This is a genomic window from Oleiagrimonas sp. C23AA, from assembly GCF_011759385.1.
Lineage (GTDB): Bacteria > Pseudomonadota > Gammaproteobacteria > Xanthomonadales > Rhodanobacteraceae > Oleiagrimonas.
This window is the reverse complement of sequence record NZ_JAARLY010000007.1, coordinates 1-56,812: the sequence shown is the minus strand read 5'-3', so window position 1 is coordinate 56,812 and position 56,812 is coordinate 1. Positions and strand designations below refer to the sequence as shown.

The 56,812-nt window shown below is 63.4% G+C and carries 53 protein-coding genes (1 of these 53 cut by a window edge); 31 read left to right on the top strand and 22 right to left on the bottom strand.

What is annotated here, in order from left to right; genetic code table 11:
* The 11 genes from ybeY to HBF24_RS12290 all read left to right on the top strand — a co-directional run.
* Window positions 1–62, top strand: partial view of an rRNA maturation RNase YbeY gene (gene ybeY, locus HBF24_RS12340; RefSeq protein ID WP_167173342.1) — the final stretch only. Its footprint begins 412 nt before the window's first position; 62 of the gene's 474 nt are visible here — the last part of the coding sequence; its start codon lies beyond the left edge, outside the window; the stop codon is at window positions 60–62.
* 120 nt (window positions 63–182) lie between these two features.
* Entirely contained in the window at window positions 183–1,424 is a 1,242-nt protein-coding gene (locus HBF24_RS12335) for a hypothetical protein (protein ID WP_206064322.1), read from the top strand.
* Between the two features lie 117 nt (window positions 1,425–1,541).
* On the top strand, window positions 1,542–2,396 hold the full coding sequence (locus HBF24_RS12330; protein WP_167173340.1) for a transporter associated domain-containing protein: 855 nt from the start codon (window positions 1,542–1,544) through the stop codon (window positions 2,394–2,396).
* A 358-nt stretch (window positions 2,397–2,754) separates the two neighbouring features.
* Window positions 2,755–4,002 (top strand): DUF4105 domain-containing protein, encoded by a 1,248-nt coding sequence (locus HBF24_RS12325; RefSeq protein ID WP_167173338.1) that lies wholly within the window; start codon window positions 2,755–2,757, stop codon window positions 4,000–4,002.
* Between the two features lie 57 nt (window positions 4,003–4,059).
* The gene (gene corA, locus HBF24_RS12320; RefSeq protein ID WP_167173698.1) at window positions 4,060–5,088 is read left to right on the top strand and encodes a magnesium/cobalt transporter CorA; all 1,029 of its coding nucleotides are present in this window, start codon (window positions 4,060–4,062) and stop codon (window positions 5,086–5,088) included.
* A gap of 303 nt (window positions 5,089–5,391) precedes the next feature.
* Window positions 5,392–5,574 carry a DUF3311 domain-containing protein gene (locus HBF24_RS12315; protein ID WP_167173337.1) on the top strand — a complete coding sequence of 61 codons (183 nt, stop codon included), beginning with the start codon at window positions 5,392–5,394 and terminating at the stop codon, window positions 5,572–5,574.
* Window positions 5,571–7,070 carry a sodium:solute symporter family protein gene (locus tag HBF24_RS12310; RefSeq protein WP_206064321.1) on the top strand — a complete coding sequence of 500 codons (1,500 nt, stop codon included), beginning with the start codon at window positions 5,571–5,573 and terminating at the stop codon, window positions 7,068–7,070. The genes HBF24_RS12315 and HBF24_RS12310 overlap by 4 nt, the downstream gene beginning before the upstream one ends.
* 126 nt (window positions 7,071–7,196) lie before the next feature.
* On the top strand, window positions 7,197–7,364 hold the full coding sequence (locus HBF24_RS12305; protein ID WP_167173335.1) for a hypothetical protein: 168 nt from the start codon (window positions 7,197–7,199) through the stop codon (window positions 7,362–7,364).
* Between the two features lie 126 nt (window positions 7,365–7,490).
* Window positions 7,491–7,658, top strand: coding sequence for a hypothetical protein (locus HBF24_RS12300; RefSeq protein ID WP_206064320.1), 168 nt, complete (start codon window positions 7,491–7,493; stop codon window positions 7,656–7,658).
* 126 nt (window positions 7,659–7,784) lie between these two features.
* Window positions 7,785–7,952: a hypothetical protein gene (locus HBF24_RS12295; protein WP_167173333.1), complete on the top strand. Its 168-nt coding sequence runs from the start codon at window positions 7,785–7,787 to the stop codon at window positions 7,950–7,952.
* Window positions 7,953–8,372: 420 nt separating this feature from the next.
* On the top strand, window positions 8,373–8,720 hold the full coding sequence (locus HBF24_RS12290; RefSeq protein ID WP_167173331.1) for a DUF559 domain-containing protein: 348 nt from the start codon (window positions 8,373–8,375) through the stop codon (window positions 8,718–8,720).
* 378 nt (window positions 8,721–9,098) lie between these two features.
* Here HBF24_RS12290 and HBF24_RS12285 read toward each other — a convergent pair whose 3' ends face one another.
* On the bottom strand, window positions 9,099–11,174 hold the full coding sequence (locus HBF24_RS12285; protein ID WP_167173329.1) for a S9 family peptidase: 2,076 nt from the start codon (window positions 11,172–11,174) through the stop codon (window positions 9,099–9,101).
* A gap of 803 nt (window positions 11,175–11,977) precedes the next feature.
* On the opposite strand from HBF24_RS12285, the gene HBF24_RS12280 reads away from it, so the two are divergent.
* The 7 genes from HBF24_RS12280 to HBF24_RS12250 all read left to right on the top strand — a co-directional run bounded on the left by HBF24_RS12280 (window position 11,978) and on the right by HBF24_RS12250 (window position 22,006).
* Complete coding sequence (locus HBF24_RS12280; protein WP_167173327.1) at window positions 11,978–13,714, top strand: oligopeptide:H+ symporter; 1,737 nt, start codon at window positions 11,978–11,980, stop codon at window positions 13,712–13,714.
* A 137-nt stretch (window positions 13,715–13,851) separates the two neighbouring features.
* Window positions 13,852–14,286 (top strand): pilin, encoded by a 435-nt coding sequence (locus HBF24_RS12275; protein WP_167173694.1) that lies wholly within the window; start codon window positions 13,852–13,854, stop codon window positions 14,284–14,286.
* Window positions 14,287–14,394: 108 nt separating this feature from the next.
* Window positions 14,395–15,696, top strand: coding sequence for a glycosyltransferase family 39 protein (locus HBF24_RS12270; RefSeq protein WP_167173325.1), 1,302 nt, complete (start codon window positions 14,395–14,397; stop codon window positions 15,694–15,696).
* A 307-nt stretch (window positions 15,697–16,003) separates the two neighbouring features.
* The gene (locus tag HBF24_RS12265; protein ID WP_167173323.1) at window positions 16,004–16,471 is read left to right on the top strand and encodes a pilin; all 468 of its coding nucleotides are present in this window, start codon (window positions 16,004–16,006) and stop codon (window positions 16,469–16,471) included.
* 102 nt (window positions 16,472–16,573) lie between these two features.
* Complete coding sequence (locus HBF24_RS12260) at window positions 16,574–18,625, top strand: tetratricopeptide repeat protein (RefSeq protein ID WP_167173692.1); 2,052 nt, start codon at window positions 16,574–16,576, stop codon at window positions 18,623–18,625.
* Window positions 18,622–20,652 carry a hypothetical protein gene (locus HBF24_RS12255; protein WP_240922540.1) on the top strand — a complete coding sequence of 677 codons (2,031 nt, stop codon included), beginning with the start codon at window positions 18,622–18,624 and terminating at the stop codon, window positions 20,650–20,652. The genes HBF24_RS12260 and HBF24_RS12255 overlap by 4 nt, the downstream gene beginning before the upstream one ends.
* 100 nt (window positions 20,653–20,752) lie before the next feature.
* On the top strand, window positions 20,753–22,006 hold the full coding sequence (locus HBF24_RS12250) for a lipopolysaccharide biosynthesis protein (protein ID WP_167173321.1): 1,254 nt from the start codon (window positions 20,753–20,755) through the stop codon (window positions 22,004–22,006).
* A gap of 26 nt (window positions 22,007–22,032) precedes the next feature.
* Here the strand turns inward: HBF24_RS12250 and HBF24_RS12245 are convergent, their stop codons facing one another.
* From HBF24_RS12245 to HBF24_RS12225, 5 genes are read right to left on the bottom strand one after another with little or no spacing between them, the layout of a single operon-like run.
* The gene (locus tag HBF24_RS12245; RefSeq protein WP_167173319.1) at window positions 22,033–22,758 is read right to left on the bottom strand and encodes a class I SAM-dependent methyltransferase; all 726 of its coding nucleotides are present in this window, start codon (window positions 22,756–22,758) and stop codon (window positions 22,033–22,035) included.
* The gene (locus tag HBF24_RS12240; protein ID WP_167173317.1) at window positions 22,755–23,537 is read right to left on the bottom strand and encodes a hypothetical protein; all 783 of its coding nucleotides are present in this window, start codon (window positions 23,535–23,537) and stop codon (window positions 22,755–22,757) included. Before HBF24_RS12240 ends, HBF24_RS12245 begins: the two co-directional genes overlap by 4 nt.
* Window positions 23,534–24,574: a glycosyltransferase family 4 protein gene (locus HBF24_RS12235; protein WP_206064319.1), complete on the bottom strand. Its 1,041-nt coding sequence runs from the start codon at window positions 24,572–24,574 to the stop codon at window positions 23,534–23,536. The genes HBF24_RS12240 and HBF24_RS12235 overlap by 4 nt, the downstream gene beginning before the upstream one ends.
* A 4-nt stretch (window positions 24,575–24,578) precedes the next feature.
* A complete protein-coding gene (locus HBF24_RS12230) occupies window positions 24,579–25,673 on the bottom strand; it encodes a glycosyltransferase family 4 protein (RefSeq protein WP_240922538.1) in 1,095 nt (364 codons plus the stop codon).
* Window positions 25,674–25,731: 58 nt separating this feature from the next.
* Window positions 25,732–26,589: a glycosyltransferase family 2 protein gene (locus HBF24_RS12225; RefSeq protein WP_167173315.1), complete on the bottom strand. Its 858-nt coding sequence runs from the start codon at window positions 26,587–26,589 to the stop codon at window positions 25,732–25,734.
* 684 nt (window positions 26,590–27,273) lie between these two features.
* On the opposite strand from HBF24_RS12225, the gene HBF24_RS12220 reads away from it, so the two are divergent.
* The 5 genes from HBF24_RS12220 to coaE all read left to right on the top strand — a co-directional run bounded on the left by HBF24_RS12220 (window position 27,274) and on the right by coaE (window position 33,313).
* Window positions 27,274–28,440 carry a DegT/DnrJ/EryC1/StrS family aminotransferase gene (locus tag HBF24_RS12220; RefSeq protein ID WP_167173313.1) on the top strand — a complete coding sequence of 389 codons (1,167 nt, stop codon included), beginning with the start codon at window positions 27,274–27,276 and terminating at the stop codon, window positions 28,438–28,440.
* 168 nt (window positions 28,441–28,608) lie between these two features.
* Window positions 28,609–30,318: a type IV-A pilus assembly ATPase PilB gene (gene pilB / locus HBF24_RS12215; RefSeq protein ID WP_206064318.1), complete on the top strand. Its 1,710-nt coding sequence runs from the start codon at window positions 28,609–28,611 to the stop codon at window positions 30,316–30,318.
* Between the two features lie 162 nt (window positions 30,319–30,480).
* Window positions 30,481–31,734 (top strand): type II secretion system F family protein, encoded by a 1,254-nt coding sequence (locus HBF24_RS12210; RefSeq protein WP_167173309.1) that lies wholly within the window; start codon window positions 30,481–30,483, stop codon window positions 31,732–31,734.
* 21 nt (window positions 31,735–31,755) lie between these two features.
* A complete protein-coding gene (locus HBF24_RS12205; RefSeq protein ID WP_167173307.1) occupies window positions 31,756–32,631 on the top strand; it encodes an A24 family peptidase in 876 nt (291 codons plus the stop codon).
* A 40-nt stretch (window positions 32,632–32,671) separates the two neighbouring features.
* Complete coding sequence (gene coaE, locus HBF24_RS12200) at window positions 32,672–33,313, top strand: dephospho-CoA kinase (protein WP_167173305.1); 642 nt, start codon at window positions 32,672–32,674, stop codon at window positions 33,311–33,313.
* A gap of 3 nt (window positions 33,314–33,316) precedes the next feature.
* Here the strand turns inward: coaE and HBF24_RS12195 are convergent, their stop codons facing one another.
* From HBF24_RS12195 to HBF24_RS12185, 3 genes are all read right to left on the bottom strand, one after another.
* A complete protein-coding gene (locus HBF24_RS12195; RefSeq protein ID WP_167173304.1) occupies window positions 33,317–34,030 on the bottom strand; it encodes an NUDIX domain-containing protein in 714 nt (237 codons plus the stop codon).
* Between the two features lie 8 nt (window positions 34,031–34,038).
* Window positions 34,039–34,524 carry a dihydrofolate reductase gene (locus HBF24_RS12190; RefSeq protein WP_167173302.1) on the bottom strand — a complete coding sequence of 162 codons (486 nt, stop codon included), beginning with the start codon at window positions 34,522–34,524 and terminating at the stop codon, window positions 34,039–34,041.
* Between the two features lie 146 nt (window positions 34,525–34,670).
* Complete coding sequence (locus HBF24_RS12185) at window positions 34,671–35,465, bottom strand: thymidylate synthase (RefSeq protein WP_167173684.1); 795 nt, start codon at window positions 35,463–35,465, stop codon at window positions 34,671–34,673.
* A gap of 120 nt (window positions 35,466–35,585) precedes the next feature.
* On the opposite strand from HBF24_RS12185, the gene HBF24_RS12180 reads away from it, so the two are divergent.
* On the top strand, window positions 35,586–36,602 hold the full coding sequence (locus tag HBF24_RS12180; RefSeq protein ID WP_167173300.1) for a TIGR00266 family protein: 1,017 nt from the start codon (window positions 35,586–35,588) through the stop codon (window positions 36,600–36,602).
* A gap of 477 nt (window positions 36,603–37,079) precedes the next feature.
* Here HBF24_RS12180 and lgt read toward each other — a convergent pair whose 3' ends face one another.
* The 5 genes from lgt to HBF24_RS12155 form a co-directional block, all read right to left on the bottom strand.
* On the bottom strand, window positions 37,080–37,973 hold the full coding sequence (gene lgt / locus HBF24_RS12175) for a prolipoprotein diacylglyceryl transferase (protein ID WP_167173298.1): 894 nt from the start codon (window positions 37,971–37,973) through the stop codon (window positions 37,080–37,082).
* Between the two features lie 462 nt (window positions 37,974–38,435).
* The gene (locus HBF24_RS12170) at window positions 38,436–38,933 is read right to left on the bottom strand and encodes a TPM domain-containing protein (protein WP_167173296.1); all 498 of its coding nucleotides are present in this window, start codon (window positions 38,931–38,933) and stop codon (window positions 38,436–38,438) included.
* A 1-nt stretch (window position 38,934) separates the two neighbouring features.
* Entirely contained in the window at window positions 38,935–39,822 is an 888-nt protein-coding gene (locus HBF24_RS12165; RefSeq protein ID WP_167173294.1) for a YgcG family protein, read from the bottom strand.
* Window positions 39,822–40,439: a LemA family protein gene (locus tag HBF24_RS12160; protein WP_167173682.1), complete on the bottom strand. Its 618-nt coding sequence runs from the start codon at window positions 40,437–40,439 to the stop codon at window positions 39,822–39,824. Before HBF24_RS12160 ends, HBF24_RS12165 begins: the two co-directional genes overlap by 1 nt.
* 80 nt (window positions 40,440–40,519) lie before the next feature.
* On the bottom strand, window positions 40,520–40,909 hold the full coding sequence (locus HBF24_RS12155; RefSeq protein WP_167173292.1) for a diacylglycerol kinase: 390 nt from the start codon (window positions 40,907–40,909) through the stop codon (window positions 40,520–40,522).
* Window positions 40,910–41,187: 278 nt separating this feature from the next.
* Between HBF24_RS12155 and HBF24_RS12150 the strand changes: the two genes are divergently transcribed.
* From HBF24_RS12150 to HBF24_RS12135, 3 genes are all read left to right on the top strand, one after another.
* A complete protein-coding gene (locus HBF24_RS12150; RefSeq protein ID WP_240922536.1) occupies window positions 41,188–42,930 on the top strand; it encodes an oligopeptide:H+ symporter in 1,743 nt (580 codons plus the stop codon).
* A gap of 88 nt (window positions 42,931–43,018) precedes the next feature.
* Entirely contained in the window at window positions 43,019–44,302 is a 1,284-nt protein-coding gene (locus HBF24_RS12140) for an ATP-binding protein (RefSeq protein WP_167173290.1), read from the top strand.
* Entirely contained in the window at window positions 44,299–44,883 is a 585-nt protein-coding gene (locus HBF24_RS12135; RefSeq protein ID WP_167173288.1) for a response regulator transcription factor, read from the top strand. The genes HBF24_RS12140 and HBF24_RS12135 overlap by 4 nt, the downstream gene beginning before the upstream one ends.
* An 82-nt stretch (window positions 44,884–44,965) precedes the next feature.
* Here the strand turns inward: HBF24_RS12135 and HBF24_RS12130 are convergent, their stop codons facing one another.
* Both HBF24_RS12130 and HBF24_RS12125 read right to left on the bottom strand, forming a co-directional pair.
* A complete protein-coding gene (locus HBF24_RS12130; protein ID WP_167173286.1) occupies window positions 44,966–45,706 on the bottom strand; it encodes a response regulator transcription factor in 741 nt (246 codons plus the stop codon).
* Between the two features lie 83 nt (window positions 45,707–45,789).
* Complete coding sequence (locus HBF24_RS12125; protein WP_167173284.1) at window positions 45,790–46,407, bottom strand: arylesterase; 618 nt, start codon at window positions 46,405–46,407, stop codon at window positions 45,790–45,792.
* On the opposite strand from HBF24_RS12125, the gene HBF24_RS12120 reads away from it, so the two are divergent.
* The gene (locus HBF24_RS12120; RefSeq protein WP_167173282.1) at window positions 46,406–47,092 is read left to right on the top strand and encodes an ATP-binding cassette domain-containing protein; all 687 of its coding nucleotides are present in this window, start codon (window positions 46,406–46,408) and stop codon (window positions 47,090–47,092) included. The genes HBF24_RS12125 and HBF24_RS12120 overlap by 2 nt on opposite strands.
* A complete protein-coding gene (locus HBF24_RS12115; protein ID WP_167173280.1) occupies window positions 47,089–49,569 on the top strand; it encodes an FtsX-like permease family protein in 2,481 nt (826 codons plus the stop codon). The genes HBF24_RS12120 and HBF24_RS12115 overlap by 4 nt, the downstream gene beginning before the upstream one ends.
* 74 nt (window positions 49,570–49,643) lie before the next feature.
* On the opposite strand, the gene HBF24_RS12110 is transcribed toward HBF24_RS12115, so the two are convergent.
* Complete coding sequence (locus HBF24_RS12110) at window positions 49,644–50,483, bottom strand: DUF4097 family beta strand repeat-containing protein (RefSeq protein ID WP_167173278.1); 840 nt, start codon at window positions 50,481–50,483, stop codon at window positions 49,644–49,646.
* Between the two features lie 157 nt (window positions 50,484–50,640).
* Between HBF24_RS12110 and HBF24_RS12105 the strand changes: the two genes are divergently transcribed.
* A complete protein-coding gene (locus HBF24_RS12105) occupies window positions 50,641–51,144 on the top strand; it encodes a hypothetical protein (protein ID WP_167173276.1) in 504 nt (167 codons plus the stop codon).
* 60 nt (window positions 51,145–51,204) lie between these two features.
* Here HBF24_RS12105 and mazG read toward each other — a convergent pair whose 3' ends face one another.
* From mazG to gspN, 5 genes are read right to left on the bottom strand one after another with little or no spacing between them, the layout of a single operon-like run.
* On the bottom strand, window positions 51,205–52,011 hold the full coding sequence (gene mazG / locus HBF24_RS12100) for a nucleoside triphosphate pyrophosphohydrolase (RefSeq protein WP_167173274.1): 807 nt from the start codon (window positions 52,009–52,011) through the stop codon (window positions 51,205–51,207).
* Window positions 52,008–52,814 (bottom strand): 3'(2'),5'-bisphosphate nucleotidase CysQ, encoded by an 807-nt coding sequence (gene cysQ, locus HBF24_RS12095; protein ID WP_343162763.1) that lies wholly within the window; start codon window positions 52,812–52,814, stop codon window positions 52,008–52,010. Before cysQ ends, mazG begins: the two co-directional genes overlap by 4 nt.
* 39 nt (window positions 52,815–52,853) lie before the next feature.
* Complete coding sequence (gene nudE, locus HBF24_RS12090) at window positions 52,854–53,420, bottom strand: ADP compounds hydrolase NudE (RefSeq protein ID WP_167173272.1); 567 nt, start codon at window positions 53,418–53,420, stop codon at window positions 52,854–52,856.
* Between the two features lie 20 nt (window positions 53,421–53,440).
* Window positions 53,441–54,217: an inositol monophosphatase gene (locus tag HBF24_RS12085; RefSeq protein ID WP_167173679.1), complete on the bottom strand. Its 777-nt coding sequence runs from the start codon at window positions 54,215–54,217 to the stop codon at window positions 53,441–53,443.
* A gap of 9 nt (window positions 54,218–54,226) precedes the next feature.
* On the bottom strand, window positions 54,227–55,000 hold the full coding sequence (gene gspN / locus HBF24_RS12080) for a type II secretion system protein N (RefSeq protein ID WP_167173270.1): 774 nt from the start codon (window positions 54,998–55,000) through the stop codon (window positions 54,227–54,229).
* A gap of 60 nt (window positions 55,001–55,060) precedes the next feature.
* Between gspN and HBF24_RS12075 the strand changes: the two genes are divergently transcribed.
* Complete coding sequence (locus tag HBF24_RS12075; protein ID WP_167173268.1) at window positions 55,061–56,428, top strand: adenosylmethionine--8-amino-7-oxononanoate transaminase; 1,368 nt, start codon at window positions 55,061–55,063, stop codon at window positions 56,426–56,428.
* Window positions 56,429–56,812 lie beyond the last annotated feature (384 nt).

Here is a 56,812-nt window from a genome sequence, read left to right as displayed (position 1 = left end):
AGGCGCTGGAAACGCGCATTCTGGCCGGGCTGGGCATCGACGACCCTTACCGCCCTCGCTGAACCGTTTGCCCGCGTTCGCATAGACCCAAGCCCGCACCGCGCGGCACACTGCTTTGACGCCCGCTGCCGCCGCTTGCCATGTCTACATTGATGCGCTCTGCCTGCCGTGCTGTCTGCGCGATGATGCTTTTCGGCATCAGTGTCGCGACATTCGCGGCCTCGCCACGTCAGCAACTGGCCAAAGTGACGTGCGCCGCACTGGACGACGCCGCGCACGCCATGCCGGGTCAGGGGCCGATGCTGCTGGCCAGCTACCCCAGCGTCACCCTGAGCGCCCCGGCCGATCGTCGCGCGCTGCACGGCGCGGCCTTTGTCTACGACAACGCCGCGGCCGGGCTGGCGCTGATCGCCTGCGGCCAGCCGAAGCAGGCACAACGCATTGCCGACGCGCTGATCTACGTCAGCGCCCACGATCTGAACTATCACGACCACCGCCTGCGCAACGCCTACGCCGCCGGCGCCATGGGCAAAGGCACCGCCAAGCTGCCCGGCTTCTGGAATGCCAAAGGCGGCTTCTGGCAGGAAGACGCCTACCAGGCCAGCACCGCCACCGGCAACATGGCCTGGGCGGCGCTGCTGGCGCTGGGTGTGTATCAGCACACCCACGAGACGCGCTATCTCGACGCGGCACGCCAGTGGCTTTCCTGGATCGCTGCGCACACCTACGATGCCACGGCACCGGCCGGCTACAACGGCGGCGTGTATGGCTTTGACGGCAAGCAGGCACCGCAGCGCTGGAAATCCACCGAACACAACCTGGATGTCTATGCCGCCGCGCGCTGGGCGCAACGCGATCGCCCCGATGCGGCGCTGGCCCGCCAGGCGCGCATCAGCCGCGCCTTTGTCAGCGCCATGTGGGATGCCCGCCAGCACCACTTCCCCATCGGCACCACGGACAACGGCCACAGTATTGCCCAGCACCCTTACGCGCTGGATGCGCAGGTGTGGCCGTTGCTGGCGATGGCGCCGGTGCCGCCGCAGTGGCAGTCGGTATGGCCGTGGATAAAGACCACGCACAGCCATGGCGCCGGTTTTGGCTATCGCGGTTCGCCAAAGGGCATCTGGACCGAGGGCACCGCCCAGGCCGCCGCGGCCATGCAAGCCAGCGGGCGCAAGGTTCCATCCGCGCTCTGGACGCTGCTACTCAAGCAGCGAAGCGCCGATGGTCTGCTTTACGCCACGCCGCAGGCACGCATCGAAACCGACCTGGCCATTGGCCCCGATTCCACCTTTGCCGATTTTTTCTATTACCACCTGCCGCACTTGGGTGCGACCGCCTGGGCCGCGTTGGCCGCCCATGGCTGGAATCCGTTCACCGGTGCCCCCATCAAACCCAATGCCGGCCCGCACAAAGCCCGGTAAGCGTTGTGCCGAGCCGTGCATGAACAGGCCGCGCCGTACGCCTTGGGGCAGCCCCCGGGGTTTGCGCTAGAATCGGCAGCCTTACACCCATTTCAAAAGATCGTATCTACAGCCCTGATGAACGAGGACTCTGGAAGTACCAACGGCCCGCACCACCGTTCCTGGTGGGATCGCCTGGGCCAAATGTTTTCCGGCGAACCGCGCAGCCGCGACGAATTGCTCGACGAACTGCGCAGCGCCCAGGCCAACGGCCTGCTTTCCAATGACACGCTGGGCATGGTCGAGGGCGCGCTGCGCGTCACCGAGCTGAGCGTGGATGACGTGATGGTGCCGCGCGCGCAGATGGTCATGCTGCCAGCCGAAGCCCCACTGGCCGATATCCTGGAAACGGTGGTCGAATCGGGCCACTCGCGCTTTCCTGTGCACGGCGAGGACAAGGACGAGATCCTCGGCATTCTGCTAGCCAAGGATCTGCTCAAGTACTTCGGCGACCGCGAGCACTGCGACATCCGCACGCTGCTGCGTCCAGCTGTGCTGATCCCCGAGTCGATGCGCCTGAACGTGCTGCTGGCCGAATTTCGCCTGAGCCACAACCACATGGCGCTGGTGGTCGACGAATACGGCGGCGTTGCCGGCCTGGTCACCATCGAGGACGTGCTGGAAGAAATCGTCGGCGAGATCGACGACGAGCACGACGATGAGGAAGCGCCGCAGCTGATGCAGGCCCTGCCCGAAGGCGGCTACCTGATCAGCGCACTGACGCCCATCGCCGAGGTCAACGCCGAACTGGGCACGCAGTACCCGGATGAAGAGTTCGACACCATCGGCGGCATGGTCACCTCCGAGTTTGGCCATCTGCCCGAAAGCGGCGAGGACATCGCCATTGGCGACTACCTGTTCCACGTGACCCAGGCCGACGATCGCCGCGTGCACCAGTTCCGCGTGCAAACGAACGCTGTCGGGGATGACTGAGGCGGTTTCTACCCCTCCCCAACCCTCCCCTGCACACAGGGGAGGGAGTAAAAGCGCTGCTCTGCTCCAGGTCTGAGGCAAGCTTGGAAGAATCGGCATGCCGCCTTGGCGCTTCAACGTTTCGACGTTTCGACGTTTCGACGTTTCGGCTTCTTCGCCCTTCGCCCTTCGCCCTTCGCCCTTCGCCCTTCGCTCGGCGCTCGACGCTCGGCGCTCGGCGCTCGGCGAGCCTGATAGCTCCTCCCCCTGCTTGCAGGGGGAGGCTGGGAGGGGGTAAACCCAGGCCGCACCCCTACACCAGCACCCGCGACCCCATACCGCTTGCCGCCGCCGGTGAACTCGGGCACCTTCTCCGCCCATGCATGCCCTCCCCGCGTCCCGCCTTTTCACCGCCTTTCTTTTCATCACCCTGCTCTGGCTGAGCGATGCGGGTACCCGCGCGCACGCCGGTGTGGCCGACGCGCCAGGCCAGAACCTGGAAGTGTCGCTGATCACCTACGGCCCCGGCACCATCTACTGGGAGCGCTTCGGGCACGATGCCATCGAGCTGCGCGACAGCGTCAGCGGGCAGGCCATCACCTTCAATTACGGCGTGTTCGACTTCGAGCAGAAAAACTTCCTGCTCAACTTCGCGCGCGGGCGCATGAACTACATGATGGACGCCGAGTACGCCGACCAGGACATGGCCACCTACCGCCAGGCCGGGCGCTGGATCGAGCAGCAACGCCTGGCTCTGACACCGGCCCAGGCCTCGCAACTGCGCGATTTTCTGCTGTGGAACCTGCGCCCGGAAAATCGCCGTTACTGGTACAACTACTACACCGACAACTGCACCACGCGCGTGCGCGATGCCCTCAATCGCGTGCTCGGCGGGCAGCTGGAAAAAGCGCTCACCGCACGCGCCGGGCGCGAAACCTACCGCCAGCAGACCGACCGCCTGATGGCCGGCCAGCCACTGCTGATGCTGGGCATGGACCTGGGCCTTGGACCCTACGCCGACCAGCCACTCAACGCCTGGCAGGCCAGCTTCATACCGATGGCGCTGATGCGCAATCTTGATCATGTGACGATCCATGGCGCCGACGGCAACGCGCATGCGCTGGTGCAGCGTGACCGGCGCATCGCCAGGGCACACCACCCGGACCCGTCGCGCCAACCGCCGGCGCTGGCCATTCCCATGCTGGTGGCCGGCAGCGTGCTGGGGCTGGCCTTGGCCGTCAGCGGCCAGTGGCGCACGCGACGGGCACTGGCACGCTGGACCTTCGGCGTGCTGGGCGGTGCCTTTCTGTTGCTGGCTGGCATCGCCGGGCTGTTCATGCTCATCCTTTGGCTGGCAACGGCGCACGTGGCGGCCTGGCGCAATGTGAACCTGCTGCTGTTCACGCCGTTCTCCCTGCTGGCGCTGGGCAGTGTGTGGCGGCGCGTGCCACGCCGCTTCGGGCAATGGCTGGTGCTGGGCCTGGCGATACTGGCGCTGCTGGCAGTGGGCGTGCGCCTGCTGCCGGGGCTGGAGCAGCAGAATCTGCCGTGGATTCTGTTTGCCGTTCCGGTGTGGCTGGGGCTGGCCTACGCACTCTGGCGCCCGGTGGCGCGTTCCGGGGGCTGAATCGAAAGCGCAGCCCTGAGCCTTCGCGCGTTGCCGAATCGACGCGCCGGCGGCATGATGAAACGCATGCAGCTAAGCCAGAGCCCCGCCCGATCCGCCGCCTCCAGCGATGCCCCGATGGTCGTCAATTGCGTGGCCTATTCACGCGAAGGCCGTCGCATCGGTGACATCGGCCTGGATCAGATCAGCGATGTGATGCGGGACAGCGATGCTTTCATCTGGGTCGGCCTGCACGAGCCGGACGAGGCGCTGCTGGAAAAGCTGCAGGAAGAATTCGACCTGCATGACCTGGCCATCGAGGATGCGCAGTACGCGCACCAGCGCACCAAGATCGAGGCCTATGGCGACTCGCTGTTCATCGTCGCGCAGACCGCGCAACTGGTCGGCGGCAGCATCGCCTTTGGCGAAACCCACATCTTCCTGGGATCGCGCTATCTGATCACCGTGCGCCACGGCGCCTCGCTCAGCTACGCGCCGGCCAGGCGCACCTGCGAGGCGGCACCGGAGCTGCTCACGCTCGGGCCCAGCTTTGGTCTGTACGCGATTCTCGATTTCATCGTCGACAACTTCCTGCCGATCGTCAGCGATTTCCGCGAGGAATTGCAGGAGCTGGAACAGGACATCTTCCGCGAAACCTACAAGCGCGACACCATCAAGCGCCTGTACGACATGCAGCGCGAGCTGATGACGCTGCGCCTGGCGGTGGCGCCCCTGCAGGACATCACCAACCAGCTGGTACGCCTGCATCCCCACCTGATACGTGACGAAACGCGTGTCTATTTCCGCGACGTGTACGATCACGTGATCCGCGTCAACGAGGCCACCAGCACCATGCGCGAAATGCTCGGTGCGGCCATCAACGTCAACCTCTCGCTGGTCACCTTTGGCCAGAACGAGGTGATGAAGAAACTGGCCGGCTGGGCCGCCATGCTGGCTGCCCCGACCCTGATCACCAGCTGGTACGGCATGAACTTTCACCACATGCCGGAACTGGACAAAGGCTGGGCCTACCCCAGCATGATCGTGATCACCGTGTCCCTGGTCGGCGGCATCTACATTGCCCTGAAACGCGCCCGCTGGCTGTAGCGCGATCAGAAAATCGCAGCACGCAAGGCCCATCTGGCCTTTCCGTTCAATCACTTGGGCGAACCATGCCGGTCTGGCATGTCATGCATCTACGACCAAACGCTGATTGACCCCCACCCCGGGGCAACCGATGCTCAAGCCTGATTTGCGCCGTCGCACCCTCGGGAGGGGTCGACCATCCAGGGGATGCACGGATGTGCGCGGACGCGGTAGCCCCAGGCTGCCAGTGCCCGCGCAGCGGCGCTGTCAGCTTGCACCGGCGCACTGGCGCGCCGGTCCTTCACGTCCCCAGGAGCGTCTGGCATGAAATACCTGTTGCTGCTGCCGTTCATCGGGCTGTTGTGGGTGCCGTTCTACAACTTCGAGAACCCCTACTTCCTCGGCCTGCCGTTCTTCTACTGGTACCAGTTTTTGTGGATTCCGATCACCGCCTTCATCACCTGGCTGATCTACCGCAAGCACTACGCCCAGGAGGAAGAGCAATGATCCCGCGGCATATCGACTGGACGGCGCTGGGCGTCTTCATCTTCTTCTTCCTGCTGGTCACCGTAATGGGCTTCTGGGCCTCGCGCTGGCAGGCGGGCTCAGACCACAAGCATCTGGACGAATGGGGTCTGGGCGGACGCAAGTTCGGCACCTGGATCACCTGGTTCCTGGTCGGCGGCGACTTCTATACCGCCTACACCGTGATCGCCGTGCCGGCGCTGGTTTATGCGGTGGGTGCGTACGGCTTCTTCGCGTTGCCCTACACCATTCTGGTGTATCCCATCGTGTTCCTGATCATGCCCAAGCTGTGGAAGGAAGCACACAAGAATGGGCACGTGACAGCCGGCGATATTGTCTGGGGCCGCTACCGCTCGCGCCCGCTGGAGTTGGCCGTGGCGGTCACTGGCGTGGTCGCGGTGATGCCCTACATCGCCCTGCAGCTGGTCGGCATGGAAGTGGTGATCAAGGCGCTGGGACTGACCGGTGAAATTCCACTCACCGCCGCCTTCATCATCCTGGCGCTTTACACCTATTCGGCCGGCCTGCGTGCGCCGGCGCTGATCGCCTTTGTCAAGGATCTGATGATCTACATCGTGGTGCTGGTGGCCATCGTGCTGGTGCCGGCCAAGCTGGGCGGCTATCACCACGTGCTGGAAACCGCGCGGCAAGCCTACGAGAGCAAGGGCGGCGCCACCGGGCTGCTGCTGCATCCACAGCAGTTCGTGCCGTTCGCCACGCTGGCCCTGGGTTCGGCGCTGGCCGCGTTCATGTATCCGCATACGCTGACCGGCGTGTTCGCGGCCAAGAGCGCCAACACGGTGCGCAAGAACGCCATCTACCTGCCGGCTTACACCGTCCTGCTGGGCCTGATCGCCATGCTCGGCTACATGGGCTGGGCCGCGCACGTGAAGGTGGAATCCAACAGCGATGTGGTGCCGGCGCTGTTCAATGACCTGTTCCCAAGCTGGTTCACCGGCTTCGCCTTCTCGGCCATCGCCATCGGCGCGCTGGTACCGGCGGCGGTGATGTCAATCGGCGCAGCCAACCTGTTCACGCGCAACTTCTGGAAGGCCTACATCAACCCGCAAGTCACCGCGGCTGGCGAGGCGGCCGTCGCCAAGGTCACCTCACTGGTGGTGAAAGTCGGCGCACTGGTATGCATCCTGTTCCTGCCCACACAGTTCGCGCTGGATCTGCAACTGCTCGGCGGCGTGTGGATCGTGCAGACCTTCCCCGCGATCTGCTTCGGCTTGTTTGGCTTGGGCCGCTGGTTCCGCGCCCCGGCGCTGCTGGCCGGCTGGGCAGTCGGCATCATCCTGGGCAGCTGGATGGCCTTTGCCGATCACGTTAAACCGGTACACGCCTTTGTCATCGGCGGCGAGTCGATCTCGGTCTACACCGGCCTGTTCGCGCTGGCGGTGAACATCATCGTCGCCATCATCGTGCAGCTGTTTGCCGGCAACCGCGGCGTGGCACCCAACGCCGAGCAAGCCTGAGGCACCGCTTCACCCCTCCCCAACCCTCCCCTGCAAGCAGGGGAGGGAGTTCCTAGCGAGGATCGCCACTTTCGCGCCCCGGCGCTGCTGGCCGGCTGGGCGGTCGGCATCATCCTGGGCAGTTGGATGGCCTTTGCCGATCACGTCAAACCAGTGCACGCGGTTGTCATCGGCGGCGAGTCGATCTCCGTCTACACCGGCCTGTTCGCGCTGGCGGTAAACATCATCGTCGCCATCATCGTGCAGCTGTTTGCTGGCAACCGCGGCGTGGCACCCAACCCCGAGCAGGCCTGAGGCACCGCTTCACCCCTCCCCAACCCTCCCCTGCGAGCAGGGGAGGGAGTTGCTAGCGAGAGTCACCAGTTCCATGCTCCGGCGCTGCTGGCCGGCTGGGCAGTCGGCATCATCCTGGGCAGTTGGATGGCCTTTGCCGATCACGTCAAACCAGTGCACGCCTTCGTCATCGGCGGCGAGTCGATCTCGGTCTACACCGGCCTGTTCGCGCTGGCGGTGAACATCATCGTCGCCATCATCGTGCAGCTGTTTGCCGGCAACCGCGGCGTGGCACCCAACGCCGAGCAAGCCTGAGGCACCGCTTCACCCCTCCCCAACCCTCCCCTGCAAGCAGGGGAGGGAGTTCCTAGCGAGGATCGCCACTTTCGCGCCCCGGCGCTGCTGGCCGGCTGGGCGGTCGGCATCATCCTGGGCAGTTGGATGGCCTTTGCCGATCACGTCAAACCAGTGCACGCGGTTGTCATCGGCGGCGAGTCGATCTCCGTCTACACCGGCCTGTTCGCGCTGGCGGTAAACATCATCGTCGCCATCATCGTGCAGCTGTTTGCTGGCAACCGCGGCGTGGCACCCAACGCCGAGCAGGCCTGAGGCACCGCTTCACCCCTCCCCAACCCTCCCCTGCAAGCAGGGGAGGGAGTCAAGCGTCGGCGCTCCGCCACAACTGACATGTACCTTGGAGCGGCCAGGTTTCGCGCTCGCCGTCGGTGAGAGCCAAAGCGGTCGATCCCGCCATGGCGGAAAACCTCACTACGTCAGCTGGGCAGCTCCTACCAAGCACTTGGGCACTTGGGCACTTGGGCACTTGGGCACTTGGGCACTTGGGCACTTGGGCACTTGGGCACTTGGGCACTTGGGCACTTGGGCACTTGGGCACTTGGGCACTTGGCGTTTTGTAGTTGGCGCCAGGCTTCAAAAAACCGTGGTTTCGCTCGCCCCTCCCCCTGCTTGCAGGGGGAGGCTGGGAGGGGGTAAACAGACCTCTCAACCACTTATGGCAAGGAAGCCTGCATGCGACGCATCTATCAGCACGCGCGCCAACTTCGCACGCACAGCACCGACGCAGAACAACGCCTCTGGCGCCACTTACGCCGTCGCCAACTGGCAGGCTTCAGATTCAGGCGCCAGCATCCCATCGCCGGATACATCGCTGACTTCACCTGCATCGAGGCACGAGTCATCATCGAACTCGATGGTGGTCAGCACGTGGAACAAGCGCACTACGACGCGCGTCGCACCAACCAATTGCAGCAGCAAGGCTACACCGTGATTCGCTATTGGAACGACGATGTATTGCTACGTACCAAGCGTGTACTGGAGGACATTCTTCGTCACCTGGAGCAATCGGGTACGCGTTGATGAATCACATGAGGCGGAGGGAATCTGCTCTACCCCTCCCCAGCCCTCCCCTGCAAGCAAGGGAGGGAGCAGAAGCTCGGCCGAGCTGCAGCTTTGAGGGCAACTCATACGCGCCCGACATTCCGACATTCCGACATTCCGACATTCCGACATTCCGACATTCCGACACTCTGCCTCTGCCTCTGCCTCTGCCTCTGCTCTTCGGCTCTTCGGCTCTTCGGCTCTTCGGCTCTTCGGTTCTTCGGCTGGTGGCTGGCGGTTGATGGTCGGGGTGGTCGGCGGGCCTGACAGCCCCTCCCCCTGCTTGCAGGGGGAGGTTGGGAGGGGGTAGAGGCAGCCCTCAAGCCATCACGCCTCTACCCCCCAGCCCCACCCAGCTCACTTGCCGGCGGAGTCGCCCGCGCCCTTCTTGGTCCAGCGCTCAAGCCAGGCATTCACGGTGTGATGCCACATCACGCTGTTGTGGGGTTTGAGCACCCAGTGGTTCTCGTCCGGGAAGGTCAGGAACTCACTGGGGATGCCGCGGCGCTGTAGCGCGGTGAAGGCGCCCAGGCCCTGCGTCAGCGGAATGCGGAAATCGTGGCCCGAATGCACAATCAGCATCGGCACGTGCCAGTCCTTGACGTGATCGATAGGATTGAAGCGCTCATAGTTGTCCGGATGCAGGTACTGCGGGCCGCCGTTTTCCTTCTCTTCGAACCACAGCTCGTCGGTGGCGTAGTACATCATGCGCGCGTCGAACACGCCGTCGTGGTCGACAAAGCACTTCCACGGCTTGTTCCAGACGCCGGCCATCCAGTAGACCATGTAGCCACCGTAACTGGCGCCCAGTGCACAGGCGCGATTGCCGTCGAGGAAGGCGTACTTGTCCTGGGCGTACTTCCAGCCGGCTTTGAGGTCATCCAGCGGCTTGCCGCCCCAGTCCCCGGAAATGGCGTTGGTGAAGGCCTGCCCGTAGCCGGTGGAGCCGTGGAAGTTGATGGTGACCACGGCAAAGCCCTGGCCGGCATAGGTCTGCGGATTCCAGCGATAGCTCCAGCTGTTGGTCATGGCCCCCTGCGGGCCGCCGTGCACAATGAACGCCACCGGATAAGTCTGGCCGGGCTGGAAGTTGGCCGGCTTGACCACATAACCCTGCACGTTCTCGCCATGCCAGCCCTTGAAGGTGAAGAACTGCGCATCGCCCATCGCGGTCTTGGCCAACGCCTGCCGGTTTACGTGGGTGACCTGAGTCAGGTTGCCGTTGCGTCCCAGCGTGTAAAGATCGGCCGGATGCTTGAGATCGGTGCGTGACAGCAAAATGCGGTTGGCTCCCACATCAAAGCCACCGACCGCGCCATCGGCCACTTTCTTGGTGACATCGCCGCTCTTGGCGTCGATGGCGAACAGCGGATGCTGGCCCTCATCATCGGCGGTGACGAACAGCGTGCTGCCATCGGTGGAAATGGCCAGATCACCGGCCGAGCGGTCCCACTTGGGATCCACCTCGTGGCGCTTGCCGCTGGTCAGGTCCAGCGCCCAGATGCCAAAGCGGTCAGACTCGAAGCCCGGCTCCTTCTGCGCCAGGTAGTACAGCGTGCTGCCATCGGGGGAAGCGACTGGCCAACCGTCCCATGCCTTGTTGTCGGCAGTGAGGTTTTCCGGCTTGGATGAACCATCAGCCGGCACACGGTAGATGTCGAAATTGGTCGACCACGGTTCGCTGGTACCGGCAATGCGCGCGTCGAAGTACACCGTCTTGCCGTCGGGCGAGAAGCTATATTCGGTATCACCGCCAAACGGCTTGGACGGAATGTCGCCGTCGATGCCCTTGCTGACCCACACCGGCGCCTGTTTCGGTGCATCCAGGTTGGCCACAAACAACTGTGAGCGGCGATCGTCCGACCAGGTATCCCAGTGGCGCACGAACAGCTTCTTGTACAAGTGCCCTGTGGTCGGATTCTTGGCGCGCGCATCCAGCCGCTGACGCGTGCAATCGAGCGTGTCGCAATCGGTAAACACATCAATGGACAGCGCCACGCGATGATCGCCCGGCGCCAGCACAAAATTGTTGATGCCCACCGGCAGATCGGTCAACTGCGTGGCCTTGCCGCCCGCCGCCGGCACCGACCACAGCTGGCTGCGCCCGGATTTGGAGGACAGGAAGTAGATCGTCTTGCCGTCGCTGGCATAGCGCGGGCTCGCCGCATGGGCCACCAGCTCGTGCGGCGTAGCACCGGCCTTGGCCAGGTCCAGCGTATAGATATCGGTCACGCCCTTGTCCTTGGCGTAATCGGTATGACGCATGGAGAACACCGCCTGCTGGCCATCCGGCGACAGGTGCGGATCGCTGACGCGCTTCAAGCGCACCAGGTCCTCAACACTGAAAGGATGCGCGCCGGCATCGGCATGAGACACGACCGGCGCGGCGGCAAGCGCCATCGCCAAGGCCGCCATCAAGGGCTTGGTAAGCATGGTGGTGGTTCCCCAAGGATCGTTGTGAACGTCCCGGAACTTAAGCCGCCATCCGCACGCGGTGCAAGCGGCAGGGCAGCATGATGGGCTGCGGTGTGCTTCACCCCCTCCCAACCTCCCCCTGCTTGCAGGGGGAGGAGTCATGCACCACACACGCCCGCGTACTGGCTCGCCATCGCCGCAGCGCATGGCCACTGCCGACCGTCAATTGTCACCGGACAACGCAACCCACGCCCTCCCCTGCTCGCAGGGGAGGACCGGAGAGGGGTAGAACCTGACCCACGCTTCATCAAAGCGTCCAATCAACCCAAGACCAGGCCGACGCGCGCCTACATCTACCTCGCGCCCCCACCCAACACAACGCAAATACCAAGCAGATCAGGTACCGCCAATCTCCAAAACCAGTCACCAACGCAACGGCCAGAACTCCCTCCGCTGCTCGCAGGGGAGGGCCGGGTAGGGGTAGGACCTTGCCACGCCCTCCATCAACGCCCCGGATGCCAGACCAGCTCGCGCCAACATCTCCCGTCTGACACTCACCCACACGAAGCAAGTACCAGGCACGTCAGGTACCACCAATCTCCACACCTAATCACCCACGCAGCGGCCAGAACTCCCTCCCCTGCTCGCAGGGGAGGGCCGGGGAGGGGTAGAACCTTGCCTCGCCCTCCATCGCCACCTGTCACCACACCCTGACGTCAGGCCCATGCGCGCCGACCTTTGCCACCCCACTCGCAAGACGCCCCACTTCCATGTCTATACTCGGTGCTTTGCCTTTTCGCGCCAGGGGAGCACGAGAACCCATGAATGACGCCATCGCCGCGCCCAGCGACGAGCTTTTCGGTCACCCGAAAGGCCTTTACGTATGCTTTTTCACCGAGATGTGGGAGCGCTTTTCGTTCTACGGCATGAAGGCGCTGCTGGCGCTGTACCTGATCAAGCACCACCTTTTCACCGACTCGCAGAGCCTGGCGGTGCTGGGTGCCTACGGTGGCTTGGTCTATGCCACACCGGTATTGGGCGGCATTCTGGCCGACCGCTACCTGGGTATGCGCAAGGCGGTGGTACTGGGCGGCATTCTGCTGGTGCTGGGCCACTTGGGCATGAGCGTGGAAGGCCATCAGGCCACCGTGGTCAACGGCGTGGTGCACCGCGATCAATCCGCGTTGAGCGTGTTCTATCTGTCGCTGGCGCTGATCATCAGCGGCGTGGGCTTTCTCAAACCCAACATTTCCACCATCGTCGGCCAGCTTTACCCGGAAGGTGACAAGCGCCGCGATTCGGGCTTCACCCTCTTTTACGCGGGCATCAACATCGGCGCCCTGTTCGCCAGCCTGATCTGCGGTTACCTGGGCGAACGCTATGGCTGGGGCTACGGCTTCGGCGCGGCCGGCATCGGCATGATCGCGGGCCTGGCGATGTTCATCACCGGGCAGAAATACCTGATGGGCCTGGCCGAGCCGCCGGAGCCTGCCAAACTCAAGCGCCGCCTGCTTGGCCCGCTCAACGTGGAATGGGCTATCTACGTCGGCGCCTTCGTCGCGCTGCCGGCCATCTGGGCGCTGATGCAGCTGGGCGAGGCGGTACTATGGCTGCAGATCGCCACCATGGCCGCCTGGCTGATCTGGCTGGGCTGGTACGTGACGGCACGCTGCGATCGCGTGCAGCGCCATCGCATGCTGGCCTGCGTGTTTTTCGTCGCCGTGTGCTTGCTGTTCTTCTCGCTGTACGAGCAGACCTACGGCTCGTGGGTGCTGTTCACCGATCGCATGATGGGCAAGGATCTGTTCCCGTCGCTGGTGATCCGCCATGGGCACCCGTTCACCTGGTCGCTGATTCCGCTGGCACTGAGCCCACTGCTGGTCGGCATCGCGCTACGCATGAAAAGCCGTCGCGTGCCGGCACTGATGCTGGGTACGCTTACCGTGGTCGGCTTCGTGCTGATCCTGCGCGACAGCGTGGTGCTGCCGCAGACTGCCGGCTCGCTGACCTATCTGGGCGCGCTGTTCCTGGTGCTGCTGTCGCCGGTGATGGCCTGGTTGTGGCCGTTCCTTGGACGCTTCGGCATGAATCCGTCCAAGCCGGCGAAAAGCGCCATCGGCCTGGCGCTGGCCGGACTCGCCTTCCTGCCGCTGCTGGCCGCCAACACGCACGTGGCCGATACCGGCACGCTGAGCAGCGTGTGGTGGTTGGTGCTGGCCTACCTGGTGCTGGAAGTGGGCGAACTGGCTTTGTCGCCCATCGGACTGTCGGCGGTCACCGAGCTTTCCGTGCCGCAGGTGATGGGCCTGACCATGGGCGCCTGGTGGCTGGGCATGTCGCTGTCCGAACAGTTCGCGTCGATCCTGGGCAAACTGGCCGCGGTGGACATCCCCGCCAACGGCAAGGTCGACATCACCGTCGCCGCGCACAAGTACGGTCAGCTGTTCCAGAACATGATCTGGGTGGGCCTAGGCACCGCCGCCGTGGTGCTGGCCATCACCCCGCTGATCAAGCGCTGGATGCACCTGGACAAAGTGACGCCGAAGGGCGCGAGCTGACCACCCGGGGCGGATGCGCAACACACGCCATCGCATTTCCGCCCCGGCATTTACGCATAGCTATGCGCTTTCTTCGCGCTGTTCAGGCATGGTATGGAAAATGCTGAACGAGTGACGACCTCCCCATGGCCGCCCCCATGCCCCGTTACCGCCGTCACGCCGGTTTCACCCTGATCGAGCTGATGATCGTCGTCGCGATCATCGCCATCCTGGCCGCCATCGCTATCCCGGCGTATCAGAACTACGTCATCCGCGCACAAGTCTCCGAAGGCATGGTGCTGGCCACCGGCGCCAAAACGGCGATCTGGGATTTCTATGCCGACAAGGGGCGGCTGCCGCCCTCAAACGAATCGGTGGGGCTGCCGTCGGCGGGCTCCATTGCGGGGAAATACGTCAGCGCTGTCGAACTACAGTCCAGCGTCATCAAGGTGACGTTTGCCGGCGCCCAAGTGAACAGCTCGCTTAGCGGACAGACGCTTGAGCTATCTCCCACGCCGCTGACAGGTTCCATTATCTGGACGTGCCGGTCCCATTCGCTACCGGCCCGATACCTTCCTGCAAGTTGCCGGTAACCTACACCACTGACACATCAATGCAGTGGAGACATCGTGGGAAATCCCGCTCGCACGGAAAGCATTCGAAACAACCTTCTTCCACGTCTCACCTGGAAGCATCTTGCGGTGGCTGCCGTGCTGCTGCTTGCCGCCGGCCTTCGCCTGTATTTTGTGTGCACGGCGATGGTCTACCATCCCATCCGTGGCGACGCAATCCAGTATCACGCTTACGCCTGGAACCTGGTTCATCACCTTACGTTCTCGCATCAGGCGGCGTCCCCCTCCGTACCGATGCCGGACAGTTATCGCGACCCTGGCTACCCTGCTTTCCTCGCCTTCTGGATGAGCTGGCTGGGCGATGGATCAGCGTGGTATGTAGCGATCCTTCTGTCGCAGGCATTGCTAAGCGCCGCCACCGTTGGGCTTGGTTTTCTCATCGCCCGTCGCTGCCTCCCCTTCGGCTGGGCGTTGGCGGCCGGCGCGCTAACCGCGGTGTGGCCCCACTTGATCACCAGCAGTTCGTATCTGCTGACCGAGACGCTGGCCGGCTTCCTGCTGACGCTCGGCGTATTGCTCGCCACATCCAGGCACCGCGCGCCCCTGATCGCAGGCGCGGTTGCCTTGAGCTTGGCGGGGCTCACCAATGCGGTTTTATTGCCAGTGGGCGCTGGCCTGGCCTTGGTGCTGCGCGCAAGAGGTCACCTCACCACCAAAGCTGCCGCCCTGTTTCTGGTAGCAAGTCTGGCGCTGCCAGCCGCCTGGTCGATACGCAACGTCAGCCTCCCTCCCCAGGCGACCTCATCCACTAACCGCGCCCTTCAGAACCTGGTACAAGGCAGCTGGCCGCTATACCACCCGGCCTACCGGGCGATGATCAATGGCAGCGCGCAAGGACGAGCCATCCTTGACGATATAGACGCCGAATATCACACCATGGCCCGCGACTTTCCGGCAGGTTGGTCGCAGATGATGGACCGCATGGGGCAACACCCCTGGCGCTACGTATGGTGGTATATCGCGCAAAAACCTACCGAATTCTGGGGCTGGAACATACAAATTGGCCAAGGCGACATTTACGTCTACCCGACCATGAACTCCCCTTTCAGGAACCACCCCACCTGGCGCGCACTGGAAGCGATCACCAGGGCCCTCAACCCTTGGTTGGCGGCTCTCTTGTTGATCGGGACGATACTGGTCGCGATCAAACGACAAGCGGGCGCCACTCGCGCCGGATCATCCGCGCTTGACGCCACCGCTGCCGTGTTGCTGTACGCCACCGTCGTCTACAGCTTGCTGCAGGCCGAGCCTCGCTACGCCATCCCGTTTCGAGCCTTGCAGATGGTCGTCTGCATGGTCGCATTACGCGCAGTGACCCTGGGCGTTGCTAAAGCGCGGCAGCGCAACGCAGCAAAGCAGGCGGCGCAATAGTGACGAAATAGGGCACGAACTGCCCCTGAATGTCCTTGATCGTCGCGCCAGCAATAGAACGCGCCCCCGATGCGGCACAAGGACTTACCCATGCTTGCTCCCGTCCGTGACCGCGTGCACAATCGATTGCGCCGCAAGTGTGCGGAAATAGAGCGCCGACGGACGATGGCACGGTCTGTGCTGCGGACGTCTTGAGCACCTGGCATCCCTGGCCTCGCGTCACGGGGGGCGAGTCCGGGCCGGACTCAAGCTGGGACTCAGGGGGCATTTCAACGTCAAGCCAGCTTTTCCGAGTAGAGGGATTACCATGAAGATGCAGAAGGGTTTCACCCTGATCGAACTGATGATCGTCGTCGCGATCATCGCCATCTTGGCGGCCATCGCCATTCCGGCGTACCAGAATTATGTCATCCGTTCGCAGGTTTCCGAGGGGCCGGTGCTGGCTGATTCAGCCAAAACGGCAGTAGCTGAATACTACACCACCAACGGTACCCTGCCTGGCACCAATGCCGATGCTGGCGTGTCTCAGCCGGCCAGCATCGGCGGCAAGTATGTAGGCACCGTGACGGTAGGGACCAATGGCCTGATTACGGTTAGTTATGGCACCACGGGTGCTGCAAATGGCAATGGCGCCAAGGCCAACTCGGCTATCAATAATACTCAACTCGCGCTCTCTCCAGTAACCAGCGGCGGTACCATCAACTGGTTCTGCACCACCGCGCCCGTTGCAGGCACTAAGGTACCTGGCAAATACCTGCCGACGTCCTGCCGTTGATGCTTCTTAAGGAAGCACCGTTACAGGTTTGACCATATACTTTAAAAAGGGCCGCCATGTGCGGCCCTTTTTCTATGTGCTGTTTCGGCCGTACTCAACGTGATGAAGGTGCGCGCCTACATCACGGTGCTGCTGATCACCACCGCGCTGCTGGTGTTTGCTTGGCTATGCTATGCCCCGGGTTTGCATGGCGGTTTTCTGTTTGACGATTACGCCAACCTGCCCAAACTGGCCTCACCCGGACCGGTGGACAACTGGCCGGCCTTCTGGCGCTATATCACCTCGGGTATGGCCGACCCCACAGGACGCCCGCTGACCCTGCTCAGCTTTCTGCTCGATGCGCGCAACTGGCCCGCCATGCCAGCGCCCTTTCTGCGCACCAACCTTGCCCTGCATCTGCTCAATGGCCTGCTGCTGGCGCTACTGCTCAATACGCTGGGCCAGCATCTGCACCCGTCCGCCCCCACTTACCATCGATTGCGCCAGCGCATCCGCCTGGCGGGCCTGCTTGGCGCCGGCTTGTGGCTACTACACCCACTGCTAGTCTCGACCACGCTGTATATCGTGCAGCGCGAGGCGATGTTGCCAGGCACCTTCGAGCTGCTGGGTCTACTCGCTTGGCTGCACGGGCGCCGCCGTCTGCTCAACCATCAACCTGGCGGCCTGGCCTGGATCATTGGCGGACTGGGTGCTGGCACCGTACTGGCCGTGCTATGCAAGGCCAACGGCGCCCTGCTGCCATTACTGGCACTGACCTTGGAAACCACGGTGCTGCGTGCCGGCGACGCGCTGGTCAAGCCACCCGACGCCAAGACCTCATCGCACTACCGCTGGGCAATGAGGCTATTGGCCGTGTTGCCCAGCCTGCTGCTGATCGCCGGCCTTCTGTATACCTATGTGCCGGCGCTAACCCGTAGCTCGCTGGGCAACCGCCCCTGGACACTGGGCGAACGCCTGCTGACCGAGCCACGGGTGCTGCTGGACTACCTGAAATTACTGTGGCTGCCACGGCCGTTTACGCCGGGCCTTTTCAATGACCAGTTTCCGCTCTCCACCGCTTTATGGCGACCGTGGACCACATTGCCAGCCATAGTTGGCATGCTGGTATGGGTAGGCACGGGCTTGGCACTGCGTCGGCGGCTGCCCGCCGTGGCGCTGGCGCTGCTGTTCTATGCGGCTGGCCAGGTGCTGGAATCCACCCTGGTGCCACTGGAACTGTATTTCGAGCATCGCAACTACATTCCGGCCATGCTGCTGTTCTGGCCGCTGGCGCTGTGGCTATGCGGCGTACCACAAATGCCCGGAACAAACGCCGCTAAAGCAGGGCTGGATCATCGCCTGAAAGCCGTGTTGGCCATACTGTTGCTGGCCGGACTGGGGAGTATGACCTACCTACGCGCTTCGCTATGGGGTAACCAGGCCCAGCAGGCGCTGACGTGGGCCGCGCTCAATCCGCGCTCGCCGCGCGCGCAGGTCTATGCCGCACAAGCCGACCTGAACAGCGGCCACCCACAAGCGGCCATTCGCCGCCTGCAACCGGCACTGGCACACCAACCCGATCAGATACAGCTGGCCTTCAACCTGCTGGCCGCGGAATGCCGCGCCGGGCATATCCCCCACCGTACCGAGCAGGCCGCCCTATACGCCATGCGTCATGCACATGATGCAGGCAGCCTGATCACCTCGTGGTTCGGGCGCGCCGTGGCCCAGAGTGAACACGCCCCATGCCCGCAACTGCAATTACCGTTATTACAACGCCTGGCAGCAGCCGGGCTTGAGAACCCGCGACTGGCCACGCAACCAGGACGACGTCAGGATCTGTGGCATATTCTGGGGCAGATAGCATTGATGCAAGGCCACGCCACGTTGGCGTTGACCGACTTCAACCACGCGCTAAAACAACAACCGCGCTACGGTATTGCCCTGCAACAAGCCGCACTACTGGGCAGCTGCGGCTATCCAGCACAGGGCCTTGCCCACCTGAACTACCTCGATAGTCTGCACCTGGAAAACCGGCACCATGGCTGGAACATGGCCAGCCTGCACGCCTGGGTACTGCATCACCAGCATTACTGGCACCATGAACTGACCCGGCTACGCGCCAACCTGCGTGCCGCGGCGTCTTCTTCTGCCCATGGACCTGCCCACGCATGACCCCATCAACTCTCCGCCCCGGCATGGCCTACCTGCTAATGGGCCTAGCCCTGCTGCTGACAGCGCTGGTCTACTGGCCCGGACTTGGCGGTGGCTGGCTGTTCGATGACTTCCCCAATATCGTCGACAACACCGCGCTGCATATCCAGCACTTCAACGTGCCCGATCTGATCGGCGCGGCGTTGTCCTCACCATCCAGCGAGTTCAAACGCCCCCTGTCAACGCTGACCTTCGCCATCAACTATCTGCTCACTGGGCTTGATCCGTATTGGATGAAGCTGACCAATGTGGTCATTCACCTGTTGAATGGGCTGTGCGTGTTTTTCCTCGCACGCCAGCTGTTGCTCCTCCCCCTTCACGCAGGGGGAGCTTGGGAGGGGGTAGAACCTCGCGGCAAGACTTCACCCCTCCGCACCCCTTCCCTGCAATCAAGGAAGGGAGACTATCGACAAGAAGGTATCGTGGCAGCGCTGATCGCCGCTGGTTGGATGCTGCTGCCGATCAATATCACCGCCGTGCTGTACGTGGTGCAGCGCATGGAGAGCTTGGCCAACCTGTTTGTGCTGCTCGGCCTGATCGGCTACGTCGCCGGACGAATGCGAATGCTCTCCGGGCGCACCGGCGGGTTTGCGCTGTCGTGTGTCAGCCTCATCGCGGGCACAGGCATCGGCGCGCTGGCCAAGGAAACGGCCGTGATGTTGCCGCTCTATGCAGCCCTCATCGAGTGGGTCATGTTTCGCGGCTGTCACGCCACCAAGCCTGGCACGGATCGACGCATTCTTGGCCTGTTCACGGTGATCCTATTTCTGCCTTTGGCGCTCGGGCTTGCCTGGCAAATCCCCAAGGTACTGAACCCGGCCGACTGGGCCACCCGCGACTTCACGCTGGGCGAACGATTGCTGAGCGAAGCACGCATCGTGCTCGACTACATGATGTGGACTTTCCTCCCCACGCCGCACGCGCTGTCGTTCTACCACGACAACTTCACGATCTCGCAAAACCTTCTGCACCCATGGACCACGTTACCGAGCGTGCTCGGCATTCTGGCACTGCTGGTTGGTGCCATCGCCCTGCGCAAGCGGCTACCGCTGGTCTCACTGGGCCTGCTGCTCTTCTTCGGCTGCCACCTGCTCACCGGCACCATCCTGCCGCTTGAGCTGATCTACGAGCATCGCAATTACTTCGCCAGCTTCGGCTTATTGCTTGCGGTTGTGCCGCTATTGGCTGCGCCGCGCACTGCCGATGGCGAGGCATGGTCACTTCGGGGTGTACCGAAACACCTTCCGGGCAGTCTGCCTCGCTACGTGCTGCTGGCAGGACTGCTGCTGTTCTGGACCGCCCAGACCGCAACCACGGCCATGGCCTGGAGCAACCCCGTATCGCTGGCGCAGGATCTTGCCAGCCGCGCTCCGAATTCACCGCGCGCGCAGTACAGCCTGGGCCGTACCTACATCATCTACTCGCACTACGATCCCAGCTCGGTGTTCACCCACATGGTGTACGCGCCGCTGGAGCGGGCTGCCAAACTGCCCGACTCAACCATCCTTCCAGAACAAGCTTTGATCTTCTTCAACGCCCGCATGCATCGGCCGATCAAAGAGACGTGGTGGGACAGTATGATCGCCAAGCTGCGCAAGCGCGACGCCGGGGTGGAAGATGTCAGTTCACTGGCAGCATTGACGAAGTGCCAGATCGAGGGCAACTGCCACCTGTCCAAGCAACACGTGGTGCAAGCTTTCCTTGCAGCGCTGTCCCATCCGCACCGCTCACCACGCCTGCTGGCAAGTTACTCCGACTACGCATGGAATGTGCTCGATGACAAGACGCTGGGACTGCGCATGGCCGAAGCCGCCGCGCATGCCGCACCCAATGAGCCCAACTACCGGATCACCCTAGTACGCATGCTGATCGTTTTAGGGAAGAACAAGCAGGCGCGCCAAGCATTGCAACAGCTCCGGACCTTAAACTATGGCGGGCGACTGGACGGCAGCATTGCCACCCTGAAATCGCTGCTGAATTCGCGTTAACGGCCATGGCGTTACAGTCAACAGCATGGCTATACCCTAACGATCCACGTCACTCCGGGCTTCTAGATTGCCCGAGTGGCGGCATGAACGACCAACGTCGATGAAAGGTCCTATCGCGCACGCCACCATCCGCACAAGTTTCGTTCTAGGCGGTCGACTGGTCGTGCAGGCGGGCACTCTCCTGCTGGTTGCACGTATGCTCGGACCGCAGCTGTTCGGCGCGTTCGCGGGTATCACCTCGCTGGCGGTAATTCTGGGAACGTTGTCCACGTTCGGGACGCACTTGGTGCTATTGGGTGAGGTTTCGCGCGAGCCGTCACGACGCCAAGCGGTACTGTCTTACTCAATACCGACGACCTTACTCGCTGGTGGCTTCTTGCTGGTGATCTACCTGCTGATTTGCACTCAAGTGCTGCGTGAAAGTGGAGCCGTTTTGCAGGTGCTTCTAGCCATCGGCATCACCGAACTGTGGCTACAACCATTATTCAATTTGATGGCTATCGAGCATCTTGCGTTGGGACGTACGGCGCGTTCGCAGCTATTGACAATTCTGCCACTTGCCCTACGCCTCTTGGCAGCGACGACAGTCTTCTTGATGCAACCCTCCGCACCACTTGAAGGGTATGCCTACGGATACCTCGCCGCTTCACTTATTGCCTTGTTTTTTGGAGCAACCACAATACCGGCTCCATGGCCAGAATTGCGCCTCTGGCATCTTCCCATTACGCGTCAAGTGCGCGAGAGCGCGGGTTATGCTGCAATCAACATCAGCAAAGCCGGGCCATCCGAATTGGACAAGACATTGGCAGCCAAATTACTGCCCCTTGGTGCAGCCGGCATGTATGCAGTGGGCACGCGCGTAATCGGGGCAATCACGTTGCCCGTCATTGCCATGATCTTGGCCGCACTCCCGCGCATGTTTCGGGAAAATCGGGTAGAGCAACGCCGCAATGCACACTTGCTGCGCTGGATGTTTAGCGTGGCTATGATCTACGGCTTTTTCTTGTCAATGGCATTGTGGTTTGCTGCACCGCTGTTAGATGGATTTTTCGGCCCTAAGTACCATGGCCTCGGGCAAACCCTGCGCTGGTTGTGTTTAGCCGTGCCAGGAATGACTTTGCGCCTAGTTGAGGGAAATGTGTTGATGGCTTCCGGCAAGGTTTGGATGCGTGTGGGTTTTGAAGCCTCCGGCGTAGGAGTACTGACATTGGCAGCATTCCTTCTTACGCCCAGACTTGGCACGGCTGGGATGCTGACCTCTTTGGCCTGCGCTGAATGGAGCATGGCATTAGCAGGAGCCATTCTTATCGTGGCGTCTCGCAGAGAGCAACAACTCAAAGGCTTCAAAACCTAAGCATGAAAGACGGCAGCCACGAATCATCAATCCCGCATAGCAACCATAACCAGCTCGGCGCCGAAACGTCCAAGCCCCATTCGCCTACAAAGTCTCTCGCCTCTTACCTGCAACTTGCGACCGAACAAAGGCCGCCCAAATATACTCGGCAATATGCGAAAACCTTCGCATCGCACTAAACTGAATCCCGCCACGCGCAATATTTCTACCATTTCGCGTCGAGACAGAATATTTTTCGCGTCTTTGGGTAACCAGAACGCGAGCCTACTAAAAAAGCCACTGATGCTAGCGCTGTTTCGATGGTTGTTGACAATCAGCGTGGCACCTCGGTTCATATGGTCCGCAATCCATTTCAAGGCGTCGCGACGCAGCTCAGGCTCAGCATTGAGGATAAACCGGAACATGCTTACACAGTCAAAGCAGCCGATGTCCGATGGCGGCGAACGTGTAACATCTACGCACTTGAGCTGAGCGTCCGGCACACGCCTTTGAGCCACCATCAGCATGTTTTCGGAGATGTCGATCCCAACTGACTCGCCGAATACGGTGTGGCCAAGCTTCAGCAAACGACCGGTACCGCAAGCGAAGTCAAGATAGGATGCTGCACCCTCACTCGCAGCATGTTCGAATTCCTTCCGTACCTGTGGCTTGACGAAATCATTCCATATTAACGCATCAACACGAATCGCGTGTTTAGCATCGTAGCGTTCGCCGACCCCAGCTCCGATATGGGATTTACGATAAGAAGTCATTTAGAGCTCCAGTCAAGCCTTTCATCCACACGCGCAAGAGTCTTCTCGGCCATCCGGTATTTGAGCTTTGCAATAGGCCACGACAGACGCAATGCATAGCTTTCAATAAACCTCAACGCCATAACTCGGCTAAGCCTGAGGACTGCCCCCAACACACCCGGCACACACACATCCGCTTCCTGCAAATATGAATTGATGAATACTTCTCCGGCTCGCAGCAACCGATCAACATCAAGCAATAATTGACTACACAATGAGTGGCAGAATATGAGCCCCATATGCATAGAGGCAAGATCCATCGCCCCATTACCTAGAATATAACCGTGAGGCCCCAGAAACCGGGCCGGCAAGGGGTCAATGATCACAAAGCCATCGCTTCGATCAAAGAAAACGTTGCCATGCCATAAGTCACTATGTAGCCAGCCCGGCGGAATTTTACGCTGCAGAACTTGCACATCGTGCTCGGAAATATCAAGTTCTTCTAGCGGGAAAGGATCGGGGTTCAAGTATTGTGTATCGAGCACAACAGGGGTTCGATGCATCTGTGCAAGCAATTGACCGAGCCGCACAAAAACATCATCACTGTCAACAAACCGCAGCAGCCCCGGAGGAAAATCAAGATAGTCGTAATCAACCGACTGGCAAGCCGGCACTATTTCTCGAGGCCTTGCGGTGCGCACACCGGGCACGTGATCACAAATAGATTGCAGTGCCAGAAGACGATGCCAATCGGATGACAGACTGCCACCATGGTACTTCCTATATAAGTGCGGCGTCATGACGACGGTTCAGCTAAGAAGCTGCGTGAGTACAACTCTACGTAAGCATTTACCATGTAGGTAATCGAAAAATGTCCGCGTGTGCGTTCGACGGCCATGTGCGACATGCGTCTCAGAACCTGACAGTCAGAGGCCAGACATCGAACCGCTTCAATAAAACCTGCTGTATCATTCGGTGTGCACAGCATACCGGTGACGCCGTCCTCGATTAGCTCCGCTAGCGCCCCTCCTCGTCCAGCGATGACTGGTAATCCGCATGCCATCGCTTCGGCCGCCACTAGACCGAAACCCTCGCTGCGTGAAGGAAACACAAACGCGTCGGCATCCTGCATCGCAGCAATGACCGGATCGGAACCGTCCAATCGACCAATATCTTGCATATTTTCCGGCATATCTAATTTATCTTTTCTAGCATCAGAACCTCCGGTGTAAAGCAGCTCGAAATCATCGCCCAGTTCGCGCATGATGGGCGCCAGCATGTCGACACCCTTCAATGCGCGCCAGCTACCTACATACAGCAGACGAAACGGCTTATGCGATGGACGTGATGCGCAGGGACGGTAGCGGTCCGTATCGACTCCGTTGTAGATCACGTCCATAGGAAGATCCGACAGCGTCTCTTTAGCTGTTTGCGCCACGAATTTGCTGACGGCGCACACTTTTGAGGCTAGCCGCATCACCCGGCGCTCGTTGGGCGCGATCCAGAACCGATGATAGGCCGCGCGGGCGGTACCCTTGTAGGTTCGCAAATCCGGATGATGTACAGAATGATGAATCGTGGCGACAACTGGCAGCGAGTGCGGCAAGAAGCGTGTATGCAACCAAGTGTTGACGTGAGCCACATTTGCCCACGCTGGCGGCTCGGGCACCGGCACCGACCATGGAGCGTATTCAGCACGCAGCGGCAGCCAAGTGATCTCGGCGCGAATACCCCGCTCCCGCAGGCCAGCGACTAGGGTTTCGGTGAATACATCAGTCCCGGTGCCTGTCCGCACCGTGGGAAACCACACCGCCGGTGGCGAATGCATGGTGCTCATGCGTCTACTCCGCCCCTTGGCTGAGAACCAGCGCCTCAATGACCTTGCGCCCAAAAGCCGGCCACGCGAACTCGCTCGCAAACTCACGCGCAGTGGTCCGTATCTCAACACTCTCAGCTAGCAACTCGCTGACGCGCTCTGCGAAAGCCTCATAGTCGCCGGGGCGTACAAGTCGACCAGATACACCATCGCGCACGGCGTCGCCAACGCCTCCGGTGGCAAACGCCACTGTAGGCAGGCCAAAACTGGCCGCCTCGACCGACACCATACCGAACCCCTCGGGGTCTCCTGGCAACTCACGCACCGGGAACACGTGCACGTCCGCGCAGCGATAAATCGTGGCCAGACACTGCGGATCGGTCACCACACCCATGAATTGCACGTTGGACTCCACGCCAGCCGCCCGAGCCGCCGCGCGGATGGCCTCTGGCGGCTGCGCCTTGGCGCGCAATGCGTCATGGGGCGCATCACCGACCACCAGTAACACGCTGGAAGGGTGGCGTTCGACAATGGCGGGAAGCGCATGGGTAACAAACTGGCACAGCCCCTTGCGCGCGCTCAGCCGACCCACAGAAAGCAATATGCGCTGCCCCTCAAGCCCAGCTTTGTGACGGAAGGCCTCCACCTGTGCCTGTGAGGGCACGGTTGCGGCGTAATCGACCCCTGGGTGGACCAGCGCGATGGCGCTTTCCTTGATCCCCAGCTGACGCGCCCGGTCAGCCGACGCCCGGCTGTTTGCAATCACGCACTGCATACGCCTCAAGGCAGGCCTCCAGAACAGGCGATACAAGGGGTGATCCACTGCCAGATCCAGGCCATGGACGTATGCCGCGGTGCGAGCATCACCAAAGCACGCGGCTATCCACACCGGAAAAGCTGTCAGGCCACTGCCTGCCAGAACGATGTCCGGACGCCATGTGCGAACCGCGCGAACCGCAGAAAGCGTAGCCGCTATCAGAAAGGTACCGAGTGGTTTCAGTGGAACCTCAATCATGTCCACACGCGGCGGCCGTAGCGCCTTACTTCCCTTGGGTGCAATGACTTGCACATCCGCAACACGAGAAAGCTCGTCGGCCAGATGCCAGTTAAGCCGCTCCATGCCACCGACCAATGGTGGCAGATTGCGTGTGACCAATAGGATCCGCGGTCGCCGGGACTCAGCCATCACGCCGGTACATCAGGCTGGTGACTTGCTCGGACACCAGGCCTATGAGGAAAACCACCACCGCAGCGCTCCACAGTAGCGTGCTCATATTGGTCAGACGTCCGTCGAGGATGAAGGTACGCGCGTAGTTGAGACACCCCAGCAGAAAGAACAGCGCGCTGGTAGGCACGAACAACTTCAGCGGCGAATACAGCGTGGCGATCTTGAAGATGATCAGCAGGAAACGGATGCCATCTCGCAGCGGCTTGATGTGACTTTGGGTGCCATCGCGTTGTTCCACTTTTATGGGCTCGTAGGCGACGCCGTAGGCGCTGCGGAAAAAGGCCATGGTGCTGGTAGTCGGGTAGGAAAACCCATTCGGCAGCAGGTACAGGAATTCACGGAACTTGGCGGCGCGCACGGCGCGGAAACCGGAAGTGAGATCGGCCACGCGGTGACCGGTCATGCGTGTGGCGAGCCAGTTGTAGAACGTGTTGGCCAGGCCGCGGCCAACGCCGGCCTGGCCTTCCCAGTCACGGGCGCCGACGACCATGTCGAAGCCTTCATCCAGCCGTGCAAGCAGGCGCGCCACATCCTCGGGATGATGCTGACCATCGGCATCCATGAAGACCAGAATGTCGCCTGTTGCAGCGCGCGCACCGCGCTTGACGGCGGCGCCATTGCCCATTGAATACGGTGAAGCCAAACGGCGCACACCATGGCGCTCGCAGACGGCTGGCGTGTCGTCGGTGGAGCCATCGTCGACCACGATGATTTCCGCCTGTGGATGCTGCGCGCGCAAGCGCGGCAGTACGCAGGACAAACCTGCCGCCTCGTTCTTGGCGGGAAGGATGATGCTGAGTTCGCTCAAAACGCGCCCCCTGTAAGACTGGCCCGATCATAGCGCGAGGGGCGGGGTAAATCGTCCCCTTGGCGTGTGTTTTGGCTAGGTTCTACCCCCTCCCAACCTCCCCCTGCGAGCAGGGGGAGGGGTATTGGTGGCTGGTGGGCTTTGGAGAATCGCGTTCCGGCGCGCGGCGGCTCGGCGCCAGGCATGTGTGATGAAAGTGTCGGGCGATGGCAGTGGCCCTTGCGGCAAGGTTCTACCCCCTCCCAACCTCTCCCTGCGAGCAGGGGGAGGAGTTTTGGTGGCTGGTGGGCTTTGGAGAATCGCGTTCCGGCGCGCGGCGGTTTGGTGTGGGCATGAGTGGTGAAGGAGGCGGGCGATGGCGGTGACCCTTGCGGCAAGGCTCTACCCCCTCCCAACCTCCCCCTGCAAGCAGGGGGAGGGGTTAATTGGGCTGGCTGTGCTGTCTGATGCAAGGTTCTTGCGATGGCGTTTACGCGTGATGTTGCGCTCTTGCTTGTGCCCCCTCCCCTGCTCACAGGGGAGGGTTGGGGAGGGGTAAGCATTTGGCGACATCTGTCGCGATGAAAAAGGTGGGGCTCGCAGGAACCGGCGGGCAAGCGAACGGACTCTCCGATACAAGCACCTCTTGCCCGGCCGTGTCTCACGCGCTCCAATGGCGCTCTTGTTTGCCTAGAAAGCTGCCCGATGTCCGACTCGTCCACAGAGCCCTTCCTGGTATTTGGTGCGCCGCGCATTGAGGCAGCGGAGATCGCCGAGGTGGAGGCGTGCCTGCGCTCGGGTTGGCTGGGCACGGGGCCGCGGGTGGCGCAGTTCGAGCATGATTTTGCCGACTATCAGCGCGTGGCTGCGGGCCAGGTGGCTGCGGTCAATTCCTGCACGGCGGCGCTGCATGTGAGCATGATTGCCGCCGGGCTTGAACCTGGCGCCGAGGTGATCACTACACCGCTGACGTTCTGCGCCACGGTGAACGCCATTTTGCACGCCGGGCTCATGCCAGTGCTGGCCGATGTGGATGCCGACACGCGGAACATCGACCCGGCCGCCATCGAGGCCGCCATCACGCCGCGCACTCAGGCGATTGTGGCCGTGCATTTCGCCGGCCGGCCGTGCCAGATGGACGCCATCAGCGCCATCGCGCGCAAGCATAAGCTGGCCTTGATCGAGGACTGCGCGCACGCGATCGAGACCGAATATCGCGGCGAAAAGGCGGGAAGCTTCGGCGATTTTGGCTGCTTCAGCTTCTATGTGACCAAGAATGTGGTCACCGGCGAAGGCGGCATGATCGTCGGCCGCGACCAGGCCCATATCGACCGCGCCCGCGTGCTGGCGCTGCATGGCATGAGCAAGGACGCCTGGCACCGTTTTGGCGATGCCGGCTATCGGCACTACCAGGTGGTCGAGGCCGGTTTCAAATACAACATGATGGACATCCAGGCCGCGCTTGGCATCCATCAGCTGCGCGCGGTGGAACGGCACTGGGCCCGCCGGAAGGCCATCTGGCAGCGTTATCAGCACGCCTTTGCCGAGCTACCGGTGACACGACCGCTGGAAGCGGCGCCCGATACTCGCCACGCCTATCACTTGTACACGCTGATGATCGATGAGGCGCGCTGCGGCATGACCCGCGATGGCTTCCTGGACGCGATGAACCGGCGCCGCATTGGCACCGGCGTGCATTACCTTTCCATTCCCGAGCACCCTTATTATCAGCAGCGCTTCGGCTGGCGGCCCGAGCAATGGCCCCGAGCGATGGCCAACGGACGCCAGACGGTCAGCCTGCCGCTCTCGCCGGCGCTGGACGATGCCGATGTCACCCGCGTGATCGAGGCCGTGCACGCCACCTTGCGCTAGCCGGCAAAGCCGCGCATGGTGGGATAAGCCGTGCGCACGTTGCACGCGCTCGTTAAACCTGAATCTCCCAAACCTGCCCAAACGACGGATTTTGCGGTAAATTCAAGCCACGAATCCGGGGGAACATTCGACAAAGCCATGGCATCCCAGACGCAGTCCCCGGCCCTCATGGGCCTAACCGGCATGGCCCGCCGGTTGGTTTTCGACGGCATTCTGCCCGAAGCCGATGCACGCCGCGCCGTGCAGGAATCGGCCAAGCAGCGCGTGCCGCTGGCCACCTGGCTGGTCGAGCACGGCATGGTCGACAGCACGCGCATGGCGCAGATCACCTCGGCCGAGTTCGGCATTCCGCTGATGAATGTCAGTGCCATGGACCTGGCGCAGATGCCGCTGGACGTGATTGCCGAGAGCATGATCAGCAAGCATCAGGCATTGCCGCTGTTCCGGCGCGGCAAACGCCTGTTCGTCGGTATTGCCGATCCGATGCAGTCGCATGCGCTGGACGAGATCAAGTTCCATTCCAACTGCATTGTCGAGCCGGTGCTGGTGGAGCGCGCCCAGCTGGAGCGCACCATCGAACATGCGCTCAATTCGATGTCCACCACCATCGACGGGCTCGATGACGATGAAACGCTGGATGGGCTGGCACTGGAAGCCGGCGATGGCGATGGCGCCGAATCGGCCCTGGGCAGCGGCGTGGATGCCACCGGTGGCGACGACACGCCGGTGGTCAAATTCGTCAACAAGGTGCTGCTTGATGCCATCAAGCGCGGCGCCTCGGACATCCATTTCGAGCCTTACGAAACCCAATACCGCGTGCGCCTGCGCATGGACGGCATCCTGCGCACGGTGGCCAAGGCGCCGATCCAACTGGGCAACCGCATTGCCTCGCGCCTGAAAGTGATGAGTGGTCTGGACATTGCCGAGCGCCGCGTACCGCAGGACGGACGCATCAAGCTCAACCTTTCCAAGACCAAGTCGATCGACTTTCGTGTCAGCACGCTGCCAACGCTGTTCGGCGAGAAGATCGTGCTGCGTATCCTGGACGCTTCGGCGGCCAAGCTGGGCATCGACAAGCTCGGCTACGAGGAAAACCAAAAGCACCTGTTCGTCGAGGCCATTCACAAGCCCTACGGCATGGTGCTGGTCACCGGCCCCACCGGCTCGGGCAAGACGGTGTCGCTGTATACGGCGCTTAATATCCTCAACACCGACGGCCGCAACATCTCCACCGTCGAGGACCCGGTGGAAATCCGCGTCGAGGGCATCAACCAGGTACAGCAGAACACCAAGCGCGGCATGACCTTCGCCGCTGCGCTGCGCTCGTTCCTGCGCCAGGACCCGGACATCATCATGGTCGGCGAAATCCGCGACCTGGAAACGGCGGAAATTGCCATCAAGGCCGCGCAGACCGGCCACATGGTGCTGTCCACGCTGCATACCAACGATGCGCCGCAGACCATCGCACGCCTTATGAACATGGGCATCGCGCCCTACAACATCACCTCGTCGGTCACGCTGGTGATCGCCCAGCGCCTGGCGCGCCGGCTGCATGACTGCAAGCGCCCGGCCGATATTCCCGATCACGCATTGCTGGCCGAAGGCTTTACGCAGGAAGAGATCGACGATGGCCTGACCATCTACGAGGCAGTGGGATGCGACGGCTGCAACGAAGGCTACAAGGGCCGCGTGGGCATTTATCAGGTGATGCCGATGGCCGATGAAATCCAGCAGATTGTGCTGGAAGGCGGCAACGCCATGCAGATTGCCGAAGCAGCCAAGAAAGCCGGCATCGGCGACCTGCGCGACTCGGCACTGCAGAAGGTGCGCGATGGCGTGACCAGCCTGGCCGAGATCAACCGTGTGACCAAGGATTAGTAAACCGATCGCGGTATTTGGCCGCGATTCGTGGCAGAGTACGCAGATCGAGGGGCGGGGGCCTCGAGCCTGACCGGCATCGCCTCCCGCTGGATGACGGCACGCACAAGGGAGTGTGCCGGCTTGATGCCTAGACGATGAGGTTGGGGGAACACCGCGCCCATGGCCACCGCTACTGCAACCGCCAGGAATACGGGCCGATCGGAGCTGAGCAAGCTCTCGGTCTACGAATGGACTGCGCTGGACAAGCGCGGCAAGAAGATGAAAGGCGAGATGCAGGGCAAGAATGCCTCGCTCGTCAAAGCCGAGCTGCGCCGCCAGGGCATGAACCCGCAGACGGTGCGGGAAAAGCCCAAGCCCCTGTTCGGTTCCACCGGCAAAAGCGTCAAGCCGCGCGATGTGGCCATCTTCAGCCGTCAGATCGCCACCATGATGGCCTCGGGCGTGCCGATGGTGCAGTCGTTCGAGATCATCGCCGGCGGCCAGCGCAATCCCCGCTTCAAGAACATGCTCACGGACGTGAAGTCCGAAATCGAGGGCGGTTCGACGCTTTACGAGGCGCTGGGCAAGTACCCGGTGCAGTTCGACGAGCTTTATCGCAACCTGGTCCGCGCCGGGGAATCGGCCGGTGTGCTCGATACCGTGCTGGACACGGTAGCGACCTACAAGGAACGCACCGAGGCCATCAAGTCCAAGATCAAGAAGGCGCTGTTCTATCCCATCGCGGTGCTGGTGGTGGCCTTCCTGGTAGCGATGATTCTGCTGCTGTTCGTGGTGCCGGTGTTTCAGAGCGTATTCGAAAATGCTGGAGCCGCCCTGCCAGCACCTACCCAGGTGGTGATCAGCGCATCGAAGTTCATGCAGGCCTACTGGTGGCTGGTGCTGCTGATTGTGGTCGGTGGTGTGGTCGGGCTTATTTCCGCCAAGAGACGCTCGCTCAAGTTCGCGCACTTCCTGGACCGCCTGCTGCTGAAATTTCCGGTGATTGGCAACATCCTTCGCCAATCAGCGATCGCGCGTTTTGCACGCACGCTGGGCGTTACCTTCCGCGCCGGCGTGCCGCTGGTGGAAGCCATGGACGCGGTGGCGGGCGCCACCGGCAGCGTGGTCTACGGCGAAGCCATCCGCCAGATGCGCGACGATATCGCCGTGGGTCACCAGATGCAGCTGGCCATGCGCCAGACCGGCCTGTTCCCCAACATGGTGGTGCAAATGGTCTCCATTGGTGAGGAGTCGGGCGCGCTGGACAACATGTTGTTCAAGGTGGCCGAGTTCTACGAGGAAGAGGTCAACAACGCCGTCGACACCCTGAGCACGCTGCTGGAGCCGCTGATCATGGTGATTCTGGGCGTCATGGTCGGCGGTATGGTGATCTCCCTGTATCTGCCGATCTTCAAACTGGCCGGCACGGTCTGACTACTGCAGCACTGGTTCTTGATGACTGACCCCGGATTTGTCGCCGCCTTGCCCGCCTGGGGCTGGGTGCTGGTTGCCGCACTGTTTGGCCTGCTGGTCGGCAGTTTCCTCAACGTGGTGATACTGCGCCTGCCCGCGCGCATGGCTTATCTCTGGCGCCAGGAAGCGCGCGACATCCTGGAGCTGGAAGTCGTCGACGAGCCGCGCCCGCCAGGATTGGTGCGCGAGCCCTCGCACTGTCCTTCGTGCAAGCATCGCCTCGCCGCTCACGACAATATTCCGCTGTTTGGCTGGCTATGGTTGCGCGGTCGCTGCCGTTACTGCCGCACACGCATCTCGGCGCAATACCCGCTGGTGGAGCTGGCTTGCGCCGTACTCAGCGCGCTGGTCGTCGCCAAGTTTGGCGTCAGCTATGCCGGGGGGGCTGGCTTGTTGTTCGTGTGGAGCCTGATCGCACTGACAGGTATCGATTTCCGTACCCAACTGCTGCCCGATTCGATCACGCTGCCCCTGCTCTGGCTGGGGCTGCTGCTGGCACTGAAAGGGCTGTACATCCCGCTGCAAAGCGCCGTTATCGGCGCCGCAGTGGGTTACCTGTCGCTGTGGAGCGTGTACTGGCTGTTCAAGCTGCTCACCGGCAAGGAAGGCATGGGCCATGGCGACTTCAAGCTGCTGGCCGCACTGGGCGCCTGGATGGGGCCGGTGGCGATTTTGCCGATTGTGCTGGTGTCCTCGCTGCTGGGTGCCTTGATCGGTGGTGGCATGATGCTGGCGCGTCGCCACCAGCCGGGCGTACCCATGGCCTTCGGACCGTTCATAGCCCTGGCCGGTCTGCTCTGGTTCCTGGCCGGGCCGACACTTTTGCATGCCTATCTGGGCCTGATGGGACTGCGCTGACGCCTTGCCCGCTGCGGGTCCCAACGGCATGCTGGGGCGCATGGAAGCCTCGCCCTCACCCTCGACATTCGTGGTCGCCGTTACAGGCGGCATTGCCGCCGGCAAAAGTGCCGTGACGGACCACTTCGCAGCCATGGGCATTGCTGTGTACGACGCGGATGTGGCGGCACGGGAAGTGGTAGCCCGCGGCACAGAAGGCCTGGCCGAACTGGTACGTCGGCTCGGTCGGGACATTCTTGACGCCAACAGCGAACTCGACCGGCGCGCCATGCGTCAGCGGGTGTTTGAACAGCCGGCCCTGCGCGGCGAACTGGAAGCGGTGATCCATCCGCGCGTGCACACTTGGCTGCGCGAGCGCGTGGCGCGGGAAACCGGGCCTTACTGCGTACTGGCCATCCCGTTGCTGGCCGAGAGCTGGCCACGCTATGCCTGGGTGGATCGCGTGCTGGTGGTGGAAGCGGACGAATCGGTTCGCATGCAGCGCCTGCTGGCACGCGATGACATCGACGAAGTTCTGGCCCGACGCATGATCGCCGCCCAGGCCAGCCCTTCGGCGCGCCTGGCGATCGCCGACGATGTGCTGCACAACGATGGCTCGCTTGAGCAACTGCACACGCGCATTGATGCGCTCGACCGTCAGTACCGCACGCTTGCCGCCAGCAAGGCCCGTGGCCACGTCTGACCGCTAGTCCAGCGCCGCCGGCTCGCAGGTCCCCTGCCAGCCACTTTCGAGCGAGGTACCCGCCGCGGCCAACGCGTAGATGGGCAGGCACGCGCGCCGCACGGCGGCCGTCTCGGCCTCGCTGGCCCATATGGCAAAGTCAGCATCCACGCGCAAGGCGATGTCCAGCTCGTCACGGGATCGGCATATCACCCCGAACACCTGATCGACCGGCCAGAGCCGTGTCGTGCACTGGATCAGCATGGAGGCCTCGAGCAGGGGCCAGTGTTCACCGCGCCGGATGTCCACGGGGGAGTTCAGCCGTCGCACATCCGATGCCTGCAGATGTCGCGGCAAACGCAGCGCCCGCAAGATGGCCCGGTCGGCCGGTGCCAGCGTATCGATGTTCACCTGCCGCGGATCGACCCAGGCGATATCCTGCCCTTCCATGCCCTGCGCCTGGCCCTGCCACGCCGGTACATGCCAGGCGGCCAGACGCAGATGGTTGTCTGCGTAGCGCCAGGGCAGCTCGATGAGCAGCGTCGGCGCTGTCTTCAAGTCGACGGTCAGATCCAGTTCTTCGCCCAGCTCCCGCGCCAGTGCCGCCGGAGCCTCTTCGCCGGATTCAACCTTGCCGCCGGGAAACTCCCACAGGCCCGCCAGATGCTTGCCGGGAAGGCGGCGGGCCAGCAGGATCTGACCGGCAGCATCTTCCAGCACACCGGCTACCACGTGCATGGCTGTGGTCATTCGCGCACGTACTCGACAATGTCGAAGGCATGCGCATGCCGCTCGTCGCGCGCATGGTGCTGACGCGAAGTTTCCACCCATTCGCGGAAATTCACCCGCGGAAAGAACACGTCGGCCCCATCCACGTGGGTGTCGACCCAGGTCAGGTACAAGCGGCGCGCAAACGGCAACGCCTCACGGTAGACCTCGCCGCCACCGATCACCATCAGGCCGGTGCCCTCGGCAATGGCCTGTGCCTCGGCCAGCGAACGCACCGTGTCCTGCCCGGGGAACGGCGCGCTGTGACGACGACTGAGCACAAGGTTGGTGCGGTTGGGCAGCGCCTTGCCGATGGCAAGCGCGGTTTTGTATCCCATCAACACGTACTTGCCGGTGGTCAAGGCCTTGAAATGCTTGAGGTCATCGGGCAGATGCCAGGGCATCGTGCCGTCCTTGCCGATCGCGAAATCGTTGTCCAGCGCGGCAACCAGGGAAATAGCCATGGAGGATCCTTCTTGTCATGTTCACGTGCGGTGCGCATTTGGCGCACCCGAACCCGCCGCCCGGCCCTGAAGGCGCCAGCGTCCCCGCCACCCCATGATGCGCCCGCACTCGTGCGGGCGACAGGGCCGCAGGTCATGCTGGCGCGTCAGACGGCGACAGGTGCCTTGATGGTCGGATGTGGGTCGTAGGCCTCGATTGCAATGTCTTCGAATCGGAAGCCATCAATACGGTGTACACCTTCGTTCAGCCGCAGTCGTGGCCGCTGGCGTGGCTCACGCGCCAGTTGGGTGTGTGCCTGCTCCAGATGATTGAGGTAAAGGTGGGCATCACCCAGGGTATGCACGAAATCACCCACTTCCAGGCCGGTGACCTGCGCCACCATGTGCGTCAGCAGCGCGTAACTGGCGATGTTGAACGGCACGCCGAGGAAAATATCGCCCGAGCGCTGATACAGCTGGCACGAAAGCTTTCCATCGGCCACATAGAACTGGAACAACGCGTGGCATGGCTGCAGCGCCATGGCTGGCAAGTCGCCCACATTCCAGGCGCTGACCACCAGCCGGCGCGAATCGGGGTTGCGACGGATCTCATCGACAATCCAGGCGATCTGATCGACCGTGTCACCACGCGACGTCGACCACGAACGCCACTGATGACCATAGATGGGGCCCAGATCACCGTTCTCGTCGGCCCACTCGTCCCAGATGCGCACACCATGCTCTTTGAGATAGCCGACGTTGGTGTCACCGGCCAGGAACCAAAGCAGCTCGTGGATGATCGACTTCAGATGCAGCTTCTTGGTGGTGACCAATGGGAAACCTTCACGAAGATCGAAACGCATCTGATACCCGAACACACTAAGTGTGCCGGTACCGGTGCGGTCGGATTTTTCCGTGCCGTTTTCCAGCACATGTCGGAGCAGATCGAGATAGGCGCGCATCGCCCAAGGATACAACTGAACGCGTGCGGTACGCATGAAATACCCCATGACAGTGGACACGTGCATTGCCCGACGGCGCCGCTAGACTTGAGACCTATTGATCCCGACACGGAGACGCACATGTCGCAGTGGTATTTCAGCTACACCGGTGACCGCATCGGCCCCATGGACGACACCCAAGCGCGCGATCAGGCCACCCGCCGACCCGACGGGCTGTGCTGGCGCGAAGGTTTCTCCGACTGGAAGCCGATCCGCGATGTGCCTGAGCTGGCCTCGACCATGGCGCCCAGCATTCCCGTGCCACCGCCGCCGGGCGGCGGCAGTGGCTCCGGGCGCAGCGACGAAGTGGACTACCGCATCGTCGGCACCGACATGCAGTTCGTCGAAATTGAGCTCGATCCGGGCGAAAGCGCCGTGGCCGAAGCCGGTGCGCTGATGTACAAGGCTGCCGACGTGCAAATGGATACGGTGTTTGGCGATGGCTCGCACGCCAGTCAGGGCAGCGGCTTCATGAACAAGCTGTTCTCTGCCGGTAAGCGCGTGATCACGGGAGAAAGCCTTTTCACCACCGTGTTTACCCACAACGGCAACGGCAAGGCACATGTGGCTTTCGCCGCGCCCTACCCCGGTACCGTGATGGCGATGAAGCTTTCCGAGCACGGTGGCCGGCTGATCTGCCAGAAGGACAGCTTCCTGGCCGGCGCCCGCGGCGTACAACTGGGCATCTTCTTCCAGCGCAAGATTCTTACCGGCCTGTTCGGCGGCGAAGGCTTCGTCATGCAGAAGCTGGAAGGCGATGGCTGGGTCTTCGTGCACGCCGGTGGCACCGTGATCGAGCGCGAGCTCAAGGCCGGCGAGCGGCTGGATGTCGATACCGGTTGCGTGGTGGCCTTCCACGACAGCGTCGACATGGATATCCGCTCGGTCGGCGGCATCAAGAGCATGTTCTTCGGCGGCGAGGGCATGTTCCTGGCCTCGCTGACCGGACCGGGCAAGGTCTGGCTGCAATCGCTGCCGTTCTCGCGCATGGCCGGACGCATGCTGGCCGCGGCACCGCAGGGGGGCGGCCAGCGCCGTGGTGAAGGCTCGATTCTTGGTGGCCTGGGCGATCTCATTGATGGCGACCGCAATTTCTGAGGCGTGCGTTAAAGGATAGAGATAAGCGCAAGCATCTACCCCCTCCCAATCTCCCCCTGCAAGGTGGGGAGGAGGCAAGGGCCTGCGGCGGTGAGGACTCGCTCTTGCGCGGCCTGGGCGACCGGATGGATGGTGGCCGCAATTTCTGAGGTGAGTCCCAAGGGGATGCACTAGGCCAGGATCCACCCCCTCCCGGCCTCCCCCTGCAAGCAGGGGGAGGAGCCATTGTCTGACTCCACGCCTGCTCGGTCGCTCGGTCGCTCGGTCGCTCGGTCGCCCAAGTGTTTCTCGACATCGAGACAGTCACTCTAGCCCAGCCATGTGAAGCTAACTCGGCCAGCCCCCTCCCCTGCTCGCAGGGGAGGGTTGGGGAGGGGTAAAACCCTCCCTCAACAGTCACCGGGCCCGGCGGTGAGTCCAGCCCGGCACAAAATCCTCAGACCCCGCCCGCAAACCTGGCGCTAAGCGCACGTCCGCCTACTTTGCTTGCTTGGCATCATCCACGCGGTGCGGCTCAAGCACCGGTGCGCGACGCGACATCCACAGCAACACCAGTCCAACGACGATCAACGGAATAGACTGCACCTGGCCCATGGTCAGCCAACCCCAGGCCAGATAGCCCAGTTGCGGGTCAGGCACACGCACGAACTCCACCGAGAAGCGGAAAATGCCGTACATCAGCGCGAACAACCCTGACACGGCATAACGGTGGCGCGGCTTGCGCGAGAACAAGAACAGCACGGTGAACATCACCACGCCTTCGAGGAAAAATTCATACAGCTCCGACGGGTGCCGCGGCAGCCCGCCATAGCGCTGCAATACCGGCAGCCACGACGGATGCTGCTGCACGTAAGCCAGATCCTCGCCACGCGCCTCGGGATAGATCATCGCCCAGGAAACGTGGCTGGGCTTGCCCCAGAGCTCACCATTGATGAAGTTGCCAATACGCCCCAGCCCAAGGCCGATGGGCACCAGCGGCGCGACAAAATCGACGGTGTCGAAAAAGTGCAGCCCGTGGCGGCGCGACCACCACCATCCGGCCAACAGCACGCCCATCAGACCACCGTGGAACGACATGCCGCCATCCCAGATACGGAACAGCGCCAGCGGGTCGGTCCAGATCCAGTGAATGGGCTGGTATGACAGCATGTACCACACGCGCCCGCCCACGATGACGCCCATCATGGCGTAGAAGGCCAGATCGCCGAACGCGTTGCGACCCACCGGCAAACGCCCGGCCTGGCGCCGGCGCTCACCCAGCCACCAGCCGCCGGCAAACCCCAGCAGGTACATCAGCCCGTACCAGTGGATCTTGACCGGCCCCAGCGCCAGGGCCACCGGATCAATATGGACAACGTACGGAGCGGACATGAAAACCCTTAACATGGGGAAGCGCCCAAGTGTAGCCGGTACGAGGCTGCGTCACGCATCTTGGACAACACATGCCAGACCGACAGCCACTGAGCCGGCGAAGGTAAGACCGGCAAGGTCAAGAATGAGTTCACAAGAGCGCACGCCCCTGCACCTTGTCCCTCGCATCGAATGCACATGTGGTGGGCGCATCCGACGACACGAGTGCACGCATGCAGAAGCCTAAGCACGCTAAAAAATCCAGCGTACCAGTCGCTGGGCGAACGGCATACGCGATGGGTTCAAAATCAGCCGCGCCGCGGCAACGAGCGCCTCATTCTCGGCGGCTCTGTACGATGGTCGGCCACATGTGCATAACCATCCCGATGTACGCCTAGCGACTGGTACGCGCTTGACTGCACCGAGCTGCGCTCACCGCACACACGGCCGGGCAGATCTTGCGCAATGGTGGCGGTCGACGGCCTAAAGCAGTACCGGCCGGTTGGGAAGCTCATCGGGGTTGGCCTGATCGCCGGCCGGGAAATGCTGGGCAAGAATCGCGTGCATGCGGCTGATCGCCTGCATGGAGCCTTCGTACCAGCGCCCTGCAGCGTAGTGCTCGCGCATGCTGGCGCAGATGGCCTCCCACGCGGCCTGATCCACACGCGCGGCGATGCCGCGATCGGCCAGGATCTCGATACGCCGTTCGGCCAGCAGCACGTAGACCAGAATCCCGGTGTTGTGCTCGGTATCCCATACACGCAGGCGGCCGAACAGTTCGGCGGCGCGCTCGCGAGCATCCAGCCCCTGGAAAACCTGTCGCGGGCTGAGTCGCGATTCCACGGCGAAGGCCACTTCGCCAAGATGCCGCGTCTCGCCATCGGCGACCGCGCGGGTCAGGCTTTCCAGCGTGTCGGCAGAAAACGCGCGACGCTGCAGGAACCAGTGCCGGAACAGGTGCATGGCCAATCGCCGCCACATCTCACCAGCCTCCCGAGGCACCGCCGCCACCAAAGCTGCCACCGCCACCGCTGAATCCGCCACCGCCGCCGAAGCCGCCGCCGCCAAAACCACCGCCGCCCCAGAAGCCGCCGCCGCCCCAGCCGCCGCCGCCAATGTAGCGACCGCTGCCACGACCCAGGCCAATCAGCCCTCCGACCACCAGGCCACCCAGCGCATACAGCAGCGAAAAACTCAGCAGCCCTACCACGACCGCAGTCAGCACGCCGACCAGCCCGGGACGCCACGGCGCGCGCAGGCGACCGAAGAACAGCCGCCACATGCTGGCGATGAAGAAGGCCAGGAACATCATCGGCAGCCATCCCGAGACGTGATGGCGCTGACGCGATGGGGCTTCGCCCTGCATCGGAGGCGGCAGCGATTCGCCGTCGATCAGTTGGGTCAACGCCCCCACCGCGTCGCTGATCCCACCGTAGTAGTCACCCGTACGGAATTTTGGGGCGAGATACTCGACAATGATGCGGTGCGCGGTGACATCGGGAATGGCGCCCTCCAGGCCATAGCCGACCTCGATACGCACCCGATGATCGGCCTTGGCGATCAGCATCAGCACACCGTCGTCCACGCCCTTGCGCCCGACCTTGTTCTTTTCGGCTACCTTGAGTGAATAACCGTCCAGGTCCAGCGGCTGCGTGGAGCCGACCATCAGCACCACCAGCTGCGTGCCCTTGGTTTTCTCCAGCTGGCGCAGGCGCGCATCCAGCGCCTTGAGCTGCATGTCGCTGAGCGTGCCGGTGAGATCGGTAACGTGATGGGACAGGGTGGGGATGGACGGCGCATCGGCGGCCAGCGACAGCGCCGGCACCCATGCCAGGCAAAGCCACACAACAACCGTCCAGCAACGGCGCATCAGTGCGCGCTTCCGGCCGCGGCCGGTGTATTGCCGAAGTTGACCGTCGGTGCGGTGGAGATCGCCTGCTCGTTCTCGACCTTGAAGTTCGGCTTGGTGTGATAGCCGAACATCTTCGCTGTCAGGTTGCTGGGAAAGCTGCGGATCAAGGTGTTGTACGACTGCACCGCCTGTACGTAGCGGTGGCGGGCCACGGTGATGCGGTTTTCGGTACCTTCCAGTTGCACCTGCAGGTTCTGGAACAGTTGATTGGCCTTCAGGTCCGGATAGCGCTCGCTGACCACCAGCAGCCGCGACAGCGCACTGGAAAGGTGGCTTTGCGCTTGCTGGAACTGCGCCAGCTGCTGGGGATCGGCGGCCTGCTCGGGCGTGAGCTTGACCTGGCCGACCTGCGCACGGGCCTTGGTCACCTCGGTCAGCACGCGCTCCTCATGCTGGGCATAGCCCTTCACGGTGTTGACCAGGTTGGGCACCAGGTCGGCACGGCGCTGATATTGGTTGAGCACCTCGGACCAGGCCGCCTTGACCGCCTCGTCCTGACGCTGGATGGCGTTGTAGCCGCAGCCGGACAGCAAGGACACCACTACCAGCACCAGCAGAACCTGCACCACGCGCATCATCACCGTTCCCCTTAAAGCTTGCCGGCGCTCTAGACCGGCCTTGGATTGCATCACGCGCGGTCGCTACCGCGCAATGGTCACGACAGTCCCAGCGCCAGCAGCAGGCGCGGACCCAGCAGCAAGGCCCAGGTCAGCACCACCAACAGCAACAGCAGGAACACGGCGGCCGATCCCATGTCCTTGGCGCGCCCGGCCAGCTCGTTGAATTCCGGGCTTACCTTGTCGACCACCGCTTCGATGGCCGAGTTCAGAAGTTCCGCCGAAAGCACCAGCAGCGGCATCGTCACCAGCAGGATTTTCTGCACGGCGCCTGCGCCCAGCCACAGGCCCAGCGGCACCAACACGATGGCCAGCCACACTTCCAGCCGGAACGAGGCCTCGAATCGGTAGCCGGCGCGCAGCCCTTTCATGGACCAGGTAAATGCGCGCCAGATCTGGCGCGGACCGCGAAATTCCTCACTGGCCATGCAGGCAGACAACCTTGTATCGAAGCGAAAGCCAAAGTCCCGACACGCCCAGTCTCCCTGGCCACGCATCACATGGCTGCGATGATGCCACAAGCATCGGGCCGCAAGCTCGCCGCCAGGCATGACTTCTGGCAGGGTTGCCCCCTCCCCGGGGCGCATGGGTTAACCTTGCCCGATGGCCGTAGCGAGGGGCTGCGGTATTACAGGTAGGTGTTGCAGGCCGCCAGGCGGTCTCACGCGGCACGCGCCTTTCCTACAAGACGACTTAAAAAAACACGATGAACAAGCCAATCGCACCCGCGTCGCAGACGCGATCATTCGTCACCGTCTTCCTCATCGAAATGTGGGAGCGCTTCGGCTATTACGGCATGCAAGCGCTCATCGTGTATTTCATGGTGCAGCGGCTGGGCTTTGCCGATAACCGCGCGCAGCTGACCTGGGGCGCGGCCGCCGCGCTGATCTACGTCTCGCCGGCGATCGGCGGCTGGATCGGCGACAAGGTTCTGGGCACGCGCCGCACCATGTTGCTGGGTGCGGTGATTCTGGCCGTGGGCTACGCCTTCATGTCGGTGCCGGGCCAGAGCGTGTGGTTCCTGTTCTGCTCGCTGGGCATCGTGGTCGTCGGCAACGGCCTGTTCAAGGCCAACGCCGGCAACCTGGTGCGCAAGATCTACGAAGGCGACGACTCGAAGATCGACGCCGCCTTCACCATCTACTACATGGCGGTGAACATCGGCTCGACCATCTCGATGCTGCTGACGCCGGCCATCAAGGACTACGTCAACGCCCACTACGGCAACGAGCTGGGCTGGCATGCAGCCTTTGCGGTGTGCTGCTTCGGCCTGATCCTGGGCCTGTTCAACTTCGCCATCATGCGCCAGACGCTGGCACACATCGGCTCGGACCCGGACGAGAAGCCGGTCAATGTGGCCAAGCTGGCCGCGGTGCTGGGCCTGGGCGTGGTCGCGGTGTTCATCTCCGCCTTCATCCTGCAGTACGAGACGGTGGCGCGCATCTTCGTGTACTGCGCCGGCGCCGTGGTGTTGGGCATCTTCATCTACCTGATTTCCAACAGCGACAAGAGCGAACGCGCCGGTCTGGCGGCGGCCCTGGTGCTGACCATCCAGACGGTGTTCTTCTTCATCTTCTACCAGCAGATGTCGACCTCGCTGAACCTGTTCGCGCTGCGCAATGTGAACCCCAGCTTCGACCTGTTCGGCCTGCATCTGTGGAACTGGGCCCCGGCGCAGTTCCAGTCGTTCAACCCGATCTGGATCATGATCCTGAGCTTCCCGCTGGCGATGATCTACACGCGCGCCGGCGCCAAGGGCAAGGATCTGTCCGTGGCAGCCAAATTCGCGCTTGGCTTTGCCATGGTGGCGCTGGGCTTCTTCATTTACAGCGCGGCCAACCAGTTCGCCGTCGACCACCGCACCAGCTCGTGGATCATGGTGTGGGGCTATGGCGCCTCTTCGCTGGGTGAGTTGCTGGTCTCGGGCCTGGGCCTGGCCATGATCGCCCGCTACGTGCCGGCGCGCATGGGCGGCTTCATGATGGGCGCCTACTTTGTGGCCTCGGGCATTTCGCAGTACCTGGGCGGCGTCGTCGCCACCCTGGCCAGCGTGCCCGACACCATCAAGACCATCGTCGCCAACAGCCAGAACCCGCTGGTGGCGCAGGTGCAGGCCAAGCTGCCGGCCGTGATGTCGATGAACCTGGACAACTTCCGCAAATGGGTCAGCGGCGGTGACAAGGGCGCCATCGCCCAGCAGGCTCATCTGCCCGCGTTCTCCTCACTGCCAGCCGATACCCAGCACCTGCTGCAGCAGTTCAATCAGCAGCTGTACGCCACCACCATGCCGATCTACACCAATCTGTTCTTCTGGCTGGGCGTGGCCGGCGTGGTCTGCACGCTGATCGCGCTGGCGGTGCTGCCGATGATGCGCAAGCTCGATGCGCAGCATCACGCGCACAACGTGGCCACCGATACGGGCCTTCCGACCATCGGTTCGGAGGAGTAGCCCCAAGCGGCTTGCCCGTCGGCATCCAACGCCCTTCGCGAGTGATCGTGGAGGGCGTTTTTTTTCGCACATGCGGCACAATAGACCGATGCACCGAGATCGCCATTCCCTGCGTGTGGGTCCGCGCGCCTTGATGCGCACGCTGACCTGGCTGCGTATCTGCGCCATTGCCGGGCAATGCATTGCCGTATTCACCGTCTCGCGCATCCTGCATCTGGCCATTCCCGAACTGCACCTGATGGTCGGCATCGGCACGCTGGCGGTGTTCGCCACGTTCGCCGCTTGGCGGTTGCGTCAGCCGTGGCCGATCACCGAAGCCGAAACGGTGGGCCATATCGCCGTCGACACCCTGGTGTTGAGCTTTCTGCTGTACCTGACCGGCGGCGCCTCGAACGCGTTTGTCACCCTGCTGGTATTGCCCATTGCGCTGTGCGCGGCGGCCTTGTCGGTCAGCTCCGTGCTGGTGGTGGCGGCACTTTCCGGGCTGGCCTATCTGTACCTTTTGAACTGGAACCTGCCGCTGCCCTCGGTGGATCTTCGCCGGGCCAACGATTTTCACCTGCATGTCTCGGGCATGGCGGTCAATTTCGTGATCATGGCGCTGATGTTGGGCTTCTTCATCAGCCGCTTGGCCACAGCGCTGCGCGAGCAGCAGGCCGAAGTGCAGCGCATCCGCGAGCGTGCGCTGCGCGACGAAGGCATCCTGGCCATCGCCACGCAAGCGGCCGGAGCGGCGCACGAACTCAATACACCACTTTCAACCATGCGCACGCTGCTGCCAGAGTTGCGCCGCGAATACGCCAACGATGACCTGCTGGGTGGTGACCTGGCCTTGCTGGAAGACCAGGTAGAACGCTGCCGCTCGATCCTTCGCGAGATGGTATCGGTCGGCAAGGCCCAGCTTTCGCCGGAGCCGGAGCACACCACGCTGGGCGCCTTCGTGCACAGCTGTCTGGAACGCTTCCGCCTGCTGCGTCCGGAAGCCGAACTGGACGAGCACCTGCCCGTGGACGCTGAAGGCACCGTGCTGAATGTGCAGCCGGGACTGCGTCATGCCGTCATCAATCTGCTCAACAACGCCGCCGATGCCTCGGCACAGAACGACAGCGCGCAGGTCAGCTTCGAAGCGCGGCTGGATGGCGCCTGGCTGGAACTGGTGGTGGCCGATCGTGGTCCGGGCTTTACCGGCACCGAGGAACTGGCTGATCTGGGCTATACCCGCAAGCAGACCGGCCTGGGCCTGGGCCTGGCGCTGGCCGAAGCCACCGCAGACCGCCTGCGCGGCGAACTGATCGCCCATAACACCCCACACGGTGGCCAGATTCGGCTGCGCTTGCCGCTGGCCGTGATCGAACATGGAGATGAACGATGAGCCCCACCCCACCCCGCCTACTGATTGTCGATGACGATGCGGTTTTTGCACGCGTACTGGCGCGCGCCATGGACTCACGCGGGTTCGAGGTGGAAACAGCCAACGATGCGCATCAGGCCCGTGACGTCGCCCAGCGCTTCAGGCCCGGCTACTGCGTGCTGGACCTGAAACTGGGCGAGGAAAATGGCCTGCGCCTGATCCCCGAACTCAAGGCGGCGGTGCCGTCGATGCGCATCCTGCTGTTGACCGGTTACGCCTCCATCGCCACCGCCGTGGAAGCGATCAAGCGCGGCGCGCACGATTACCTTTCCAAGCCGGTCGATGCCGACGCGGTCGCCCGTGCGCTGCTGGAAGGCGAGAGCAGCTCGGTGAGCAGCGGCGCCGATGACGATGACACCCCGGATGCGCCGGAAGCTCCGCTGCCGCTGCGGCGTCTGGAGTGGGAGCACATCCAGCGCGTTCTTACCGAGTGTGACGGCAATATCTCCGAAACCGCGCGACGCTTGGGCATGCACCGGCGCACACTGCAGCGCAAGCTGGCCAAGCATCCGGTGCGCGAGCGCCCCAGCCGCGATGACTGACATCGCGCGTCGCGTGCGCCTCGGATAAGACAAGAGGCGCCCGAAGGCGCCTCTGACGATCAGGAAACATGCCGCCTGGCGTTCAGCTGGCGATGACCGTCTGCGCCTGATTGGGCGACTCGGCCTTGAGATCGGCCAGACGATAGCCGGACGAGTGGATGGTATGCAGCAACGGACGCTCGAACGGCTTGTCGATGATCTTGCGCAGGCCATAAAGGTGCGAGCGCAGCGTGTCCGAATCGGGCAGGCGATCGCCCCAGATTTCACGTTCGATATCGCGACGGCTGACCACACGCGGCGATTCACGCATCAAAATGGCCAACAACTTCAGGCCGATTGGTGACACGGTCAGCTCCTGGCCGGCGCGGGTCAGGCGCATGGTGCCGGTATCGAGCTCCAGGTCGGCGACCTTCAGGATTTCATCGGTCACCGCACGCCGATCGCGACGGATCAGCGCACGCACGCGCGCTTCCATTTCGCGCACTTCAAACGGCTTGACCAGATAGTCGTCGGCGCCGGCTTCCAGGCCACTGACGCGATCCTCCAGGCCATCGCGGCCGGTCAGCATCAGGATAGGCGTGGACTTGTGCGCTTCCTGGCGCAGCTTGCGGCAGACATCCAGGCCATCCATGCCCGGCAGGGAAAGATCCAGCACGATCACGTCGTAGCTGTTGGTCACGGCCAGATGCAGGCCGGTAATACCGTCGGCCGCGTAATCGATGGAGTAGCCACGCTGCTCCAGATAGTCACCGACCATGGCGGCGATGTCGCGACGGTCGTCGATCAGGAGGATCAGACCGTTGTGTTCATCGTGGGCGGGCATTGACGTCTCCTTGCGTCTTCACATTCGTGAAGATTAAAGACGCCAACACATGACCTATACATGAAGATCACACGGGGTCGGGATCATCGATTCAGCATGGGTTTCAGTTTTTCCCAAACGTTGGCGAGCACGCGTGGCTCGCCGGCGGCAGTGGGATGCAACCCATCGGCCTGCATCAGTTCTGGCTTGAGCGCCACGCCCTCCAGCAGAAACGGCACCAGCGGCGCGTGGAACTGCTTGGCCAGATCCGCATACACCGCACGCAGCTGGCCGCGATAACGCGGGCCATAGTTGACCGGCAGCTCGATGCCCAGCAGCAGCACGCGGGCACCGGCCTTGCGGCTGGCCTGGATCATCGCGGTGAGATTGCCTTTCAGGGTATCGATGGACAGCCCGCGCAAACCATCGTTGGCCCCCAGTTCGAGTACCACGATCTTGGGCTGGTACTTGGCCAGCAGGCCGGGCAGGCGCTGACGCCCGCTCACCGACGTGTCGCCGCTGATGCTGGCATTGATCACCCGCCAAGGTGGCCGCATTGTGTCTAGACGCTTGGCCAGCAGCGCCGGCCAGCTTTTCTCCACCGCAATGTTGTGCGCCGCCGACAGCGAGTCGCCGACGATAAGCACCGTGTGCGTCGGTGTCGCGGCCATCGCGGCCCACGGCAGCACACACAGAACAAGCAGGCACAGGAAACGACGCATGAGCGATCCGGCTTCGGCAGTTCTAGAGGCACACGATGTTAGCAAGGCTGTCACCGGCCCGGCAGGACGACTGGAGATTCTGCGCGGCGTGAGCCTGTCCGTGCCGCGCGGCGACAGCTTTGCCATCGTCGGCGCATCGGGCTCGGGCAAGACCACTCTGCTGGGTCTGTTGGCCGGGCTGGATTCGCCCAGCAGCGGACGCATCCTGCTCGACGGACACGCCCTGCACGACGCCGGCGAGGAACGTCGCGCGGCGCTGCGGCGCCAGCTGGTGGGCTTCGTGTTCCAGTCGTTCCACCTGTTGCCGGCCTTGAATGCCGAAGAAAACGTGATGCTGCCGCTGGAACTGGACGGCGAACGCCAGGCGCGCCAGCGCGCCCGCCAGGCACTGGACGCGGTCGGCCTGGCCCCACGCGCCGGCCATTACCCGGCGCAGCTTTCCGGTGGCGAGCAGCAGCGTGTGGCGTTGGCACGCGCCTTTGTGCATCGCCCGCAGGTGCTGTTCGCCGACGAACCCACCGGCAACCTGGATCAGCGCACCGGGCACGCCGTGGGCGATCTGTTGTTTGATCTCAACCGCCAGCACGCCACCACGCTGGTGCTGGTCACCCACGACATGAAGTTGGCCGAACGCTGCGCGCACCGCGCGGAGATTGTCGACGGCCAACTTGAGCCGGGCGCATGACCGCGCTGCGCCTGGCCCTGCGCACGCTGCGCCGCGAATGGCGCCTGGCCGAACTGCGCACACTGATTCTGGCCCTGGCGCTGGCGGTGATCGCGCTGGGGGTGGTCGCCACGTTGGCTGCCCGGGTCGAACGCGGCATTGGCGCCAGCGCAGCGGAACTGATTGGCGGCGATGTCGGCATCTCCACGCCTTCGGCGACGCCGCCGGCCATGCTGGCAAAGGCCAGACAGCGCGGCCTGCGTGTCAGTCGCAGCGCGGATTTTCCATCCGTGGCCTTTGCCAACAACCAGACGCAATTGCTGGACGTCACCGCCGCCGATCACGCCTGGCCGCTGCGCGGCACGCTTGAGGTCAGCGACGCGCAGGGCCATACCCGCGATACCCACGGCCCGGCCACGGGCGCGGTATATCTGGACCATCGCGCCATGGTCGCCCTCGGCGTAAAGGTGGGCGACAGCGTGCAACTGGGCGGCAGCGCGCTGAAGGTGGCCGCACAACTGGTACGCCAGCCCGATGGTGGACAATTGGTGGCACTGGCGCCCACCGCCATCATGAGCCTGGCCGATGCCAAACACGCCGGGCTGCTGGGCACCGGCTCGCGCGCCAAACACGTGTTGCTGCTGGCCGGCATGCCCCAGGCCACCGCCAGTTGGGCGCAATGGGCCGGCGCGCATCTGCCGCGCGGGGGCGAGCTGATTACGCCGGAGAAAACCCAGCAACGCATGCGCTCGGCCTTCGACCGTGCCGGCGCCTTTCTGCGCCTGACCGCCTTGCTCTCGGCCCTGCTGGCCGGTGTCGCCATTGCCCTGGCCTCACAGCGCTATGCCCGACGCAAGCGCGATGAAGTGGCGCTGCTGCGCGCCCTGGGCACGCCGCGCCGGCGGGTACTGGCACTGCTGACCTGGACGGTGACCTGCCTGGCGCTGCCGGTGGCGCTGGCCGCTGCGCTGCTTGCACTGGGCCTATCCGAGTGGGCCTGGCATCTGGCCGGCAGTCTGATCGGCGATGTCCCCACCACTCTGCCGTGGTGGCCAGCGCTGGGCGCCGCTGCCATGGGCGTGGCGGTGTTGGTCGGCTTTGCCCTGCCTCCCCTCACGCGTCTGGCCGACGTGCCGCCCGCGGCCGTATTTCGCCAATCGCTGAGCGGCCGTGTACGGCGCCTGGATGGGTTGTATCTGGTCCCGCTGGTGGTCGCTCTGGGTCTGATCTGGCTACAGAGCGGCTCGTTGAAGCTGGCTGGTATTCTGGCCGCCAGCCTGTTTGGCGTGGCGTTGCTGGCGATGGCCTTGAGCGCCCTTTTGCTGTGGCTGGCCAAGCGGCTGGCGCCCGGCGTGCATCCCTCGTTGCGCTTAGGGCTGGCCGCACTGACGCGCCGACGCGGGCTGAGCCTGATCCAGGCCACCGCGCTGTCGCTGGGACTGACCGCGCTGCTCCTGTTGTCGGTCATTTCGCCGGCGCTGCTCAACGGCTGGCGTGCGGAACTGCCCAACGACACGCCCAACTGGTTCGTGCTGAATGTGCAAAGCAACCAGCGCCCGGACTTCGAGCAAAGCCTGAAGGCGCTGGACGCACAATCGCTGACCATGGCGCCGCTGGCCGTGGGCAAGCTGATGGCCATCAACGGCACGCCGATTGACCAGATGCAGCTGAATAACGCACGCGCCAAAAACTGGGCGGACCGCCAATTGCGCCTGTCCTGGTCGGGCCAGCTGCCGGAAGCGAACAAGGTGATCGCCGGTCACTGGCAAGGCCCGGCGCCAGCGCAGGCATCGGTGTCGATCGACGAGGCCTGGCGCGACATGTTTGGCCTGAAAGTGGGCGACACCATGCGCTTCCAGGTGGCCGACACCACGCTGGAAACGCATGTATCGAGCATCCGCCAGGTCAACTGGCGCTCGTTCAAGGTCAACTTTTTCCTGCTGCTGGACCCGGCCCACGCCAGCGTGCTGCCGCATACCTGGATTGCCAGCTTCTACCTGCCGTCGGCGCGTTCCACGGCGCTGCAGTCGCTGTCGCGAAGCTATCCCAACATCAGCCTGATCGACGTCGACGCGCTGCTCGCACGGGTGCGTCAGATCATCGACCGCGTCAGCAGCGCGGTGCGCTGGGTGCTGGGTTTTTCGCTGCTGGCCGGCGCACTGGTGCTGGCCGCGGCGCTGGCCTCCAGTGCGCAGGAACGGCGCCACGAAGCGGCTCTGCTGCGCACACTGGGCGCGCATGGCCGACAGTTGCGCGCGGCGGCCGCCTGCGAGTTTGCGCTGCTGGGGCTGGTGGCCGGTCTCACCGCCGCGATCGGCGCCGCCGGCGCCGGCTGGTGGCTGGGCCAGTCCATCTTCCGGCTACATCACTTTGTACCACCGCTGCTGCCGCTGGCCGGCTACGCCGCGCTGGCCGCCCTGGTGGTGATGGCGCTGGGCCTGGCCGGCACGCGCGCCGTGCTGCGCACCTCGCCGCTGGCACTGCTGCGTCGCGGCTGACGAGCAAGAAAATTCGCGGCGGGGCGACGCCGACACCGGCGTCACCCCGCCGCCTGGGGAACTGCCAGGAAGGATCAGTCGTCGTCGCGGTGCGGCACGCTGATCTGACCACGCACATCGTGGTGGGTGACATCGCCACTGCCCTGGCTGTCCAGGCGGAAATTGCCGCCGATGTCGTCCACCTCGACGTCGCCCGAGCCCATGTGTCCGACATGCACATCGTGCTTGACGCCTCGCACGGTCAGATCGCCCGAGCCCATGCCACGCACTTGCACCGAGCCATCGACGCGCACCAGGTGCATGTCACCCGAGCCGATGCTGCCGACGTTGGCATCACCGCTCACGCCACGCACGCGCACATCGCCGGAGCCGACTGAAGTGATGTTCAGGCTGCCGATATCGTCCATCTGCAGATCACCCGAGCCGGTACTCATCTTCACCGCGCCGGCCACAGCGCTGACCTTCACGTCGCCCGAACCGACCTGACCGTCCACGCTGGCCACGCCGTGCACGCCAAGATCGCCGGAACCGGCATCCAGGGTCACGTGCATCGACGCCGGCAGGCTGACCGACAGCTTGTAATAGGCATAGGCGTTGTGAAACAGCGACCACTGGTGCTGATCGTGCTGGGTGCGCAGCACCAGGGTGTCACCTTCGCGGTGGTGGGTCAGATGCAGGCTGTCCAGCGCCTTCTGCGACGAGGCACAGGCGCGGCCACGCACTGCCATGTTGGCCCCTTTGCCACCGTTGACGTTGACATCGTCCGAGCCGATGTCAAAGCGCACCGTGTGGATGCCGGCCAGATCCAGGTCTAGCTTCTGTGGCGCCTGCACGGCGCATGAGTCGTTGGCCCAGGCGAACGCGGGCAAAAGGCACAGCGCGGATGCAGCCAGCAGGCGGCGGGAAATACGCATGGCGGTCTCTCTTTCGTGGGAAATATGCGCTGTTGGATGCAGCGCGACCGCAAAGGGATTAAACGCATCCCATGAGCAGGTGGGCAGCCACGCAAGGTCAACCAGTTTCCGGCCGGCGCGTTTTTATCACCCACGAACCCAACACGGAGATTGCCCCATGAATCGCAAGTCCCTGCTCGCTCTGACCGCCTCGCTGATGCTGGCCGGTGGCGTCGCCGCCGCGCAGAATGCGCCCGCTCCGAACACGCCGCCTCCGCCGCCGGCAGCGCATGCCATGAAGCACGACATGCACGGGCGCATGGGCCACGGCCACCGCGGCTTCGATCACCATCACGGCCACGGCATGCGTGCCATGCATGGCCCGTCGGGTGCGGTCATCGCCGACCTGCGCGGCCTGGAGCGCATCTACCGCATGAACGGCAAGAACAGCCAGCTGATCGGCCTGTACAATCAGGTGCTGTCCCAGACCAAGGATCCGATGGTGCGCAATTACGTGTACCGCCACCTGGCCCGCGCGCAGATGCGCCCCAGCAACACCGAAGCCGCCGCTGCGACCTTGCGCAAGAGCCTGAATGAGAACCTCGACCGTCTGAACAAGCGCGAGGCCAAGATGCAGGCGATGAAGGCCAAATGGCGTGCCCAGCACGCTAGCAAGCAGTAACACCCGTCCCTTCCCGGGTGGAACCGCGCGCCGGGGCCGTGATGGTCCCGGCGTTTTTTGTCAGCGGCGCTTGGCGTTCTGCCAGAGCGTTTCCTGCGCGGCAAGATCGTAGCTTTCCAGCGTGCGCCCGGCCTCGGCCGCTTCGGCCTCCATGGCGCGAAAGCGCTGCTCGAACTTGGCATTGGCCCGGCGCAGCGCACGCGAGAAATCCACGCGCCCGTGCCGACACAGATTGACCGCCACGAACAGCAGGTCGCCGATTTCCTCTTCCAGCGCGTCGGTGTCGCCGCGTTCGAACTCGGCGCGCACTTCGTCAAGCTCCTCGGCGGCCTTGTCCAATACCGGCACCGGCGAGGGCCAGTCGAAACCGACCGTGGCGGCGCGCTTTTGCAGCTTGGCGGCGCGCTTGTGTTCGGGCAGCCCCCGCGCGATGCCCGCCAGGGCGCTTGCATCCTCGCTGCCGCGCTGCCGGCGTTCTTCGGCCTTGATCTGCTCCCAGGCACGCGTCTGCGCCTGGGCATCGTCAAAACGTGTATCGCCAAACACGTGAGGGTGACGCCGCACCATCTTGTCGCTGATGGCCTGGACCACGTCGGCAAAGGCGAAGGCGCCGCGCTCCTCGGCCATGCGCGCGTGAAACACCACCTGCAGCAGCAGGTCGCCCAACTCGTCGCGCAGGTCGTCCATGTCGCGGCGATCGATGGCGTCGATCACCTCGTAGGCCTCCTCCAGCGTGTAGGCACCAATGGAGTCGAAATCCTGCTTCACGTCCCACGGACAGCCGGACTGCGGATCGCGCAGCTGCGCCATGATCGCCAGCAGCACCTCAATCTGGCGGCGCGGCTCGGGCGGTGCCTGCACACTCATGCCGAGGCCGCATCCAGGCGCTCGGCCCACGGCTGCGAGGCATCACCAACAGCGATGAACTCGGGATTGAGCAGCGAATCCTTGGTGTTGTAGCGCAACGGCGTGCCATCCAGGCGCAGCACCGCGCCACCGGCCTCCTCCAGCACGCACTGCGCAGCGCCGGTATCCCATTCGGAGGTCGGCCCGGCACGCAGATAGAGGTCGGCATCGCCGCGGGCGATCAGGCAGAACTTCAGCGATGAGCCCTGCGGCACCAGCTGGTGTTCGCCTAGACGCGCCAGCAGCGTGCGCTGACGTTCGCTGCCGTGCGAACGGCTGCCGGCCACCACCAGCGGCGAGGCCGGTGCACGCACGCGGATGCGCTCGGGCTCGGCCTGGCGCGAGGTCTGGCGATAGGCACCCTGCCCGGTCCGCGCATAGTAAAGATCGCCGGTGACCGGGGCCTGCACCACGCCCATGACGCTGGCATCGCCATCGATCAGCGCAATGTTGACGGTGAACTCGCCATTGCGCTTGACGAACTCGCGCGTGCCGTCCAGCGGGTCGACCAGCCAGTAGCGCGACCAGCGACGGCGCGTGTCCCAGGCGATGTCGGCCGACTCTTCCGAAAGCACCGGAATATCCGGCGTCAGCGCGCGCAAGCCATCCACGATCAGGCGGTGCGAGGCCAGGTCGGCCTCGGTCAGCGGCGAGGCATCGTCCTTGTGTTCGACGTCGAAATCGCGCTGATAGATCTCCATGATCGCCTGGCCGGCGTGGCGGCTAAGGTCAATGGCGGCGGCAAGCAGGTCGGCATCGGTCACAGGCGAGAAAATCCTTGGCGTGGCAATTTAAAAGGGGAATTATTCGGAAGGCAGCGTGAAGCGACCGGCCAGATATTCGCGGGCCATGAACAGCGCGGCGATGGAGCGGCCCTCGGTAACATCCGGCCGGCTGATCAGGCGATGCAGGTCCGACAGCTTCCAGGGCACCACGTCCAGCTCTTCAGGTTCGTCGCCAGGCAGACGCTCGTCGTACAGATCGCGCGCCAGCACGATTTGCGTGACGTGTTTCATGTACGAGGGTGACAGCGACAGCGCGCCCAGGTGCAGCAGATCGCGCGCACCAACGCCGGCCTCTTCCTTCAGCTCGCGGTTGGCACCTTCAAGCACGGTTTCGCCAGCGTCCAGCTTGCCCTTGGGCAGGCCCAGTTCGTAGTGCTCGAGGCCCACGCCATATTCGCGGATCAGCAGCACGGTGTCGTCGTCGTTTTGTACCGCCACCACGATGACCGCGCCGAGACCCGCCGAAAGCAGACGCTCGTAAGTGCGTTTCTCGCCGTTCGAGAACTCAAGGTCGACCTGTTCACCCAGAAAGCGGCTGTGCGGACTGGGCCGGGTGGCGTGGATGATCGGCAGTTTGCGTGACATGGCGCTATTGTACGCGCCGCTCAGGTCGCCGCGAACCGGCGCAGTGCCGCTTGATGCAGGCTCGGAGTGCCGGCCAGCACGCTGCGCGTGGCAAGATCCAGCTCGCCCCCCTCGAGCGTGGTGAAACGGCCGCCGGCCTCGCGCACGATCACTGCCAGCGCCGCAATGTCCAGGATATTCACGTCCGACTCGATGACCAGATCCAGGCCGCCACGCGCCAGCAGGTGGTAGTGGCAGTAGTCGCCATAACCGCGGATGCGCCCCACGTCCTGAATCAAGCCGGCCAGGGTCAGCCAGCCCTGGCCTTGCGCTAGGGTGCGCACGTTGCCAGTGGATATCGAGGCCTGTGCCAGCGGCACATTCTCGGCCACCTGCACGCGCTGACCGTTGAGCCAGGCGCCGCCACCGCGCCGTGCGCTCATCACTTCGCCGGCCAATGGCGCACAGGACACACCCAGCACCAGCTCACCGCGATACATCAGCGCGATCTGCGTGGAAAAAAACGGCGTCCGGCGGACAAAACTCTTGGTGCCATCCAGCGGATCGACCAGCCACAGGAAGTCGCTTTGGCCCTGATGGCCGTGCTCCTCGCCAAAAATCGCGTGATCGGGAAAGTGACCAAGCAGGCGGGCCCGGATCGCCGACTCGGCCTCGCGGTCGGCCACGGTGACCGGCGTATCGTCGGCCTTCCATTCCACTGCCGCCCCGGCTTGCCAGTAATGCTCGATGATGCCGCGCGCATCCTCGGCGGCCTTGCGTGCCACATCCAGTGCCTGGTCCAGCCAGGTATCGGTGATGCTCAAGCTTCAACCTCCAGATAGCAGGCCCCCTCGCCAGACAAGCTGCACCGATCCATCCGGCGCCGGCTTGCCCAGCCGCGCCAGCATCCGGCGCAGGGCGGTGTTGCCGGCATCGGCGGCGCGCAGATTCAGCTGCGCACGCCACGCCAGCGGCGAGATGTGCAGCATGCCACGGCTGCGCAGCGGCGTGTCACCGATGGATGTGATCTGCCCGACAATCGTGGTGCCGGCCTGGTCATGCAGGCTCAGTTGCTGATCACCCAGCGCCGCCGAACGCCCGTCGCCGAGCAGCTGCGCCTGCTGCCAGCGCACATGGGCGTCCAGCGTCACCGGCCAGCTGTTGCGCAGCACCAGGGTGGGTACGCTGAACACGAAACGCCCGGCCGGCTTGAGTCCGTGCAGCATCGAGGCCGACACCAGCCCGGCATCGATCCAGCCCTGCCCGTCGCGCAGGCGCAAAGTGTCCGGGCCGGAGCGCATCCAGCGCACCTTTGCCGACCACTGCGGCGCGTCCAGCGCCAATGTGCCGGTGGCATGGCCAAACACGCCACTGCGATCGAACTGCCAGCTCAGCTGCCCCAGCGCCTGACCGTTCCAGCGGACCGAATCGGCGTGGCCCGACCACACCGTGCCATGCACTCCGGACAGCTGCACTCCCGCCAGGCGAGGGGCGAGCAGCGGCCAGGCCCAACGCGCGGGAAACCAGATCACCAGTCCCAGAACGACCATGAGCAATATCAGGAGGACGGCGAGCACACGCCGGCGTCGACGACGCCTCATGGGGCCTCCGTGACCATTCGCGCTTGAGCGGCATGACGGCTAGCGCCGATCATGTGTGACATGACGAACACAACCAACTCCTTCACCAATGCCGCGCTGGCGGCACGCGACCTCAAGCACATCTGGCATCCCTGCACGCAGATGCGCGACCACGAAACCATTCCCATGGTACCCGTGGTGCGCGGCGAAGGCCCATGGCTGATCGACGCCGACGGCAAGCGTTATCTGGACTGCGTCAGCTCCTGGTGGGTCAATCTGTTCGGTCACGCCAATCCGCGCATTGTCGCGGCCCTGGCCGACCAGGCGCAGACGCTGGAGCATGTGATCTTTGCCGGCATGACCCATCCACCGGCCGTGGAACTGGCCGAGCGCCTGGTTCAGCTGACGCCAGCGGGTCTTGACCGGGTGTTTTTCGCCGATAACGGCTCGGCGGCGGTGGAAGTGGCACTGAAAATGAGCTTCCACTACTGGCGCAACGTCGGTCACGGCGAGAAAACCCGTTTCATCGCCCTGACCGGCAGCTATCACGGCGAAACCCTGGGCGCACTCTCAGTCAGCGATGTCGGCCTGTATCGCAGCACCTATGCGCCGCTGCTGCTGGAACCGATTTTGGCGCCGGCCCCGGACACCTTTCAGGCCGAACCCGGCGAATCGCCGCAAGCGATGGCCGCGCGCTGCCTGCGCGAGCTGGAATCGATCCTCGAGCGCCACGCGCATGAAACCTGCGCCGTCATCGTTGAGCCGCTGGTGCAATGCGCCGGCGGCATGCGCATGTACCACCCCGATTACCTGACCGGCCTGCGCGCCCTTTGCGACCGCTTCAACGTGCACTTCATCGCCGACGAGATCGCCGTTGGCTTCGGCCGCACCGGTACCCTGTTCGCCTGTGAACAGGCCCAGGTGGCACCGGACTTCATGTGCCTGTCCAAGGGACTGACCGGCGGCACCCTGCCGCTATCGGTGGTGCTGACCGGCGAGGAGGTCTACCAGGCCTTCTACGACGAATACAGCTCCGGCAAGGCTTTCCTGCATTCGCACAGCTATACCGGCAACCCACTGGCCTGCCGCACTGCGCTGGCCACGCTGGGCATTTTCCGCGACGAGCCGGTCATTGAGCGCAACCAGCAGCTGGGCGCCCATCTGGCACGGCGTCTGGCACCACTGCGCGATCACCCGCATGTGGCCGACGTTCGCCAGACCGGCATGATCGCCGCCGTCGAACTGGTCGCCGACAAGGCACGCGGGGTGCCCTTCCCGGCCAGCGAACGCCGCGGCCTGCGCGTGTTCCTGCACGGTCTGACCCGCGAGTGCCTGCTGCGCCCGCTGGGCAACGTGGTGTATTTCATGCCGCCGTATGTGGTGGATGAGGGCATGATCGATCACATGGTGGATGTGGCGATCGAGGGGATTGCCAAGGCGGTGGCCTGAGGCTGGTGTCGGCGTGGCTTGGCCGACTTGGCGCTGCGTGATCATTGAGCGATGGGCTTCGACTGGCCGGCATCTGCGATGCCAGGTGTTCCGAAAGCCTGCCGGCTTCCGGGTAACTTTTCTTGAGCATCCAAGAAAAGTCACCAAAAGAAGGATGCCCTCCTACGGCGCCCTTCGGGTTCGCGAGCGCACTCCGGGGGTGCACCGACAGCGCGTCCTGCGCTGACGGCGCACTGGCCGGCGTCCCTGCCGGCCACCCTGCGGGCCTGATCCTCCATACGCTCGCCGCCTGCGAACGGGAGTGGACGCACACCGAAGCGTGGCCGATGAGCCACCGTCAGCTGGCTAGAGCCACCTTCCCCCTTTTCGTGGCAGTGGTCGCTG

What these genes read in the sequence shown, in the direction of transcription:
- HBF24_RS12220 (WP_167173313.1), top strand. Translation starts at nt 27,274, where the DNA reads ATGTCCGACTCGTCCACAGAGCCCTTCCTGGTATTTGGTGCGCCGCGC.
- HBF24_RS12335 (WP_206064322.1), top strand. Translation starts at nt 183, where the DNA reads ATGATGCTTTTCGGCATCAGTGTCGCGACATTCGCGGCCTCGCCACGT.
- HBF24_RS12185 (WP_167173684.1), bottom strand. Translation starts at nt 35,465, where the DNA reads ATGCGCGCCTATCTCGATCTGCTCCGACATGTGCTGGAAAACGGCACG.
- HBF24_RS12210 (WP_167173309.1), top strand. Translation starts at nt 30,481, where the DNA reads ATGGCCACCGCTACTGCAACCGCCAGGAATACGGGCCGATCGGAGCTG.
- HBF24_RS12285 (WP_167173329.1), bottom strand. Translation starts at nt 11,174, where the DNA reads ATGCTTACCAAGCCCTTGATGGCGGCCTTGGCGATGGCGCTTGCCGCC.
- HBF24_RS12295 (WP_167173333.1), top strand. Translation starts at nt 7,785, where the DNA reads ATGGCCTTTGCCGATCACGTCAAACCAGTGCACGCGGTTGTCATCGGC.
- lgt (WP_167173298.1), bottom strand. Translation starts at nt 37,973, where the DNA reads ATGTCCGCTCCGTACGTTGTCCATATTGATCCGGTGGCCCTGGCGCTG.
- HBF24_RS12300 (WP_206064320.1), top strand. Translation starts at nt 7,491, where the DNA reads ATGGCCTTTGCCGATCACGTCAAACCAGTGCACGCCTTCGTCATCGGC.
- HBF24_RS12155 (WP_167173292.1), bottom strand. Translation starts at nt 40,909, where the DNA reads ATGGCCAGTGAGGAATTTCGCGGTCCGCGCCAGATCTGGCGCGCATTT.
- HBF24_RS12115 (WP_167173280.1), top strand. Translation starts at nt 47,089, where the DNA reads ATGACCGCGCTGCGCCTGGCCCTGCGCACGCTGCGCCGCGAATGGCGC.
- HBF24_RS12275 (WP_167173694.1), top strand. Translation starts at nt 13,852, where the DNA reads ATGCCCCGTTACCGCCGTCACGCCGGTTTCACCCTGATCGAGCTGATG.
- HBF24_RS12170 (WP_167173296.1), bottom strand. Translation starts at nt 38,933, where the DNA reads ATGTGGCGGCGATTGGCCATGCACCTGTTCCGGCACTGGTTCCTGCAG.
- nudE (WP_167173272.1), bottom strand. Translation starts at nt 53,420, where the DNA reads ATGTCACGCAAACTGCCGATCATCCACGCCACCCGGCCCAGTCCGCAC.
- HBF24_RS12240 (WP_167173317.1), bottom strand. Translation starts at nt 23,537, where the DNA reads ATGACGCCGCACTTATATAGGAAGTACCATGGTGGCAGTCTGTCATCC.
- HBF24_RS12265 (WP_167173323.1), top strand. Translation starts at nt 16,004, where the DNA reads ATGAAGATGCAGAAGGGTTTCACCCTGATCGAACTGATGATCGTCGTC.
- HBF24_RS12140 (WP_167173290.1), top strand. Translation starts at nt 43,019, where the DNA reads ATGCACCGAGATCGCCATTCCCTGCGTGTGGGTCCGCGCGCCTTGATG.
- gspN (WP_167173270.1), bottom strand. Translation starts at nt 55,000, where the DNA reads ATGAGGCGTCGTCGACGCCGGCGTGTGCTCGCCGTCCTCCTGATATTG.
- HBF24_RS12160 (WP_167173682.1), bottom strand. Translation starts at nt 40,439, where the DNA reads ATGCGCGTGGTGCAGGTTCTGCTGGTGCTGGTAGTGGTGTCCTTGCTG.
- HBF24_RS12315 (WP_167173337.1), top strand. Translation starts at nt 5,392, where the DNA reads ATGAAATACCTGTTGCTGCTGCCGTTCATCGGGCTGTTGTGGGTGCCG.
- HBF24_RS12325 (WP_167173338.1), top strand. Translation starts at nt 2,755, where the DNA reads ATGCATGCCCTCCCCGCGTCCCGCCTTTTCACCGCCTTTCTTTTCATC.
- HBF24_RS12280 (WP_167173327.1), top strand. Translation starts at nt 11,978, where the DNA reads ATGAATGACGCCATCGCCGCGCCCAGCGACGAGCTTTTCGGTCACCCG.
- HBF24_RS12260 (WP_167173692.1), top strand. Translation starts at nt 16,574, where the DNA reads ATGAAGGTGCGCGCCTACATCACGGTGCTGCTGATCACCACCGCGCTG.
- HBF24_RS12105 (WP_167173276.1), top strand. Translation starts at nt 50,641, where the DNA reads ATGAATCGCAAGTCCCTGCTCGCTCTGACCGCCTCGCTGATGCTGGCC.
- HBF24_RS12135 (WP_167173288.1), top strand. Translation starts at nt 44,299, where the DNA reads ATGAGCCCCACCCCACCCCGCCTACTGATTGTCGATGACGATGCGGTT.
- corA (WP_167173698.1), top strand. Translation starts at nt 4,060, where the DNA reads ATGAAACGCATGCAGCTAAGCCAGAGCCCCGCCCGATCCGCCGCCTCC.
- HBF24_RS12165 (WP_167173294.1), bottom strand. Translation starts at nt 39,822, where the DNA reads ATGCGCCGTTGCTGGACGGTTGTTGTGTGGCTTTGCCTGGCATGGGTG.
- HBF24_RS12250 (WP_167173321.1), top strand. Translation starts at nt 20,753, where the DNA reads ATGAAAGGTCCTATCGCGCACGCCACCATCCGCACAAGTTTCGTTCTA.
- coaE (WP_167173305.1), top strand. Translation starts at nt 32,672, where the DNA reads ATGGAAGCCTCGCCCTCACCCTCGACATTCGTGGTCGCCGTTACAGGC.
- HBF24_RS12205 (WP_167173307.1), top strand. Translation starts at nt 31,756, where the DNA reads ATGACTGACCCCGGATTTGTCGCCGCCTTGCCCGCCTGGGGCTGGGTG.
- HBF24_RS12130 (WP_167173286.1), bottom strand. Translation starts at nt 45,706, where the DNA reads ATGCCCGCCCACGATGAACACAACGGTCTGATCCTCCTGATCGACGAC.
- HBF24_RS12305 (WP_167173335.1), top strand. Translation starts at nt 7,197, where the DNA reads ATGGCCTTTGCCGATCACGTCAAACCAGTGCACGCGGTTGTCATCGGC.
- mazG (WP_167173274.1), bottom strand. Translation starts at nt 52,011, where the DNA reads ATGAGTGTGCAGGCACCGCCCGAGCCGCGCCGCCAGATTGAGGTGCTG.
- HBF24_RS12310 (WP_206064321.1), top strand. Translation starts at nt 5,571, where the DNA reads ATGATCCCGCGGCATATCGACTGGACGGCGCTGGGCGTCTTCATCTTC.
- HBF24_RS12195 (WP_167173304.1), bottom strand. Translation starts at nt 34,030, where the DNA reads ATGCACGTGGTAGCCGGTGTGCTGGAAGATGCTGCCGGTCAGATCCTG.
- HBF24_RS12120 (WP_167173282.1), top strand. Translation starts at nt 46,406, where the DNA reads ATGAGCGATCCGGCTTCGGCAGTTCTAGAGGCACACGATGTTAGCAAG.
- HBF24_RS12150 (WP_240922536.1), top strand. Translation starts at nt 41,188, where the DNA reads ATGAACAAGCCAATCGCACCCGCGTCGCAGACGCGATCATTCGTCACC.
- HBF24_RS12290 (WP_167173331.1), top strand. Translation starts at nt 8,373, where the DNA reads ATGCGACGCATCTATCAGCACGCGCGCCAACTTCGCACGCACAGCACC.
- HBF24_RS12190 (WP_167173302.1), bottom strand. Translation starts at nt 34,524, where the DNA reads ATGGCTATTTCCCTGGTTGCCGCGCTGGACAACGATTTCGCGATCGGC.
- HBF24_RS12075 (WP_167173268.1), top strand. Translation starts at nt 55,061, where the DNA reads ATGACGAACACAACCAACTCCTTCACCAATGCCGCGCTGGCGGCACGC.
- HBF24_RS12245 (WP_167173319.1), bottom strand. Translation starts at nt 22,758, where the DNA reads ATGACTTCTTATCGTAAATCCCATATCGGAGCTGGGGTCGGCGAACGC.
- pilB (WP_206064318.1), top strand. Translation starts at nt 28,609, where the DNA reads ATGGGCCTAACCGGCATGGCCCGCCGGTTGGTTTTCGACGGCATTCTG.
- HBF24_RS12125 (WP_167173284.1), bottom strand. Translation starts at nt 46,407, where the DNA reads ATGCGTCGTTTCCTGTGCCTGCTTGTTCTGTGTGTGCTGCCGTGGGCC.
- HBF24_RS12110 (WP_167173278.1), bottom strand. Translation starts at nt 50,483, where the DNA reads ATGCGTATTTCCCGCCGCCTGCTGGCTGCATCCGCGCTGTGCCTTTTG.
- HBF24_RS12235 (WP_206064319.1), bottom strand. Translation starts at nt 24,574, where the DNA reads ATGAGCACCATGCATTCGCCACCGGCGGTGTGGTTTCCCACGGTGCGG.
- HBF24_RS12255 (WP_240922540.1), top strand. Translation starts at nt 18,622, where the DNA reads ATGACCCCATCAACTCTCCGCCCCGGCATGGCCTACCTGCTAATGGGC.
- HBF24_RS12180 (WP_167173300.1), top strand. Translation starts at nt 35,586, where the DNA reads ATGTCGCAGTGGTATTTCAGCTACACCGGTGACCGCATCGGCCCCATG.
- HBF24_RS12330 (WP_167173340.1), top strand. Translation starts at nt 1,542, where the DNA reads ATGAACGAGGACTCTGGAAGTACCAACGGCCCGCACCACCGTTCCTGG.
- HBF24_RS12230 (WP_240922538.1), bottom strand. Translation starts at nt 25,673, where the DNA reads ATGGAGCGGCTTAACTGGCATCTGGCCGACGAGCTTTCTCGTGTTGCG.